This window comes from Microcoleus sp. K4-B3 (assembly GCF_036704615.1).
GTDB lineage: Bacteria > Cyanobacteriota > Cyanobacteriia > Cyanobacteriales > Microcoleaceae > Microcoleus.
Genome location: NZ_JAUBSF010000011.1, coordinates 1 through 57,671 on the forward strand (window position 1 = coordinate 1; position 57,671 = coordinate 57,671).

A 57,671-nucleotide genomic window follows, 5' to 3' on the forward strand; every position below is an offset into this window, starting at 1 on the left:
TTTTACTAGGCATTGACTTTTCATAAATATGGTTATATTGTATAATACAATATGCGTTTTAAATGCACAACAGCTTAACAGGGAAATTATTTGTAAATGGGTGCAACAGTCAAATTTCTGGATGTACTTCGTTTTGATATTGATATCTATAAGCTTCCCTCAAGTCGCGGTGGGCTTATCTGTTGTGGTAATTAGTTTAGTCTTAGAATTATTCGATCGGATTTGGCGTCTAGCAAAAGAGATTGTCCGCTTGGAAGAAAAGATAAAAGAACTTGAGAGGGAATACTGGGGCGGGATAGATCCAGTAGAAGTAGCCGCCACGGAACTGAAAACAGCAACTAACTACGAATCAGCAAGTGAAATTTTTGAGCAATACCCTCAACCAATTCTCTATCAGGCGTGGGGTAAGCTAAGCAAGAAGCAAAAAGCTAAAGTCCAGGAGTGGACAAGAACGTATTTGAGTGTGAAGGATGAGTTCTGAATTAACTTGAGATAGCCGCCTTCCTGGAAAACAGTCAAAAATTAAGCCGAATGGCTAATGAGTCATAGCGAACAAAAGGTTAAGATATACACTTATAAAACCAGGGAAGTTCGCTCCATCACACACACAACTTATGCCGATCGCTCATATCATTGGACTAGGAAAATCAGGAATTGCCGCCGCCAGACTGCTAAAACGCGAAGGATGGGAAGTAACGCTGAGCGATCGCTCATCTTCCCCAAGCTTGCTCGAACAGCAACAGCAACTCGCTAACGAAGGAATTAAAGTTGAGTTAGGTCAATCTTTTGAACCAGTCGAATCTATAGAATTAATAGTAGTAAGTCCGGGCGTTCCCTGGGACAGTCCACCATTAGCGCGCGCCAGAGAGTTAGGCATTGAAACAATAGGAGAAATGGCTCTCGCGTGGCGTTACCTGAAATCTCCTTGGGTGGGAATTACCGGCACTAACGGCAAAACTACTACTACTGCTTTAATTGCTGCTATTTTTGAAGAATCCGGGCTTTACGCTCCCGCTTGCGGCAATATTGGCTATGCTGCGTGTGAATTAGCTTTAGCCGAAAAACAGCCGGATTGGGTAATCGCTGAAATTAGCAGCTATCAGATAGAATCCTCGCCGTTTGTAGCGCCGCGCATCGGAGTTTTGACGACTTTGACGCCGGATCACCTCAGCCGCCACAAAACTTTAGAAAATTACTACAACATTAAAGCGCATTTGCTGAAAAAATCTGAATTGCAAGTAATCAACGGCGACGATCCTTATTTGCGGCAGCAAGGACTTGACATTTGGCCGGATGCGTGTTGGACGAGTGTGAAAGGTGAAAAAGAACTGTTGGGCGATCGCACTTTTGGAGCTTACATCGAAAACGGTTGGGTAATAGCTCAAAGCGAGAAAATTCTGCCTGCTGAGTCTTTGCGGATGGTGGGAGAACACAATTTGCAGAATTTGTTAATGGCGGTGGCGGCGGCTAATTTGGCGGGGATAGATAAAAGTGCGATCGCCCGGGCGATCGCTAAATTCCCCGGAGTTTCGCACCGCCTCGAACACATCTGCACTTGGGAAGGCATAGATTTCATCAACGACAGCAAAGCTACTAATTATGACGCCGCCCAAGTCGGGTTGGCTTCTGTGAGCGCACCGGCGATTTTAATTGCGGGCGGTGACGCCAAAGAAGGGGACGATCGCGCGTGGATTGATACAATCAAGGCGAAAGCTGCTGGGGTGTTGCTAATTGGGGATGCGGCAGGTATTTTTGCCGATCGGCTCGAACAAGCAAATTACAACGCTTGGGAAATAGTCGAAACAATGGAACGAGCCATCCCGCGAGCAGCAGAATTAGGCAAACAGAACAACGCTAAAGTAGTGCTGCTTTCTCCAGCCTGTGCTAGCTTCGATCAATACCAAAACTTCGAGCAACGGGGCGATCATTTCCGCCAATTATGCCTCGAATCGCTTGCTAAAAAGTAGGGCTAGAGATAGATTGTACGCGATATCGGTAGGGACACGGCAATGCCGTGTCCGGCTCCGGGAGCTGCGACTTTAGAGATTTGCAAGCCCTCAAACTGTCTTCCAAATATCCTTAATTCTAGCCTGCTGTTTCCATTCTAGCTCATAAAAAACTAGCATCATTTCCTCATGAGTGTAATCAATAATAATCGCCGCCAAGTGAGCTGCTGTTTCCGCTTCCAGCATGGCTAGTTTCAATTGGGTCATTGCTTGTTTATCCATTAACGCTAAAACTTTGATGTCAACCTCACTTTTATTTTAATTGTGCCTGCAAATCTCTTTTAATTTTGCCTTAAAACTGGCAACCTGAGCAGCATTTACTCTGTCTAAATTGCGCGAGGATATTCTAACTTCTTGACTGCAAAGCTGAGAGCGCAATTTTTCATCAATCTCCAAAATCTTGCCTTCGGAAGCGACATTTTTTTGCAACAAAGTTGCGATTTCCCTTTCCAGTTGGCGATTTCCTTGCTGAAAGAAATCTTGAGAGTTAGAACGAAACAAACCGCTATTGACTTGCTGAATTTGGCTAGGTGTCAGCGGTTGAGCCGAGACAGCAGCCGGAAATCCAAAAAATGCTGCTAGCCACCAGCTAGAAATTATCTGTTTGAGAATGCTGTTCATCACTGTCGGGAGGAGTTTTTACCTCAGTTGGTTTCTCGTTTTCTGACTCGCTTGCTAATTCATCTTCTCGTTCAAGTTTTTCTTGCCACTCGACAAGCTGCTGAAAAAGTTTCGGGTTAATTTCAAATACGGGTTTGTTGGTTTCTGACATATTCACTCCTAACATTTATTACATTTAACTGGTTCCCGGGCTCTGCCTGGGAACCGCTGTCGAGAGGCTCTGCCTCGCTTTTTCAGCAGGAAAATTGGAGGCTGAGCCTCCGGATCTGCGTTACCAGGTAGAGCCTGGAAACGAGTAGAAAAACAATTATGTCGATCGGAAGCTATGCTCAAACCTTCAGCAGCGACATAATTATGCCAGTTAGGGAACCACCAAGCAAAGCTAAAGTAGCTAAGGTACTAATGCCAAATCCTGCCGCTCTTTTTTCGGCAGCTTGATAGTAACCCCAAGCAAACAAAATGCGTCCAATTATCCAAACTGCGCCGATAGCAGCACCCCAAATTGGGCTGATAAATTGCGAGAACAGCCACAGCGAGGGCAAAAATAGAATCATTTGCTCTAAGGTATTTTGCTGAACTCGCAACACTCGCTCAAAGTCTGGGTTTCCTGTCATCTGCGGGGGAGAAACTTTGTGTTTGAATCTAGCTCTGCCGACGTTGATGGTAACAACGAAGTAGAGAATTAATGCTGAAACAGTAATTAGACTAGGCCAAAGTGTCGCGTTTGCTTCTGCGAGCATGATTCGGTGTTATTCGGGTGGAGTAGATATCTTGATTATAAATCAATTATTGCCGATCGCGTCATTCATAGCCATCCAGTCCTTCAAAGCAGGGGATTTGATGCAATTGCTGGGATTAGTGGCGCGACAATTGCTTTCGGGTTCCGGGACATCCTCGAAAACTTGCTGGCTGGGATTTTGATTCTTTTGCTCGCACCTGCCGACGGATACAAACCCCGACTTAAGGAAATTATTTTGCTTAAGAATATTATATCACGTCTTAAATATTTCACCAGCAGCAGGATTGCTCCACAGTATTTCAACCAAATACGAGTTGACTTCTGCGAACAATCAACCCTAGATATTGACTATCTTGTCTTAAGCAACGATCGCTGTATAATTCTCCACAATGTCCGGACTAAAAATAGTCGCTATCGCCATGAATACTCCCACTTATTCGAGCGCAACAGAAGTTAATTATTTATATCGAATTCGTTGGCACGATTAACAGCAATAAATTCTACTAAAATGATGACGGGTGTTTAGCGATCGATTGAAAGCATTGTTGGCAATCAAAAACTGTCCGAAGTGTTGATTGGCGGACATGATATAATTCCGGATCTTGTAGGGTGCGTCAGCCTACGATAATGTGAATATGAGCTAGATCATAGAAAGATTTGGGAGAATTTGACAAACTGAGAGTAAGGTTAAATAGGAGGTCAATTTAATGACCAATACTGCTCTCAATTTTAAGACTGCACCCGGACATGAAGTTCTGGCAGCGGCGGGTAAGAGAATGCTGAGGCCTGGGGGGACACTTGCTACGGAACAGTTATTTGAATGGGCGGATTTTCAGCCTGGGGAGACTGTTTTGGAGTTGGCTGCTAGTTTTGGATATAGTTCGATCGCCCTTGTTGAACTTTTTGGCGTAAAAGTACTGGGAGTTGAGAAAAATCCCGACAGTGTGGCCCGCGCTCGTGCTAATGTTGCAGCAGCCGGTTTGAGCGATCGAGTGGAAATTGTGGAAGGAGATATTTTTCACTTGGATCGGATTTCCCAACAGTTTGATTGGGTGTTGGCTGAAGCTATCCTGACAATGCAGTCGCCGTCAGGGAAAGCTAAAATTGTATCGGGAATTTGCGATCGTTTAAAACCAGGTGGCAAGTTTCTCTCTCACGAATTGTTAGCGAGAAACCGAGAATCTGAAATTCACAAAGCTTTATCGGAAGTGATTCGGGTTAATTCAACGCCTTTGTCTGAGTCGGGCTGGATTGCTGTTTGCCAAAACGCGGGTTTGCAAGTAGAAAAGTCTCAAACCGGGGTGATGGGACTCCTAAACTTGCGGCGAATGGTTGAAGATGAAGGGTTTGTGGGTACTGTGCGTATTTTGTGGAATATTTTAAGCCGATCGCAAATTCGCGATCGCATATTAGCAATGCGTCGAGTTTTTCAGCATTATCAACAGGATCTAGGCTACATCGTTATCTCTGCAAAAAAACAATTTTAACGAAGTCAATCGATTTTCGATTTTCGATTTTCGATTTTCGATTGAAGAAAGTGAAGCCACCGATAAACCCGGGGGCTTGTGACCAAATTAATTGAGTGTCAAAAATTATGACTGCTACTCTTTTACCGCTACAATCTTCAGCAATCCAACTCCGAGACACAATTGAATATCCCGCCGCCGGAGTGCTGAACAAAATTTTAGTCAAAGACAAAAATTGTCAGTACAGTTTATTTTGTCTTGCCGCAGGAACGGAAATTTCCGAACACTCTTCGGCACGGAATGCCACAGTTAATGTCATCGAAGGAAAAGGTATGTTGACTTTGGAAGGCAAGGATATTGTTTTGGAACCGGGGGTGTTTGTCTTCATGCCCGGTAAAGCTCTTCACGCTTTGAAAGCTGAAGAAAATTTGGCGTTTATCTTGACACTTTCTGAAGTTAATTAATTCCTGAAAAATTGCTATAGGGGCGGGTTTAACCCAAAATCTTAGCTGCAATGAAAATGATTAATAAACCCGCCCCCGATTCACGGGTTGTGGGGGCAGGTTTATATAGATAGTGAGTTGCAGTCAAATATTGTTTGTAAAACCCGCCTCTACAAGAATTGGGATTTTAACATTTAGTCTATTTCTTCTCCAGAGGCGATCGCCTCCAATTTTTTCCAATCCAAGACTGCAATTTTTCCCCCTCTGCTGTAAGAGAGAACTAACTTGAGTTTTTTAAACAGCCGCACGCATTCTTCGTAGGTAATTCCAATGCTGCGAGCAATTTGATAATAGGGAAAACGTTTTTCTAAAAATACATTATTATCGTTAATCTTTGTGCTTTGTTCAAGACAAAAATAATGAATAAATCGGGCCAAGCGGACGATCGCCCTTTCCGACACCAAACCGTGCACAGTCTCGTGCAGTTGCTGCAACCGCTGGTTGAAAACCGTTAATATTCGCAAAGCAATCTCGGGATTTTCCTGAATTGCTGCTAGCAAAACTTCCCGTTCTGTGGTAAGAACTTGCACATCAGTTTCTGCCGTCACCGTTGCGGGGGCAATGCCGTTGCCTAGCAAAGCAGGTGCAGCAAAAATATCTCCCTGAAATAAAGTGCGGAGAATTGTTTCTTTGCCCGCCGCCGCTGTTTTTGCAACCTGCAGAGAACCGCTAAAAAGAGTGTATAATTTTTCGGGGATGCGATCGCCCTCATACATCACAACTTCTCCCTGTCGGTACGTCCGAATTGCTGTATGTTCTTGCAATCGCTCTAATTCAGTTCGGTTTAAGCTGGCAAATATCCCAATTTCAGCCAGTTGCTCGACAGTTGCTTTCATAAATTTAACTCTACCCGATCCGAGTCCATTAAGAATATAGTAACGGTGAATTCAGAATATATCGAGACAAGCAGAGCCATCTATGAAAATGCAGAACCAGAATATCGGCGCTATTATTTTGATGATATAGCTGGCGGATTTGTGCTCGTCCACCAAGACCATAATCTTAATAATTCCGAAAGTTTTGTCGCTGAAGTTTTGGCTAAAATGGGAAAGAGAGTTAGACTTTTGAGCGAGCAAGCACCGTCTGGAACTAAAACTCCAGATGCTGAGATTGACGGTCAAATTTGCGAAATTAAGGAATTAACAAAAGAGTCGAGTAATTTAAAAAATAGAGTACAAGAAGGGTTTGGAAAAGCCAAAAATCAAAGTGCAAATGCAGTCATTTTTCACGTAAATATAGAAATTTACGACATTCGAGAGATAGACGAAGGCATCAGGCAAGCCATATATTGGGATGTCAAGCATCTCATGCAAACTATCATTTTGGTTTTCAACAACCAATCTGTTCTAAAAATTACTAGAGAGGAATGGGAAAATGGGCAGCGTTTTTCAAGAATTTGAAGAAATCGTAAATAGCGGTATAAAAAATAATATGCCGCGGGATGCCAGATTGATTATTGTTGGAGAGATCCTCTACGCAGTAACTCGGGACGAACTAACGAATAAAGAAGGTTGGCTGCTAGAAAATATGCTCGGAGGCAGAGAAGAATGGGAAAAGGGGCTAGAATATGCTATTTTTGGAGACCCAAAACACGGACACATAGCGCCACCCCTAACTATCTCCGATCGACCTCTGGTTATTGCAGGCAAAACTTTTCATTCTCGCTTGATGACGGGGACGGGAAAATATCGCAGCATTGCAGAAATGCAGCAAAGTGTCAAGGCTAGCAGGTGCGAAATTGTGACTGTAGCTGTGCGGCGAGTGCAAACAAATGCTCCCGGTCATGAAGGATTGGCAGAGGCTCTCGATTGGACTAAAATTTGGATGCTGCCAAATACTGCGGGTTGTCAAACTGCGGATGAAGCGATTAGAGTAGCTCGTTTAGGCCGGGAAATGGCGAAACTTTTAGGGCAAGAAGACAATAATTTTGTCAAATTAGAAGTGATTCCCGATGCTAAATATTTGCTGCCAGATCCGATCGGCACTTTGGAAGCTGCAGAACAATTAGTAAAAGAAGGTTTTGCCGTTTTGCCCTACATCAATGCCGATCCCTTGCTGGCAAAACGCCTCGAAGAAGTCGGTTGTGCGACAGTCATGCCTTTAGGTTCGCCCATCGGTTCGGGACAAGGGATCAACAATGCCGCCAACATTCAAATAATTATTGACACGGTGAATGTTCCTGTGGTAGTCGATGCGGGGATCGGAACGCCCAGCGAAGCTGCGCGAGCAATGGAAATGGGAGCCGATGCACTGTTGATTAATTCGGCGATCGCCAATGCCCAAAATTCCCCGGCAATGGCAAAAGCAATGGGAATGGCAGCAGAAGCGGGGCGGATGGCGTACTTAGCAGGCAGAATGCCGGTCAAAGATTACGCGATCGCCTCTTCTCCCCAAACAGGCACTGTCACCTCCAAATAAATGGCCGAATTTTCCTGGGCGCTTTTTTGGTACAGTTGTAAACATCAAAAATATTAAGGATTGTGACTGATGCCTTACATCAAAGATGACGATGGACGCCTGAACAACTTTGCTAAAGAGCCGAAGGTGTATGAAGCCGTACCTCCCAACAAAAATCAGCAACGGAACTATATCATCATGGGAATTGCAGCAGCCATGTTGGTCGCTGGTTTGGTGTTCGTGGCTGCTTCCGTCTAAAAGCTGGGCTGAGACTCAAAGCTGCTTCAAATCGTAATTTTAAATAATCATTCAACAAACCATGTTTTCCAACCAAGGGAAACATGGTTTTTGTGTTTCAATACAAAGCAGGTAGTTGCGACAATCCTGAAGCGTGCCAAGCGAGCTGGAAAGCTAAATAAGACCAGCAGAAATTTGGTGTTTTCCTCTTGGCTGTCGGGTTCAGGGACTTGGGTTGCACTTAATCACACGGGTTCGTCACCCACATAAAATTGCCAATTGAAAATCTACAATCCTTTAGTCATCACCGGTGCGATTGACTGCCTTCGGGGCTTAGTTGTGAGTTATGAGCGATCGAGATTTCAACTCTCAACTCTCAACTCTACAATCTACAATCTACAATCTACAATCCAAAATCTAAAATCTAAAATCTAAAATCTAAAATCGCCAGACTCTGATGTCTATTCCTTCCCAAAAAGTTTCTAGCTCCAACAAGCTGATATACCAACGCTTGAAACAGGCGATCGACCTCAATTTACGCCGTCAAATTTTTATTGCCGCCTGCGACGACTTGTGCTTGCGGGACTGTCTGGCAGCCCGCTTGCAGGCAGAATTAGTTGCAGAGAGCGCAGGCTCCGATCCTCGCTCCCCGATCGACTACCCCCGATTTGTCAGTTTGGAACTCGACTTGAGCGATCCAAATCCTTGGGCTTCGATCGCCGCGTGGCTGACCCAACACCCACCGCCCCAAAACAGAGGCAGCTACAGCCGTTTGCCGGGATTTCAAATTCTCGGGGCAGAACACCTGACCAGGCACTCAGCATCCGTGCAGTGGTCGTTCCTGAGCTATTTGAGGGACATCGAAGCACACCTGCAAATGTGCGAGTCTACTCTGTTGCTGTGGGTATCGCGCCCTTGGCTGAGTTCGATCGAGCAGTCGGCCCCGGAATTTTGGCATTGGCGAACCGGAGTATTTGAGTTTGAAGGCGAACCAACTCCAGCGAAGGGAGACTTCGGGCACTCCAAAGACTTGAGAAACTGTCAGGACAACGGAGACTCGGGCGACAAACTTGTAATATCTTTTCTGTCTGGACAATCCCCAACTCCCGACGAACAATTGTCAATTCCCCATCCCCCATCCCCAGCGCCAGATTCTAAATCCGTCGAACTGGCAGATTTGGTGCTAGCAGCGACCTCGCAGGAGTTGGAAGCAGAAAATAATGCCGCATCGGAGGACAATTTTCTGCCGCTGCAAACCTTGCAATACATCGAACTGCTGCAAGAACATCAGTGTTGTTGCGAAGCATTGGCTTTGGCTTATCACAGTTTGGGGAATTACTACCGCGATCGCATTCTGGGCGGAGACGCTTCAGAGCAAAACCTGACAATCGCCATTGGCGCGATCGAACAAGTGATTGCGTACCTCGAACTTGACGCCAACTCGCAGCAAAATCAACCACCAACCGAAGAATGCGCCCGGCTGATTGCCCAATTGACACAAAATTTAACTCAGTACGCCCAACAGTCCTACAGCCTACCGCCAATTTCCGATCTGCTCAACGATCTCGGCACTCTCTACTGGATGCTGTCGCGCGATCGCACGCAGCATAACGCCTCAGATCCGGTATCCTGCCTCGAACGCAGCATCGCCCTCTACCTTGAAGGTTTGAGGCGAACAGATGCCGAGAGCGCACCCCAAACCCGCGTTAGATTAAACAAAAATTTGGGAATCGCCTCGGCAGATTTAGCCCGCTATCGAGACAAGACAGAGAACTTGCAGCAAGCAGTTGCAGCTTACCAACAAGCGCTGCAGGATCTAGACCCCGCCGTGGAACCCCAGCAGTACGCTGCTGCTCAGAATAATTTGGCGACAGCATACTGGAATTTAGCCCAAGATGGTGAGCCGATCGTCTACCTCAAAAGCGCGATCGTAGCTTACACCCAAGCCCTTTCCTGCTACAGTCCGGAACGAGAACCCCTCAACTATGCCGGAGTGCAAAACAACCTCGGTACCGCCTACTGGAACCTCGCCCAGCACGAACCCTCAGAACCCCTGCTAGTCACGGCGATTGAGGCCTACCGCGAAGCATTGAAATACCGCACCCGAGAATTAGTACCCGCAGCAGCAGCCGCCACCTACAATAATCTCGGTACCGCTTATTGGCATTTGGCGAACCAGTTTCAGCACAAACAGGCGCGGACGGAATCTTTGCAGCAGGCGATTACCGCCTATGAAGCCGCCCTGGATATCGCCGGAGAGCTCGATCGAACGCAACTCACCTTTGACACCTTGGCCGCCCGCAACAATCTTGGACTAGCCCACTATCAACTAGCCACAGACCCTGATTTCGCCCTCAACAAAGCCGCACAGACAAGCCATCTAGAAGCAGCCCTGCACCACCAATTGCAAGTGTGCGCCGAATGGGGACAACATCTCAAGGACAAAGGGTTAACATATGGGGATAAACTCAACCTGCAAGCCCCGGTAAACTCCCAAGCTGCTGATTCCCGGCAAACAGCATTGAGTTATATTGTAAAAACGATTAGAGCTTTCTATAGTGAATGTGGGCTGCCTGGCCAAAATTTAGCCTTATCCAAAGTTCCCGGAGATTTATTGCCTGAAATCTTGCGTAGGTTATAAATATGGCTATAACTATTAAAAGCTCAAATTTTTCGAGATTTGTATCCAGTTTTCTATTATTATGGCTGAATATTCTTGCCAAATTCTTCAAGCAAACTTGTGGTCATGGCCCCTGTAAAAATCCTTGTGGTTGATGACGACCCGGCAATCCGAAATTTAATTCACCGTTTTTTGAGCCAGCAAGGTTATCAAGTTGAGTCTGGCGAGGACGGTCAGACTGGTCTGGAATTATTTGAGCAACTCAATCCTGACTTAGTAGTTCTAGATGTAAATTTACCCGATACTACTGGCTACAAACTGTGTCAAGAAATGCAAAGACGCACAGGCGTGTTTGTGTTGATGCTGACCAGCCGAACCGATGAAGCTGACAAAATGAAAGGGTTTGCCGAAGGTGCTGACGACTACATTACTAAACCATTTAGTCTTGTAGAGATTGGAGCTCGGGTTGCAGCAATTTTGAAGCGCAAGCGCATTGTTACTCCCGCCGAACAACAAAGTCTTACCTTTGGAGAGCTACTAATAGATCCGGTTCGCCGCGAGGTGATTATCGGCAGTCAGATAGTTGCTTTGACTGCTTTAGAATTCGACCTGTTGTACTGTTTGGCGAGCAAACCCGGTCGCGTGTGGAGGCGATCGGAATTGCTGCATGAAGTGTGGGACTACGAGTATGTAGGAGCCGATCGCGTGGTGGATGTCCATATCGGTCAAATTCGCCGCAAAATTGAACTAGATGCCAATCAAATGCCGATGATTCAAACCGTCCGGGGGGTGGGTTACAAGTTTGAGCCAACAACCTAGTACCATTCACCATTCGGCTCTAGGGGCGGGTTAACTAATATCTTTAATTCACATACTCGATATTGGTAAACCCGCCCTCCCAACGCAATAATTCAGATCGACGATCGAGTCTCTGATTGCTTATTCTGCAAATACTCGCGCACTTCTGGCGCACGCTCAAAACCCCTGCGCACGCAATCTCCCAAAGCCACGCCGCCAAAGTAGTTGCTGCACAAATACACCCCTGGCAAAGATTTTAAGCCCCGCTCGATTTGTTGCAGGCGATCGAAATGCCCCAAATTGTACTGAGGAATTGCCCGCTTCCACAGCTTCACCGTTAAAACTTTTGGCTGTGGCACATCTGGTTTCAGCAAAATCCGAGACAAATCTCGGTGCACCTCCCGAACGATTTGTTCTGAGTCGAGATTGCCAATTTCCGAGTCTGTTGCCCCGCCGATGTAACTGGTGAGAGTTTGCCAGCCCGCAGGCGCGCGATCGGCAAATAAACTCGATGTCCAAATCGTCCCGAGAGTGCGAATTCCCTGTCCCCTCGGAATTAAATTTCCAAAACCTACTAATTTACCCTTGACATCCGACTGCGGGTAGGCTAATACAACGGAGGCAACCGTAGGATAAGTAAAAGCTTGTAAAGCGCTGCTAACTTCCGGTTGCAGAGGCTGCAACAACTCGGCTGTAACGTAAGCCGGCGTTGTCAAAACCACGGTGCGTGCCTCAACTTGTTGGGGCCCATCGGGCGTGGAAAATTCAGCAATGTAAGTTTCGCGTTCTGTACGCTGGAGGCGAGTCAATTGCCAGTTGAGTTTCAGTCGATCGCCCAATTGAGCAGCGATCGCCTCTGGCAGAGCCTTCAACCCCTGTTTGAACGACCCCAACTCCCCCGGCCTAGTCTTAGGCACATTCGGGTCTGCCGGCATTGGCTTCGGTCTTTTCCTAGCAGAAAGCAGCGCCCCCGCCACCAGCCCGCCACCCACATCAGCCATCTTCGTTACCCGGCCAAAAGCCGCGGCCGCGCTAAGTTGTTGCGGATCTCCGGCATAAACCCCAGAAACAAAAGGTCCCACCAACCGCTGCATCACTTCCGTACCGAGATGACGGCAGAAAAATTGAGAAACAGTTTCCTCGTCACCCTGCTGCGAAAGTCGATCGCCCATTGCCGGCGCGACAAACCCCAAAGCCCCGAACAACGCCCGCATTTTCCCCGGAAAACTCAGCAACTGAGACTGAATCATCGCCGGTGGAGTCATCGGCACCGGTTGCAGCTTATTTTGCCAATAAACAAAACGAGGCAATTTGCGATCGGCAAAAATCAACTCCTGCTTCAATCCCACATCCACAGCCAACTTCATCAATTCTGGCGTCGGCGAAAAACTGTTCGGGCCCTCCTCCCAGAGAAACCCCCCCGCTGTCACAGTTGTGATGTTCCCGCCCACACGTCCCTGACTCTCAGCGACTAAAATCTTCAGCGAGGATGCACTCGTTGCTTCCTTGTGAAGTGCGTGCGCCAAACTCAAACCGCTAATACCCGCACCCACAATCAAGGTATCTAATAGTTCCATGTTACATATAAAAATATCGCAATCTTTATGTTACATGGCTTTGCACGGCTTGCGTTCTTTGCGGAGCGTACTGCAAAACCGCTTTCAGATTACCGGATTGGGAATCGGGAATTGGGAATCGGTAAGCTATCCCGCATTTGTCAAGCAATTTTCTCGAAGGTTATCGATTAACCTCTGCCCGTGTCCCTTTCTCCCCATCTCCGTTTTGTATCCGCTGGGTCTGGTTTAAAAAAAGAGCAGATGCTCTAATTAAGCTATACTCCCAAAAATACTATTTCTTTAAAATTTTTGTATGATAGGGAATTGTGCCGAAAATTGCACAGGGAAACGCAGCAGTAAAGTGCGCAAAAAGATTTGAGTGGGTTAAACTAACCTTAGGAAAATTTTACAGCTTAACTTGCAAGTCAGCACCCCGCTCTGAAGAGATGGGGCTTCCTGCCCTAATCAAAAGAGAGAGTTGACCACATATCGTCTTAACTGATGACGTTATCAAAAATATGGGTGTTAGTGCAAGCTGCTATGCGATCGCGGGTGAAATGTTTGAAACGGTAATTGTCCCGTGGAAAGTAGATCACAAAAGTATTAAGCGACCAAGTAGTCCCCCTGTAACAATAATTAATATTCAAGGCGGTTAAAACTGCCTGATGTGTGTTTCCTCGCCCGGTCTACTCACATCTTGCACCATTCTTAAGAACAGGCTTTCCGGCCTGTGAAGCGAAGAGTTAATTTCTTTTGGGGCGGGCAGGATGCCCGCCCATAAAAGCTTATTGAAAATGGTGCAACATATGAGCCTAAAGACACGAGGTTTCAACACTCCTAAGCTTTTCTCATGAAAAAATACCCATGCAGGAAGTTATCAACTCGTTTCAGTCTTTTTTCTCTAACTCTGTTGATGCTTTCCTAGAGTGCGATCGACAGCAAAAGTACCTATCGATCAATCCTGTCGCTGCTGCTTGGATGGGATTGGAACCTGCTGAAATAGTCAACAAAACTCATCAAGAATTATTAAAATTATATCCCAATAATGCTGCTCTTAAAAACATAATTTCCCAGATTGATTCCTGCCTGCAACAAGTATTTATCACAGGGAAAAAAAGGCTGGCAATTCACAAGGTGACGGCGGCAGACGGCGCGATTAAAATTTACGAAACGGCTTACACGCCAGCGCTGGATGCCTCTAGCAACCAGATGCGGGTTTTCGGTGTCGGTAGAGATATCACCAGGCACTACCGCTGGCAGCAGCAGAAAACTCAACAGTTGCGCCGATCGAACCATTTACTGTGGTTGAATGCAGCTAACAGTCCCCTGGCAATGGTGGGCTGGGATGAAGATTTTCGCATCGTTCAGTGGTCGAAACGCGCTGAAGAAATCTTGGGCTGGACATCCGATGATATGATGGGCAAGCAGTTCGGCGATTTAGATTTGGTTTGCGAAGAAGATAGAGAGGCTGTAAGCGCGATCGAACTCGAACTCGCCACCGGCAACGGCAATACTTCAATTAACCGCAACTATACTAAAAGCGGACAGGTAATTTGGTGTCGCTGGTTCAACTCGATTATTCGCAGTGGCGACACTTTTACCGTGCTTTCTTTGGTGGAAGACATCACCGATCGCAAACGGTTGGAAGCAGAAAAAGCCCAAGCTTCTCGCCTCACAGCAATGGTAGCCGATGTCGGTATTGCCCTCACCAAACACCCTCAAGATATCCTGCTTCCCTGCTGCGAGGCAATGGTGCGGAATCTCGATGTCGCCTCTGCTGAAATTTGGACTTTCAACTCTCAATATAATGTTTGGGAATTGCAAGCAGCCTCGGGAATCTACAGCCGCACAGACGATCGGGCTAGCTTTATTGAAACTAAGGTTAACTCGATCGCCAAACAGCAAAAACCGGAATTTGACTGCGGATTTGAACTTAATAATTTTGGACTCCCAGAGGAAGAATCCGCGAAAGAAACAGCGGCACAAAGTTCCGAAGTAGCTATTATCAACACCAGTCACAAGCCGGACACTTGCCCAATCCCCAAGCAAATTCTCACCTTCGCCGGCTACCCTTTGATAGTCGAAGAACGGCTGGTGGGAGTTATGGTAATTATCAGCCGCCAGCCGCTGACAGCACCTTTTCAGGAAACTTTAGCATCGGTGGCTGATGTCATCGCTTTAGGCATCGAACGCAAGCGTGCAGAAGCTGAATTAAAATCAGCTAGAGGGTTTCTAAATTCCGTAGTAGAAAATCTGCCTGTCGGAGTTTTTGCTAAAGATGCTTCTTCGCTGAAATTTGTGCTGTGGAATAAAGCGGGAGAAACGATCGCAGGTGTTACCTCTCAAGAGGCGATCGGCAAAAATGACTACGATATTTACCCCAAAGAACAAGCTGATGTTTTTACCGCTCAAGACAGAGAAATATTGACCGGCGATCATAACCAATCTACTGTTAAAGACATAGCCGAAGAGCCGATCCAAACTCGCCACAAAGGTATGAGAATACTGCACACCCGCAAAGTGCCAATTCTCGACGCCGCAGGCCGTCCTCAGTACGTTTTGGGGATTACTGAAGATATTACCGAACGCAGGCAGGTAGACGAAAGCGTGCGCCTCTACGACCAAATTGTCGAGAATATGCAAATTGGTTTGTACGTCTACCATTTGGAAAATATAGACGATGACAGCACTCTCAGGGCGATCGCCTCCAATCCTGCTGCTACCCTGTTTACCGGATTAGAAATGGCCGACGTTTTGGGCATGACAATCGACGAGATTTTTCCCCACCTGCGATCGAAAAACATTCCGCAGGCATTTGTTTCGGTAATTCGCAGTCAGAAAGCCGTAGAAATTGAAGATATTAACTGCGATGAAGGCGGCCGAATAACTCGCGCTTTTTCTATTAAAGCTTTTCCATTACCCAACAACTGCGTTGGTGTTGCTTTTGAAAATATTACTGCTCGCAAGTGCCTGGAACTAGAACTGCAGGTAGCTTTGGAAAAAACCGAACGTTCCGAACAACTGCTGCGCACAGTAATAGACAAAACGAGCGACTGGATTTTTGCCAAAGACAAAAATTTTCGCTATATTTTGGCAAACAAGAGTTTCGCTCAAGCGATCGGCAAAACAGTCGAAGAAATAATTGGCAAATCCGATTTAGAATTAGGATTTTCAGAAGAGCTAGTGTTTGGAAATTTAGCCAAAAATATCCGAGGATTCCGCACAGACGACTCTGCTGTACTGGCAGGCGAAATCATCCACAATCCCTGCGATGTGGCCACTGTTGCAGACGGTTCACTACATATTTTTGACACCCAAAAACTTCCCCTGCGCGATGCTGAAGGCAATATATTTGCAGTGCTAGCTTTCGCTCGCGATATTACAGAACGCCATGAATCGGAAGCAGCTTTGCGCCGGAGCGAAACCAGATTTAGGTCTTTGGTAGCGAATATTCCCGGAGTGGTTTATCGCTGGCAATGCGATTTTTCGACAAGTTTTATTAGCAATGCCGTTTACTTACTAACGGGCTACCCTGCTGCGAATTTTATTTCGCCTTTGAACAGGGGAGGTAGGACTTTTGCTAGCATTATTTACCCGGAAGATTTGGTAAAAGTAGAAGCCACTATTCGGCAAGCAATAGAAAACAAACACTCTTATAACTTGGAATACCGCTTGCTAGCAGCAGACGGCACGGTTAAATGGGTGTGGGATAAAGGTTCTCCTGTGTTCGACGCAGATGGGAACGTTTGCTGTTTAGACGGGGTGATTGTTGATATTAGCGATCGCTACTGCGCCCAAGAAGCATTGCGCCAAAAAACTTCCGAGTTGGAAGCTGTTTTTCTGGCATTGCCCGATTTGTATTTCCGAATCGATGCAGACGGCATTATTTTGGATTACTTGTCAGGAAATTCATCGGATTTGTACCTGAGTCCCGAGTATTTTGTGGGCAAACGAATGATCGATATATTGCCGACAACCGCCGCCAGCGAATTCGAGATGGCAATGCTTGAAGTTTCAGAAAACCGAACTCCAATTAATATCGAGTATTCGCTACCTATGCCGACCGGAGAAGAAACTTATGAAGCGAGATTGCTGCCTTTTAACTCGAATCAAGCGATCGCTATCGCCCGCAATATTACCAAGCGCAAACAGGCTGAATCTCAATTAAAACATAAAAATCACCAGCTAGAGCAAACATTAAAACAATTAGGAAGGACTCAATCTCAACTAATTCAAGCGGAAAAAATGTCTGGTTTGGGACAGCTAGTCGCGGGAATTGCTCACGAAATTAATAATCCTGTCAGTTTTATATACGGTAATATCACTTACGCTAGCGAGTATGCCAAAAACTTGCTACAACTGTGCATTTTGTATCAAGAACATTACGCGGAACCTGTTTCTGTTGTCGCGGAGTTTGCTGAAGAAATAGAACTGGAATTTATCAAAGAGGATTTCCCGCACCTGCTGAATTCAATTCAAACCGGAGCCGAGCGGATTCGCCAAATTGTTCAATCTTTGCGTAACTTTTCCCGCTTGGAAGAATCAGATATTAAGCGTGTTAATATTCACGAAGGAATTGACAGCGCTCTGTTAATTTTGCAACACAGACTTAAAGAGAATGGCAAAAATCGCCCGATTGAAATAGTTAAAGAATATGGAAAACTGCCACCGATACATTGCTACGCGGGACAGTTAAATCAAGTGTTTATGAATATTTTAAATAATGCTATTGATGCTTTAGCAGATGTCAGGAATAGGAAGCTGGAATTGGCGACTGCTTCTGAAACGGAACGGCAAGATTTTCCAAGTTTACCTTTAAGTTGCGACTCGTTGCCTTGGATTCGGATTCGCACGGAGGTTTTCGAGAACAATTGGGTTGCGATCGCAATTTCCGATAACGGCTCGGGAATGGCAGAGTCTGTAAAATCTCGGGTATTTGACCCGTTTTTTACTACTAAACCAGTAGGCAAAGGTACAGGTTTGGGACTGTCTATCTCCTATCAGATTGTGGTGGAAAGACACGGGGGCACGCTGCGGTGCATTTCCGCGCCGGGAGAGGGAAGTGAATTCGCGATCGAGATTCCAATTCGGCAGAGGTAATGGGTAATTAGTAATTGGTAATTGGTAATTGGTAGTGGCACGAGAAAAATGATAATCTAATTAAAGGTTCTCAAAGTCAGGAATATTAGCATGGTATACAAAAGCATACATACTTCTAGTGCAGTTGCAAAACCAATTAAAGAAGAAGATGATGATGATGATTCCTACGTTGACTATTTTTATGACGTTCCGGGGTCTCCGCCGGGAACTCTCGACTTACCACTCGATGCGCCGCCTCCCGAGATTGTATTAATTGACTATTGCGACACGGCAGCTAAGCGCACCAACTTGGAAAATCCTCAAGAAGCTGCTGCGTATTTAGATACAGCATCTGTTTCTTGGGTTGATATGTTGGGATTGGGAAATCAAGAAACTTGGCGTCAAATGGGCGAAGTGTTTGATTTGCATCTTGTGGCTCAAGAAGATGTGGTTAATGTACCCCAGCGCCCTAAAGTTGTAGATTACGAAAATCATATTTTAATCATTGCCTGGATGGTGATGATTAAGCCTAATTCGGATAGTTTTCACAAAGAACAAGTTAGTTTGCTTTTGGGTAAACATTACCTGCTAACTGTTCAGGAAGAACCGGACTATGATTGTTTTGATCCCGTGCGCGATCGCATTCGTAAAGGACAAGGAATTATTCGCAAACACGGAGCAGATTATCTGGCTTATACTCTGTTAGATTCGATTATAGATGGATTCTTCCCAGTATTAGAAATGTACGGAGAGCGCATTGAAGAACTAGAGGATGAAGTGGTGGTTAACCCCACCCGCAGAACTCTGGAAAAAATTTATAAAATTCGGCGAGAATTGCTGACGCTGCGCCGCGCCATTTGGCCGCAGCGGGATGCAATTAATGTTTTGATTCGAGATAGCAGTGATTTGATTAGTCCAGAAGTGCGAATTTACCTGCGCGACTGTTACGATCACACGGTGCAGGTGATGGATATGGTGGAAACCTATCGAGAGTTGTCTTCGGGTTTAATGGATGTTTATCTGTCATCTGTGGGCAATAAAATGAATGAAATCATGAAACTGCTGACAGTGATTTCTAGTATCTTTATTCCTCTAACTTTTGTGGCGGGAGTATACGGGATGAATTTCGATACAGAGAAATCGCCTTTGAATATGCCGGAACTGAATTGGTATTTTGGCTATCCGCTTTGTTGGGCACTGATGCTAGCGATCGCCTCGGCTTTAATTTACTTCTTCTGGCGGCGCGGCTGGTTTGAAAACTTTTCTACTGTGAAAGATGACTCAACCAAGTAACCGGATTTGAAATGTGAGATTTGAGATTGGGGATAGGGGAGTGAATAATTCAAAATCCTGTTAGGTAAAAAGGTTTTCTGCCCCTAGTTGAAGCCGTGTCATCAATCCAAAAATTTTAAGTTTCCAGATTTATCCGTGAGGCGATTTAAGGGGATTTGCATGGCAATTTAATTGTTGGGCGGGCGTTCGTGACCACCGCACAAGAGTTTGAATAAACACAAATGTCCAAATTAAGTGGGGGACAACTTAAAATCGTAAATCTCAAATCCCAAATTGATTGGCGAACGATCGCGTACAATAAATCTGGGGAAAAAGTAGGCGCAGGCGGTTGCGGATTAGCGAAAGCTTGTCTGAGGAAAGTCCGGGCTCCCGAAAAACCAAACTTGCTGGGTAACGCCCAGTGCGAGCGATCGTGAGGATAGTGCCACAGAAAGATACCGCCCCCCGATTTGAGATTTGAGATTTGAAATTTGAGATTGCATCAAAAATCGAGCATCAAAAATCGCAAAGTCTTAGGGGGTAAGGGTGCAAAGGTGCGGTAAGAGCGCACCAGCAGCATCGAGAGGTGCTGGCTCGGTAAACCCCAGTTGGGAGCAAGGTCGGAGGGACTATGGTTGGTTTTTTACCAGTTCTGTTTTTTGGTACCGCTTGAGGCGTCTGGTAACAGGCGTCCCAGATAGATAACTGCCCTCGAAAACTGCTTGCAGTTGAGAGAACAGAACCCGGCTTATGTCCGACTTTTTCCCCACCCAATTTTGGGTAAGGTGCTTATGGCCAGACTTGTCAAGGTGTAGTTAACGTGTTTGCGTCATCGTAACCGTTGAGCTTTATTATTGAAATGTTATTTATTGCTAATGGTTAATCAAATGAAGAAAATTTCTCGATCGCCAGAAGCAGAGATTTCGAGCGTTTGAGGCACTTCTTGACCACCTTGACAGAGCGGACTACAAGCACCCGGAGGACTATTTAGTTTTTTAATCAAAAGCTTTTTAGTGATATGAATCTGATACCATTTTCAAAAAAGAATGGAACTTTAGACAAGCTCCAAGCCCGGATATTCATCCGTCATTCGCAATTATAAAATCTAAAATCTAACATCTAAAATGGTATGATTTATCCGGGTCGCCAAAAGCAACTTGAAACATTAATTCAAAAATTGGGACTGCCGAAGGATGCTTCGATAAAATGGCATCTCCTCGATTTAGCTTTAACTCATGCGAGCGCGTCAGCTAAGGCAAATTACGAGCAACTAGAGTTTGTCGGGGATGCAGTTGTGCGGCTGGCGGCGTCGGAATTGTTGTTTGAGATTTATCCCGACTGTACAGTGGGGGAATTTGCTGCTATTCGATCGATCTTGGTGAGCGATCGCATTCTTGCTAAAATCGCTGAAAGTTACGGGTTCGATCGATATTTAATTGTTTCCACCAGCGCCGCCTCGGACAAAACAGGCGCTGAACCCCGACTGGCCGATGCTTTGGAAGCGTTACTGGCTGCGCTTTATTTGAGTACCCAGAGCTTAGAATTAATTCGCCCTTGGCTAGATTGTCACTTTCAACGCTTAGCGACAGAAATCCGCAGCGATCCGGCCCGCCAAAACTACAAAGCTGCTCTCCAAGAATTGACTCAAGGCAAATACAAAACCTTGCCCAAATATAGCGTGCAAGAAACCGGGACAGTGCAGGGCGGAGAGGATCGTTTTACCGCAGAAGTTCTCATTCAGGGAAAGTTGGTAGCAGAGGGAAAAGGTCGATCGATCAAAGCAGCCGAACAAGCAGCGGCTCAGGCAGCTTTCAATAAATTAGTTGGTAGTCAGTAGTCAGTAGTCAGTAGTCAGTTGGCAGTAGTTATCAGTTATTTGTTATTGGTTATTTGTTAGCTGCTACCAATAACCAATAACCAATAACTACTGCCAACAGTCAACAGTGATTTTTTTGAGTTAAAACATAGATAATAATAACAAAATATGCTATAGTTAATGTGCGATTTTTGAAATTATAATCAATGAAAATCGGAATTGCTGTATTGGGTGCAGGCCGCTGGGGAGTTAACCTAATTCGCAACTTTATCAAACATCCCAACAGCCAAGTTTTAGCGGTAGTAGACCCGAATCTCGATTCATTGGCGGCCGTCCAAAAACAGTTTAATCTCGATGCCTCGGTGATTCTAGCTGCCGATTGGTCTCAAGTGCAAGCATTGCCGGGACTGGAAGCTGTGGCGATCGCCACTCCAGCTTCCACACACTACACCCTCGCAGCAGCAGCGCTGAAACAAGGCTACCACGTCTTAGCAGAAAAACCTCTCGCCCTCAACCTCACTGAAGCCATAGAACTCTGCCAATTAGCCGAAAAACACCAGCGGCAACTCTTCGTTGACCACACTTATCTGTTTCATCCAGCAGTCGATCGAGGCCAAAGAATTATTCAACAGCATCAACTCGGAAAATTGCGCTACGGTTACGCCCAGCGCACCCATTTTGAACCGGTTCGCCATGACGTTGATGCCCTTTGGGACTTGGCTGTTCACGATATCGCTATTTTCAATACTTGGCTGGAACAAACCCCAATTCAAGTAAGCGCGATCGGCACTGTGTTTCCGAAGCAAGAAGGAACAAGCAAGAAACAAGAGGTTCGAGGGAAGAAAGAAGAGGGAATAAATAAAGAAGCAGCAACAGAAATAGAAAATCAATTTCCTCCTTCACTGCTGACTGTTAATCCTGCAGAAGGACTAGCAGATTTAGTTTGGGTAACCCTCACCTATCCCGACGGATTTCAAGCATTTATTCACCTGTGCTGGCTAAATCCCGACAAACAACGGCGCTTAACAGTTGTTGGCAGTTTGGGAACCTTGATTTTTGATGAAATGTCGCCAGAAACTCCCCTGATTGTGCAGCGCGGCAATTCAGATTGGGGAGACGAAGATAATAACTCTTGTGAAAGTGCGTTAGCGAAGCCCTCGAAGAGGATCGCACCGCAGCCAACGGGCCTCAGACACCGCGAAGTCTTGAATTTAGAATCGGCAGAACCGCTACAGCGAGTGTGCGATCGCTTCCTCAACTGCGTGCAAACTAATACCCCCTGTCCTACCTCATCCGGCTCCGCCTCCGTCGAATTAATCCGCATTCTCAGCACTTTGAGCAAATCCCTCGAACTCGGCGGACAGCCCCTAATACCATTTTAGATTTTAGATTTTAGATTGGGAAAATCACTCATCAACTTTTGAAATTTCCATTTTCCGTTACCAAGTCCTCGCTATGATAATAAAAACTTGACTGCTGATTCACAGGCAAAGAAATCATCACCGTAGTACCTTGATTCACACCCGCGCTGTGCAGGGTAATGCTTCCGATCATAGATTCCATTATCCTTCGGGAGATAGCCAAGCCCAAACCGTTACCGCCAAACCTGCGAGTTGTAGAACCATCAGCCATCACAAAAGGTTGAAACAATTTCTGCTGCTGCTCGGGATCGATACCAATTCCCGTATCTTTAATTGTCACCACCACCCAATCGCTTTGACTGCTGTGGCCAGTCGTACTTTCCGCACTGCCGTTAAAACTAGCAGAATTCTTCCTCGATTCTAGCCGCACAGATATATTAATGCTGCCCGACTCTGTAAACTTAATGGCATTGCTCAAAACGTTCAAAAACACCTGTTTTAGCTTCTCCGGGTCGGCATGAACAATAATCGGCTCGTGAGGTTCGGGCAAACTTAACTTCAAACCTTTTTCCTCCATTTGAGGAGCTTGCAAATCAATCGCGTCTTCAAGTACCTGAGTAATATCAACTACTTCTAACATCATGGAGAAGGTACCGGCTTCTATTTTAGCAATGTCCAAAATATCATTAATAATATTTAGCAATTGCATAGACGAGTCGTGGGCCCGCTGTAAGAACTCCATCTCTTCATCTCTGTCATCGCAGTAGCCGTCCCGAACAATTTGAATAAAACCAATAATCCCGTTGAGCGGCGTTCTCAATTCGTGAGAAATATTGCCCAAAAATTCATTTTTTAACTGATTGGCAACTTGCGCTTCCTTGGTTGCCACTTCCAATTCTCTGGCCCAGGATCTGAGGCGCTGCACCATGCTGTTGAGCGCTTCTGATAGTTGATTGAATTCCCTAATTTGGAAATTTTGCGGCACTGCCTGCGACGCTTCCGTATCAACTTTCAGCGCGTAGTCTCTCAGTTTTTCCAGAGGACGCGCCAAGTCGCGAGACAGATATAAAGTCGCGATGATACTAGCAGCAACCAAACCTACAATTAAATTAAATAAAACTTGCTGAATTTCTTCCAAACCTGACAGAGCGTAATCTAAACGAGAGACAGCTAGAATAATCCACTTGCTGTTCTCCTGTTTAGTTGAAGGACTCGGGATAGCAGCGTATCCTGCTAGCAACTCTACACCATTTCTTTCAAAGGAAAATAGGTGGAGAAAAGCTTGTCCGCCGGCGATCGCCCTTCTGACAATACTTTTTAGTCGATCGGCATCTGCCTCTTGGGCGATATTGCGGCCCACGCGGTTGATATTCGGGTGCGCCAAAATCGTCCCATCTTGGTCGATCGCCACCGTATAGCCGGCTAGAGAACCCTTGGGAGCGCTGGTTTGCACGGGCAGGGCCGACTGCAAACTCAAAGCATAACTCAACTGCAGGCTATTGCCCCGACGAATGTAAACAGGAGCGCTCAACACCAAACTCACTTGGCTATCGCGGCCTTCTTTACCCGCCTCTGGAAAATCCTCAGCACCCAAAGCCACCTTCTGGTCGTTTGCTTTCCCCTGTGGCTGCTGAGGCAACGACAGACTGATGTAAACGCTCTTGTCGTCCAGCAGCGTCTGCTGCTGCTGTACTGGCGGCCAAAATTTAGCCGGCAGCGACTGAATCGGCTGCTGCCCGCAAGTGCTTGCTATGACTTGATTTGTCTTTAAATTAGTCAATTGCAAGCAATCAACCTGCGCTGGCAACCGCTGCCCTAATTGCGCGATAAACTTTTGATAATCCTTCGGATTTACAGACTGCAACATCGAGCTTTCCGAAGCGCCGATCAGATTCGAATTCAGCGATTTCGCCCACTGTTCAATAGTTTCTGCTTTTCTGACTGCACTTTCTGTCAAATTTTGACGAGCAGTTTCCAGAAGCGTCGAGCGTGCCTTGCGATAGGTAACATACTCCCCCACCAGTAGAACAGGTACGCTGAGCAACAAAATCCGCGACAGTAAAATACGGCGAAAGGAGGATTGACCTAACTTAACCATAGGACATATCTAACTTAAGGTGCAACACCCAACAGCGACCATTAAAGTGAAATAAACCAGACCCAAAGCGCCAATCTGTCTAGGGTGCTCTGCTGACGGGACAACACAGCTTCCGAACAACATTTAAACACAATTATAGAAGCCACTTGTAGTAATCTCGATTCTAAGTGTGTGGACTTAAAGATGCTCAGCAATTTGTTTGGCAAATGCCTGTGATTTCGGTCACACATCCCTCCTCACTTCTCGGATCGACTTGCACCCGATCGCCCCAGGGCAGATTTTTCAGGCTGCAAAAAAGCCTCGCCTGGACATACCGCAGTTGTTTGAAGCTAGAATCGCAGGGATGGACTCGGCCAAAGTTAAGAGGCAAAAAGTTCGGTTTCCGGCTAGTGTACGGAGAGAATTTTTGCTCGATCGGACTTTTTCTTTCCGAATGCCTTCGAGAGATGGGCGAGAGATGGGCGATGGAATGGGCGATTCGAGATTTTGCACCCTGTGAAAGATTTCTTTTGACATCCGATTGATTCGGTGACAACAATTCACCTGTCAAACAAAAAGAATGAGATCATCGAGCTGCAGATAGACTCTGACAACCCTAAGCTGGCGAACGTTTGCCCAAACAGTACACCCACGCTCCGTAAATTGGCGGTCTCGGCAATAATTTCCATAGCTTAATCGATGAAAAAAAACTTTAGCAATTATACGTATTATTACACAAACAACCGTCCCAGATATCATCACGCTTATTTGATATCTCCCCTTTTAGAAATGCTGGCGACACTTCAGGAGGCCAGCAAGACACAGCTCCGAGTTTTGGATCTCGGCTGCGGCAATGGCAGCCTCAGTCACGTCATCGCAGAGCACGGCTGCGAAGTTGTCGGCGTTGACACTTCTGCACACGGAATTGCCATCTCCTGTCAAAGTTTCCCCGACAGTCAGTTTATCCAAGCAGATATTTACGACCTCCCAGATACCGATATGCTGCACTCATTTGATGTTGTCTTAGCCATTGAAGTAATCGAACACTTGCTTTATCCTAAAGAACTAGCAAAAGCTGCAAAAAAATGCCTCAAGCCGGGAGGAAGGCTAATTATTTCCACACCCTATCACGGCTATTTAAAAAACCTGGCGTTAGCTATTTCTGGCAAACTAGATAAACATTTTACCGTACTTTGGGATAACGGTCACATTAAATTTTTTTCAGTAAAGACGCTGACCAAGTTATTAACATCTGAAGGATACACCGACATAAAATTTAAATTTGCTGGTCGGTGTCCCTATCTTTGGAAATCAATGTTATGCTCTAGTAATTTCTCGGGAGAAGCGGAAAAATCATAAGTTTTGAGTGGTGACTTTTCATCCCATTAAGTTGTCGGAATAGACAACCAGCGCTCAGGAAAAGTAAAATATAATTTTTAGGGTAAAAAAAGTAAAATGACTGTTGGCGTTTGGATATTAGGCGATCAACTTTGGCAGAACCAAGCTGCTCTAAACCGCACAGATGATAACTCTTCCCTACCCGTAATTTTAATTGAATCTTGGCAGCACGTTCAACAGCGCCGCTACCACCGACAAAAATTAGTATTAATTTGGTCGGCAATGCGGCACTTCGCTGAAGAATTGCGGGGCGGCGGCGGCCAAGTCACTTACAAAACATCGGGCGACTTTGAAACACCTCTCAAAGCTTGGATACAAGCTCACAATATCACCGAATTGCGGGTGATGGCTCCCAACGATCGACCTTTTTTACAGCTCATTCAAAACTTGCAACTCCCCTGCAAAACAACCCTGATTCCAAACAATCAATTCCTCTGGACAGAAACAGAATTCAAAGATTGGGCGTCAAGCCGCAAACGTTTGTTAATGGAAGACTTCTATCGAGCCAGCCGCCAGCGTTTCCAAGTTTTAATGGATGGGAATAAGCCTGTCGGAGGCCAGTGGAATTTTGACAAAGAAAATCGTCAGCCACCCAAAGGAAAACTGGATACACCGAAACCTCTCTGGTTTGAACCGGATGCCATAACTCAAGAAGTTATCGCACAAGTTAAATCTCTATCTTTCCCAACTTACGGAAACATTGAACCTTTTCGCTGGGCGGTTACACGAGAGCAAGCACTGCAAGTATTAGATAATTTCATCGAACAGTGTCTCCCCGCTTTTGGTCCTTATCAAGATGCAATGGTAACGGGGGAGGAAACAATGTGGCATTCCCTACTTTCTCCGTATCTCAATATAGGCTTGCTGCATCCTTTTGAAGTTATTCAAGCTGCCGAAACAGCTTACCTTGAAAAAAACTTAAATTTAAACAGCGTCGAAGGTTTTATCCGCCAAATTCTGGGCTGGCGAGAATACATTCGCGGTGTGTATTTTTACGTGGATGCTGATTATTTTGAGAAGAATTGGTTCAACCACACTCAGCCGCTGCCGGAGTTTTTTTGGGACGCTAGCAAAACAGATATGAACTGTTTGCGCCAAGTTTTAACTCAAGTCGAAGTCAGCGGTTACGGGCACCATATCCAGCGGTTGATGATTTTGAGCAATTTTGGTCTAATTGCGGGAATCTCGCCCCAGGAGCTAGAAAAGTGGTTCCACAGTGCGTTTGTTGATGCCTACGACTGGGTAATGCAGACTAATGTGCTGGGCATGGGTTTGTTTGCTGACGGCGGTGTGTTGGCGTCGAAGCCCTATGCTGCTTCTGCCAATTACATCAATAAAATGAGCGATTATTGTCGGGGGTGCAAATTCGATCGCACAGTGCGATCCGGCGAAAATGCCTGTCCCTTCAACTTCTTCTACTGGGATTTCCTAGCGCGCCACCGGGACAAACTTCAGTCGATCGGTCGCATGAGCTTTATCTTAGCCAATCTCGACAAAATGCCGCCTGCAGAATTGGCAACCATCCGCCAAAAAGCGGCAGAGTGGCACTTAGGAAGTTGACTGTTGTCAGTTGTCATTTGTCATTTGTTAATCCTTTGGAGTGGCTAATAACAAATAACCAATAACATTAATCAACAGTCAACAATGCCCCATGCCCCATGCCCCATGCCCCATGCCCCATGCCCCATGCCCTTAACATTAATCAACAGTCAACAGTCAACAGTCAACAGTCAACAATGCCCCATGCCCCATGCCCTTTGCAATTCTTATTTTTTCCATGACTTTTCCCTAAACATTCCACAGCGTTTCCACAGGCAAGTCTGAGGTTTTCCACAGATTAGACTAAGTTTTCCACAGAAATTAACGGCACGGTAGCATCTTGCTGCGGAATTGGGGATTTCGTTAACTTGCTGCCCAATCCCTCATAAAACCCGCAAAACATAAAGATATGTAACAAAAAATGCCCAGAAAAGCTTATTATTTGGTAAACCTTTTTTTTATATAAAGGACTTTGTAATATTTCGCAACATTGACAAACCCACCCCCTGATAGCGCACAATGATGCGACCGACCTAAAAAAAAGCGCTCTGATTTCGGCTGTGCCTGCACCTGTATCCGGCCGAAGGGGGGTTCTGTTTTCAATTTATTAGCGAGACTAAAAAAAATGATGAACCCAACAGTCAGTATTTTTGCCGAAATTCCCGAAACGCTGCACGATTCTCTCAAAACTTACCTGGAAACCCATCCCGAATGGGATCTAGACCGAGTATTTTGCGCGGCCCTGTCGCTGTTTTTGTTGCAAAATGCCGATAGCGGTACGCCTGAAGCTTCGCGCAGCTATCGCCAAGCTGCGAGAGTTTATCTCGAAACTCTGTTTCAATCTCCTCAAGACTTGCACAGCAACAATGTAACTCCGTCGTCTTAAAGGAGATTGGGAGAGGGGGAGACGCCGTTTCTTGGAAGAATCCTCGTTGATCGATCGGGTAAGGCGCGCACTGCATAGGTGCCAACTTAAGCGTAAAATTCATGAGAACTCTCGCTTTTAGCTTAGTCCCGATCCCCATTGCATCTCCCTTAAGAAGGGGGACTTTGATAGCTTCAAGTCCCCCCGGACTATCAGGGGGGCGCCGGGGGGATAAGCTGCCCTAATCGTCAAACACTAGACGGTACTACATAAAACGCGCTTGTTTACACCAATGGTGCTTATGGCGCACCCTACAGACTACAGACTAATGACTGAAGACTACATCATGCCCATGCCGCCCATGCCGCCCATGCCGCCCATGCCGCCCATGCCGCCCATGCCGCCCATGCCGCCCATGCCACCCATGTCGCCCATGTCGCCGCCGGCTTTTTTCTTCTCGGGTTTTTCGACAATCACAGCTTCAGTGGTCAAAACCATACCAGCGATGGAACCGGCATTTTGCAAAGCCGATCGCACCACCTTAGCGGGGTCAATAATCCCAGCGGCAATCATATCTTCGTACACGTCGGTGAGAGCGTTGTAGCCAACGTTGAACTCGCTCGCCCGCACTCGCTCGATGACGATGGAACCTTCAACGCCGGCATTATCAGCAATTTGACGCAAAGGAGCTTCCAAAGCTTTAGCAACCAAGTCAGCACCTACTTGTTCTTCGCTGTCTAAAGTATTTCTGATCGCATCTATTTTTGTAATCAGGTGAAGTAGCGTCGTGCCGCCTCCGGCAACGATACCTTCTTCCACAGCAGCTTTAGTAGCGTTCAGAGCGTCTTCAATACGCAGTTTACGGTCTTTGAGCTCGGTTTCGGTAGCTGCGCCGACTTTAATTACAGCGATACCGCCGGCGAGTTTGGCGATGCGTTCGGTTAGCTTTTCCTTGTCGTAGTCGGAATCCGTCGCTTCTAGCTGCTTGCGGATTTGGTCGATCCGTTTTAGCACGTCAGCTTTGTGTTCCTCGCCAGAAACAATGATCGTGTTTTCTTTGTCGATCGTAATTTTGCGGGCGGTACCGAGCATTTCTAGGGTTGCGGTATCGATGCTGAGTCCGACTTCTTCCGAAATCAGTTGACCGCCGGTGAGCACGGCGATATCTTGAAGCATAGCTTTGCGTCGCTCGCCAAAACCAGGAGATTTCGTTGCTGCGATGTTCAATACGCCGCGGGCTTTGTTGACTACCAGAGTTGCCAAAGCTTCGCCTTCAATATCTTCGGCGATAATTAGCAGCGGTTGACCGGTGCGGGCGATTTTTTCGAGAACTGGAATTAGTTCTTGAATCGAGCTAATTTTTTTGTCGGTAATCAGGATGCGAGCGTTTTCGTACTCAACTTCCATGCGATCGCCGTTAGTGACGAAATACGGAGAAAGATATCCGCGATCGTACTGCATCCCTTCGACCACTTCCAATTCTGTTGTCAGAGATTTCGACTCTTCAACAGTAATTACGCCGTCTTTCGTGACTTTTTCCATTGCTTGGGCAATCATGGCGCCGACTTCTTCGTCGTTACCGGCGGAGACAGTGGCGACCTGAGCAATTGCAGCCCCTTCGACGGGTTTCGCCAATTTTGCGATTTCCAGTACCAAATGGGCGATCGTTTTTTCAATCCCTCGGCGCAGCGCGACTGGGTTCGCGCCAGCAGCGACATTCTTCAAACCTTCGCGAATCAGGGATTGAGCTATAACCGTTGCGGTTGTAGTGCCGTCGCCTGCGATATCTTTAGTTTTGGAGGCGACTTCTTGAATTAAGCGAGCGCCGGCATTTTCCAGGGGATCTTCAAGTTCGATCTCCCTAGCAACGGTGATACCGTCGTTAACGATTTGGGGAGCGCCGTATTTCTTTTCCAATAGGACATTCCGACCTTTCGGGCCCAAGGTGATGCGGACAGCATCGGCGAGTTGATTGACGCCGCGTTCTAGTGCCCGCCGAGATTTGTCGCTAAATGCAACTATTTTGGTCATGTTTGTCTCCTGTCGCTTACATTAGCAAATTTAGCACTCTCTGAGTCTGAGTGCTAAGTCGATCAATTTTTGATTGTAGCGCGCCCCAATGCTGGGGGGGATTGCGAGGGCGGATTGGAGATTTGGGCGATCGTTGCCAGTAGCTAAGGACACGGCACTGCCGTGTCCCCACAGCGGGTAGGTAGGGACACGGCACTGCCGTGTCCTCAGAGATCTCGTGTATCCACAGATCTCGTGTGCCCACAGATATAATGTGGTTTGTGACATAATCGATCGAATTTTGGTTCGGCCCCAAACCCAACTTTTATGGCGCGTCATCGCAAAGCAGAATTTTTATTCAAAAATTTCTTAACTTCTGCCTTCGATCATCTACCTTCGGATAGAGCTTGTATTATTTTTTTTCTGGCTTCTACCTTCTAACTAATACCTTCTTCCTTTCCTCAATTAATCTCAAATTACCCGCTAACACATGGCTCGTTATTCTCGACTGCAAAAACTCGGCTCTTATATGCGCCCGCACTGGAAACCAACATTCTGGGGCGTTTTTTCGCTGTTAATTGTCAATGCTGTGGGCGTTTACATTCCCCTGCTAATTCGGAATGCAGTTGACACTCTCCAAGTTGCGACTAAATTTGACCAAGTTTTCAACTACGTGGCATTAATTCTGCTCCTCGCCTCAATTATGTGGGTGATTCGGATGGCATCGCGGATTTTGCTGTTTGGCGTGGGGCGTCAAGTCGAATTTGACCTCAAACAGCAAATATTTAATCATTTATTAACATTAGAACCGTCTTATTTTGCCGCCAATACGGTAGGGGATTTAATTAACCGCGCTACTTCCGATTTGGACAATATTCGGCGCTTGGTGGGGTTTGCGGTGCTCAGTTTGGCGAATACAGCTTTTGCTTATGCTTTGAGTTTGCCGGTGATGCTGGGGATTAATGTACGGCTGACGCTGTTGGCGATCGCTGTTTATCCTTTAATGCTGGTTTTGGTACAGTTATTTAGCGACAAACTGCGTATCCAGCAGTTAAGTGTACAGGAAGAACTGTCGGCGATGAGCGATTTAATTCAGGAGGATATGAGCGGAATTTCCGTAATTAAAATCTACGCTCAAGAAGAAAACGAACGCCGAGCTTTTCGCGATTGCAACGCGCAGTTGCTATCAGCTAATTTGGAATTAGCAAAAACTAGAAACTTTCTTTTTCCGCTGCTGGGCGGTTTGGCAAGCATCAGTTTGTTGGTGCTGCTTTCTGCTGGTGGCGGGGCAATTGCTAATGGCCAAATTAGCATTGGCGATTTTGTGGCGTTGCTGATTTATGTCGAGCGTTTGGTGTTTCCGACGGCGCTGTTGGGTTTCACGATTACTGCTTACCAGCGGGGAGAAGTGAGTGTCGATCGCATCGAATCAATTCTGACTGTGGAACCGCAAATTAAGGATGCTGCCGATGCAGTTGAACTGCCGACTCCAGTCAAAGGCGAAATTGCGGCTCGCCATCTAAATTATACTTATCCCGGTGCTAAGATACCCGCGCTAAAAGATGTTGATTTTACCATACAACCGGGAGAAACTGTCGCAATTGTTGGCGCGATCGGCTCGGGCAAATCAACTTTAGCTAATGCGCTGCCACGCTTGCTCGATATCGATCCGGGTCAGTTATTTGTAGACGGACAGGATATTACCAAGGTAAAATTGACCGAATTGCGCGGGGCGATCGCCTACGTTCCGCAAGAAAGTTTTCTGTTCGGCACTACCATCAAGAATAACATCCGCTACGGAAACCCTTTAGCGGAACAGCCGGAGATTGAAGCGGCGGCAAAACAAGCGCAAATTCACCCCGAAATCCTCAATTTTCCGCAGCAGTACAAAACAGTTGTCGGCGAGCGCGGCATTACTTTATCCGGCGGACAGCGGCAGCGGACGGCACTTGCTCGCGCTTTGTTAGTTGACGCCCCGGTGTTAATTTTGGATGACGCTCTTTCCAGCGTTGACAATCAAACTGCTACCGATATTTTGCAAAACTTGGCAACGGGAACCGATCGCAAAACAGTAATTTTTATCTCGCATCAAATGTCAGCGGCGGCCACTGCCGATCGCATTTTTGTGATGGAGAGAGGAGAAATAGTTCAGAGCGGCACTCACGCTGAATTGGTAGGGCAAACAGGGCTTTATCAGTATTTGTGGAACCAGCAAAAATTAGAGGAATTGCTGCATTGACCAGTGACCGATACTTTGAGTTATACCAAATCCGGTAGCATCGGAATTAATATTACCCACCGCCAGGACACGGCTTGGCCTAAGTCCCTACAATTAATCCGGGTAGGGACTTAGGCCAAGCCGTGTCCTCTATATAATTCCGGTGCAACCGGAAACGATATCATAGGATTTTGGGGAGCAAGAAGCAACCCAATTTATTGCCCCCTCGATTTTAATTAGCTACCTTAGTGAAGGCGATTTCTTGTTGTTGTTGAAACAATTTAATCGATTGCAGACTATCTGAAGCAGCATCCCAAAGAATGAATTGGAAGCAGTCAGGAATATCGCGAATAGTCAGTAATTTTGAATTAGCCAGCAAGTGAATATTAGCATTGTGACAAGCCAGAAGATTATAGTTAGGTATGCGCTCAGAGAGATGATGAATATTGTGGTAAGCAATATCAGCCGAAAACCAATTGAGAATAGTTGGTAATTTTAGGTAACTACTGCCTTCAATTGCCCCAAGAAGATAGTCCCAACCCTCGGCTTTATGAGCGTAGGAACCGTCAAAATTATGCTGAACAAAGAAAATACAGATAAATATCGCTGCTGAACAGGTCATGACAATTGAGTAAACACTCCAGAAAAAGCCAAACCCAAGTAAGTTGCTCAGATAAATCCAGCTACCCACAACACAAATATTGTTCAACAATAAATCCCAAAACTCAGCCGTCGTATACCAATGTTTGGATTTATAAGAAGCAATGATTGCAGATAAACCCATGCCAAAATCTTGATTGAGACAAGCAAAGATATGTCGGATAAAACCCGTAATTCCCAAGATAAGCGCGAGTCTTGGCTTAATAATTAGATAGAAAAAACCACCGGGAAACAGCATCAATGGGTGTCTGAGCAACTGATACATCTTTTGACTAAATGGACTTAGCGCCGCAAATTTTTCGGTGGATATCAACGCCGAAGGGCCTCGGTACATATCCCAATTACCATTATGTTTGTGGTGATAAGCGTGTCCCCTCGACCAGGGGTACTGAGGAATCGCATTGATGATACCTAGCAGAAAACCCATAATGCGATTGACTTTTTTGGAACTAAAAAGAGAATAGTGCCCGCAATCGTGCATCAAAGAGAAACAACGTCCTGAAAAAAGTGTCATCAACACCATTATCGGCGGAAGAAGGAATACAGAAATGGCAGCCGCTTTAAATGCTAAAAACCATAAAAATGTATAAGGAATGACTGTATTGAGTATTTGGTAAGTAGCTTTCAAATTGTTGCTCTTCATATAAGGAGCTAGTACAAAATCTGACTTTTTGATCGCGTTTTTCATTCAGTATATCTATGGTGTGTGGATAAGTGCTTAGCTTAGCATCAGGATAGAGTGGCTATATTGGGCATTGTTTAGTTACAGGTAATTGGGTGAATTGCGGTTAAAATTCCGCCTATGCTTTACAAACCTGCGGATAACATTGAGTTCATTAGCTCCTCCTTTGGGTTGTCTCGCAAAGCTAAAATTCATTCCAGCGTTGACGTACTCGATCGTAACAAACGACAGGAGTAATTGCTAATCGTTGCAGGAAATCGATTTCTATTTGACCGCCACCTGTTAGCAGAATAATAATTTCTTCGGTGGGATTGTAGGTCGCAATGATTTGAAGGAAATTTGAGATAGCGGATGCCTCTCTTGACGGTCGTTACAGATAATCTGTTAGCGATAATTCAGTTAGGAATTGCAAGTGATGCGGAACCGTATTGACAGCGAAAATATACTGAGACTGAGTTGAGACCATTACAGGGTATTATTTTTTGCAAAAAGTAGGGCCAAACTACAGTGAAATAATTCAGATCTTGCACATTTAAATTGCATATTTGGGGCGGCGTCGGGGCAATGGCATACTCATGGTTTAATTATTTGTTGATGTGCAACTTAAATGCTGATTAGCTTAGCAATTGGTGGACGATAGCCTAGTATTCATAGTCATGAATAAACTATTAATTGACTAAAAATCTATCAGGAATAAGTGAAATCAAATCAATATCTTTCTAAGTCAATAGACCGATCGCCATAATACATTAATTTTGAGAATGCTCAATTAACCATCATCTATGCCTCGTAGACGAAAAAGAACAGGTTTGCGATGATCGGCGGGCATTCTGACTAAGAGACTGTATAATCTCATCACATTTGCGGGACAGCGCCGGATCTACGCCGGACTTTCGCCGTTTCTTCCAACGGTTTTTTTTCGTTGGAACCGATTTTTGCACATTTATGAGGTTATCACAACTCTGGTTTGTTTGCAGAAAAAACTGTGAAGCCTGCCAGCAGCCGAACAAATCGCTGCACCGGAAGGCATTAATATGATTGGTTGGTTGCACGATCGGCGTTCGGTTATGTAAGCCAGTATTGTTGCTTGTATCGTCTGTGGCACACTTTACCCTTCCAAGCTCTACGCCCAACTCGATCGCAGGTTCAAAAGTTGGGCTACTCCCAAAAACTTTTTATTGGCGGGCTATATGGGCGATCGACAAACAGCCCGCCCTGGAAACCAAAGCTGACACAACATCCACAACTTTTTGCTTGATTCTGTATCTACTCCTGAAGACGGGAATTTGAGAAATAATCGCACTTGCTGGCGATCGTTCTTTGTGCTCGGAGCTCTAACTTGCTACAATCTAATCGCACACGCGACTATAAGGGATTATGACCGAACTATTAGATGAGACGCTTTCTATTGAAATAGCGGCGCGCATCAAAAGCAACCGTAAAAACTGCTTTGACAACGCTTGTAAAGCAGCATTAGCTACCGAGGGGGCAATTTATGTTCAAGGATTTTTAGCTGTGCCGGGAGCTCCGTATAAACCCATTGAGTATAGCTGGATTGAACTCGACGAGCGAATTGTTGACCCAACCTTTCCCCATCTCGGTTTAATCGCTCAAGACATTCATTACTTCCCTGTACAGCGCTTCAGCGTCAAGAAACTCAAAGCAATCCTAGAAGAATCAAAAGAAGATTATCCAGAAGACGACCCGCTGCCAGTTTATGGCAATCAACCTTATGAATATTACGGCGATTTGATGTTAGGCGGTAGCGATTACCAAAATGCTTACGATTTGGCTGCCGCTAAATGCAGAGAATTGAACCAACCCAAAAAACAGGATGCGAACTAATCAGGACTTACCAAAAAATGGTTTGGCGCGCTACTTACAGCGGTAAGGTGCCCACTGCGCACCCTACAGATACAGATTACTGTAGCAACTGTTCTGTCGATTAATATACTTCATCATGACTTCCCAAATCTACAAACACGGCTTTTCCGTCTTCTGTAAAGTAGAAAAGTACCCTTTCGTCGTAATCTACGCTAAAGCTCCAAAACTCCTTAAGCCTACCGGACAATTTATGAGTTTTTAAGCTTGGTTCAAACGGCTCTCTGATGAACTGTTCCAGCTTTTGCCAAAACCTAGCCTCCAAATCAGCATCGCCTTTGATCCGCTTTTTGAAAGCACGCTTGAATGAAGAACTGAAACTGACTTCCACGATTATTCCTCTATCATTAGTCTGAGTTCATTGATGTTAGCGAAAAATTTCAGTTCACCTTTTTGTTGTTCAATCTGCGCTGACTTAAAGTTTTGATACATTTCTTCGCGACGTTCTTCCCGGAGATATTGCTTCAACAACAGTTGAAGCTCTTGCTTTTCGTCAGTAGAAAGATTCTTGATCGTCTCGACCACATCACTGAAAGTCATAACTTACAAAACCCTATTGTGCTGATTAGATTATAGCAAAAAATATCCTTTTGGTTGACTTTCGTTTCTCGTTCCCCGGCTCTGCCTCGTCTTTAAAAAAGCCAAAAATCTCACTATTTACCATTTTCAAACTTCCAAGATGCAGGAAACCTCGAATAATGAAAAGCAGCCAATAACGGATCTGATTTCTGATTGCAAATCAAATCCGCCAACAATTTAGCCGTCACCGGAGCCAACAAAATGCCATTCCGATAATGCCCCGCAGCCAGCGTCAAATTCGCCCAAACACTAGCACCCAAAATCGGCCACTCATCAGGAGTAGCCGGTCTAAATCCCCACCAAAACTCCAGAATCGGATAATTTTGTAATTCGGGATATAACTTAATCGCTCCTGTTAACAAACTTTGCATTCCCGCAGGCGTATTTCCAGGGGTAAAATCCACATTTTCGCTAGTTGCGCCAATAATAATTCTGCCATCTTGACGCGGCACAATATAAATCCCAGTCCCGAATAAAACTGTTTGCAGCGGCTGAATTCCTCCACAATTTTCTGGTACGCATACTGACAGCATTTGCCCCTTTATTGGATAAACAGGAATATCCAATAATTTCTCAGACCAAGGACCCGCAGCCAAAACATAACGGTCAGCTTCTAATTTTCCTGCCGTTGTTTCCACTCCAAAAACTCGGTTTTTCTGCCGAATAATTTCCTCGGCACTGCCTTGAATAATATCAATTTTTAATTCTTTACTTGCAACTTGAAGCGTCCGAAATAAAGCGCGATTGTCAACTTGAGCGTCGTCAGGATACCACCAACCGCCCATTACTTCTTGACCCAATCCAAACTGGTGCTGGTGAACAGCATCTCTGTCCAACCATTGATAATTAAGGTTTGACAAAAGCGGCTTTTCTTGAGGCTCATTTTGACACACGGGCGCGAGAATTCCCGATCGCCAATATCCCGTTTTCAATCCGGTAATATCTTCTAGCCGTTCCACCCAGGCGGGATACAGTGCGCGACTTTGCAAGCACAAATCCAGCATAGGACTGGGGGGAATTCGTTCGGCTTGTGGGGCAAGCATTCCGGCGGCAGCCCGGGCAGTCGGTTGTTTAGAATCGGCTGTGAGAACAGCGACAGATGCCCCTCGCAATTTAAGTTCAACTGCTAGCGAAAGACCGATTATTCCGCCGCCAATAATCAGAATATCTTTAGATGAATTCATTAACTTTTCTATGGACTTTCTGGCTTTTTTGACCTCTCGGCTTTCTTTATCGTAAGGTGCCCCGTGTGCACCTTACAGTTAGAATTCTTGCGCAAGTCTTACATATTATCTTGGAAGGCGATCGTCCTATCTGCCTTCCTTAACAAAAAATCTATCCTTGGGGTTTCCAGACAGTTTCAGAGCCCTGGCCCCAGAAACCGTCATATTTTGTCACCTTAATATCGCCTAAAACCTTGGTTTGGCATGACAAGCGGCGGTTGGAGGCGGGAGAATGGGGAGGAACCGAAAGTCGGGCTTTTTCGCGCCACTGGGACTCGGAAACTTCGCCCTCGACGTTGACGGCGCAGGTGCCGCAAGTGCCGAGGCCGTGGCAGTTGATGACTTTGGCGTTGCCGTTGTAAAGATCGATGCCGTTTTTGAGCAAAACTTCACGGAGATTGGCTTCGCGATCGCACTCAAATGTTTTTCCTTGCGCTTGTACCTTGACCACAGTAATTTACCCCGGTTAGATTTATGTTAATTTTCATATATATTATCGCATTAATTACAAATAAATCCATCTAATATAGTAAGTGATATATTACCAATTTCTCGATCGCAATTTCCCATGACAAATCGGCTCTGGATCTACGATACCACGCTGCGAGACGGTGCTCAGTGCGAAGGACTCTGCTTATCTCTAGAAGATAAACTGCGAATTGCTCGGCAATTAGACTGTTTAGGAATTCCCTTTATTGAAGGAGGCTGGCCGGGGGCAAATCCTAAAGACGTACAATTTTTTTGGCGGCTCAAAGAACAGCCCCTAACTCAAGCCGAAGTTGTCGCTTTTTGTTCGACAAGGCGGCCGGGAACAACGGCAGCAAATGATGAAATGTTGCAGGCTATTTTATCCGCCGGTACTCGCTGGGTGACGCTGTTTGGCAAGTCGTGGGATTTGCACGTTATTGAAAGTTTGAAGACGACGCTAGAAGAAAATCTGGCGATGATTCGAGATACAATTGAATATTTGCGGAGTCAGGGAAGGCGCGTTATTTACGATGCCGAACACTGGTTTGACGGCTACAAGCAGAATCGAGATTATGCTATTAAAACTTTAGAAGCGGCGGCGGATGCCGGTGCAGAATGGCTGGTGCTTTGCGATACTAACGGCGGTACTTTGCCTCACGAAGTTAGTCAGGTTGTTCGCGAGGTTCTAGAAGCTTTAGGAAGCAATCGCGAAAAATCTTTACAGTTAGGAGTTCACACTCACAACGACTCCGGAGTTGCGGTTGCTAATGCTTTGGCTGCTGTGCGGGAAGGAGTGACGATGGTACAGGGAACTATTAACGGTTACGGCGAACGCTGCGGCAATGCTAATTTATGTTCGTTGATTCCTAATTTTCAGCTCAAGTTGGGTTATGATTGCATTCAAGACGAGCAATTAGTTAGATTAACTCAAGTAAGTCGATCGGTCAGCGAAATTGTCAATCTTGCTCCCGATGACCATGCTCCTTTTGTCGGTCTTTCGGCTTTTGCTCACAAGGGCGGAATTCACGTATCGGCGGTTGAGAAAAATCCGCTGACTTACGAACACTTGGAACCAGAAAAAATTGGCAACTGTCGCCGCATTGTGATTTCCGATCAAGCTGGTTTGAGCAATGTTTTGGCGAAGGCTCGGACTTTTGGCATTGAACTCGATCGCAAAAATCCTGCTTGCCGCCAAATTCTGGAAAAATTGAAAGATTTGGAAAGCCAGGGATATCAATTTGAGGGTGCTGAGGCGTCTTTTGAATTGTTAATGCGGGAAGCCTTGGAACAACGGCCGCCGTGGTTTGAAATTAAGGGATTTCAAGTCCACTGCGATAAGGTTGGCGAAGATTGTATGGCTTTGGCAACGGTGAAATTGTCAGTAAACGGGACAAATATTTTGGAAGCTGCGGAAGGAAACGGCCCGGTTTCGGCTTTGGATGCGGCTTTGCGGAAAGCTTTGGTGAATTTTTATCCGGCGATCGCGCATTTTTACCTGACAGATTACAAGGTGCGGATTCTCGACGGGGGTGCGGGAACTTCTGCTAAAACTCGCGTCTTGGTTGAGTTTAGTAACGGTCAAGACCGCTGGACAACTGTCGGGGTTTCTGGTAATATTTTGGATGCTTCTTGTCAGGCAGTTGTTGAAGGTTTGGAGTACGGTTTGGTGCTAGAAAATCAAGAGGCGATCGCCCTAGTTTGCAGGGTACATTAACGAGTAGAAAATAGCAAACAAAAACCGGGCGGGCAGGATGCCCACCCCACAAGAAAAATCACTCTTTGTGGAACAGGCATCTTGCCTGTTCTTGAGAATGGTGCAAAATGTGAGATGAAATAGAGGCGATCGTTCTGGAAAATATGCGGGAATGAGTTTATGGCGAATAACTTATCAATTCCAGAAGATTATCATGATTTTATGCGGGAACTTAAGACACGTATTTTGCAAGCTCAAATGCGGGCTGTAATTTCTGTTAACCGCGAATTAGTGTTGCTTTACTGGCAAATTGGACGGGATATTTTAAACCGACAACAGCAGCGAGGATGGGGAGCAAAAGTTATAGACAATATAGCTGCTGACTTGCAAAAAGCTTTTCCTGATATGAAGGGTTTTTCACCTCGCAATCTCAAGTATATGAGAAGTTTTGCGGAAACTTACCCGGATGAACAATTTGTGCAACAGGTTGTTGCACAAATTCCTTGGGGGCATAATCTCCGCATTCTGGATGCTGTGAAAGAGTCCGTAGAGCGTGAGTGGTATATTCGCCAAACTATCGAGGAAGGATGGAGTCGAAATGTATTAGTTCATCAAATAGAAAGCGGGCTGGATCGGCGACAAGGGAAAGCTGATACGAACTTCTCTCGCACTCTTCCAGACGCGCAATCTGAATTAGCTCAACAGTTGTTGAAAGATCCTTATAATTTTGATTTTATCAGTTTAGACAAAGAAGCACAAGAGAGAGAATTAGAGAAAGCCTTAATCGATCGCATCCGCGATTTTTTGCTAGAGTTGGGGGTGGGGTTTGCTTTTGTGGGCAGTCAATCGATTTGAGATTTGAGATTTGAGATTTTAGATTAAAGAATTGAAGCATTGACCCCACGGATCAATTCGGGGGCTCCTTTATCGGATACAGGTTTTTTATTTCTGGACGGATGAATCCGGGGGCTTGTATCCTGGATGCTTTCGGTCAATCGATTGCGCGATTTTAGATTTGAGATTTTAGATTAAAGAATTGAAGCATTGACCCCACGGATCAATTCGGGGGCTCCTTTATCGGATACAGGTTTTTTATTTCTGGACGGATGAATCCGGGGGCTTGTATCCTGGATGCTTTCGGTCAGTATCATCTGGAGGTTGAAGGGGAAGATTTTTATATTGATTTATTGTTTTATCATTTACGTTTGCGGTGTTTTGTGGTAATTGATTTGAAGGTGGAAGCGTTTAAGCCGGAGTTTTCTGGGAAAATGAGTTTTTACGTTTCGGCGGTAGATGATTTGCTGAAACATCGGGATGATATGCCGACTATTGGGATGATTTTATGTAAAAATAAAAAGCAGAAGATTGTCGAATATGCTTTGCGGGATATGAATAAACCGATCGGCGTTTCGACTTATCAATTGCGGGAGGCTTTGCCGGAACAGTTACAGGGAAGTTTGCCAACTGTTGAGCAGTTGGAAGCTGAGTTAGAAGCAGTAGAATTGGAAATTGAGGAGGAACGATAAAAGGCGATCGCTACATTAAACCGCTAGATTAATGTTAAAAATGCCCTTAAATGCTATCAAAACAATTTTTAGTAAATTTGTAAGGTAGGTTCTAGAATAACGCACCGTACAAATTTACCAATCTGTTTAAGGATGCAAAAACTCTAAATGGTCTCCTGGAATCGATCGCAATTTTGCAGCCGATCCTTGCACTTTCAACCTGCCGCGCTCTAACATGATAATCCAATCGGCGCGATCGATCACTCGCGGTCTGTGACTGATAAAAATCGTCGTTTTCCCCTGCCGGTACATCAACAATTGTTCTAAAACTTCCGCTTCGCTTGCGGGGTCAAGCCCTGCGGTAGATTCGTCTAAAATCAATACGGGCGGGTTGTTGAGAATGGCGCGGGCGATCGCCAATCTCTGTCTTTGTCCGCCAGAAATATTCGCTCCAAACTCCCCTAAAACTGTTTGATATTTATCAGGCAATTGGCTGATAAATTCATCCGCACCCGCAATTTTACACGCTTTCACAATCTGTTCAAAGCTGATATCTGGACTGCCCAAACGAAAATTTTCGAGAATCGAACGGCTCCAAAAATGCGCTTCTTGAGGAACCAATACCACCTGCTGTCTCAGACTGTCGAGAGACAAATCCTGCAAGTTGTAACCGCCAATTCTAATATTACCCGATTGCAGCGGATACAGACCAGCAATTACTTTAGCTAGCGTACTTTTTCCGCAGCCGGAATAGCCGATCAAAGCAATTGCTTGACCGCCGGGAAACGTGACGGAAAAATTTTCCAGCAAGTCAAGTCTGCCGGGGTAGTGAAAACTAACACCCTTGCAAACAATACCGTCGCGATCCTGAATGGTTACAAAAGGTTTATTACTATCGTTTTTAGTTTCCGGTTCAGCGTCGATGACTTCAGAAAGCCGTTGAGTTGCTGTCTGGACGCGAGTCATTTCATCCGAAAATCCGACTAAGGAAGTCACCCAAGTAGTAACGTTTTGATTCATGCTAATAAACGCTAGCAACTGACCGATACTCAATACCTTGTCAATCACCAAACCGCTGCCCAACCACAGCAGAGTAATGCTGCCCGCCGAGGCAATAAAACCGGAAAATATATTGTTGAGAATGCCGATTTGCGTAGTGCGGAAAGTGAGATTTGCTAAGCGGCCGAAGCGGCTTTGAAATTCTTCCCAAAGTTCCTGGGTACTGCTAGTAGTTTTGACAGTCAGCGCGCCTTTAAAAGTTTCTACTAAAACGCCTTGAGTTTCTGCTTCCAGCACAAATAAACTGCGCGTTTTGTGCTGCAAAACTGGCAGAAACACCACTGTAGAGGCAGTCATTAACACAGCAATCACTGTAGCTGCCAGCGTCAATTCCTTGCTGTAAAACAGCATAAAAATAAAAGAAACTATAGCTATAAAAAATTGACTGGGCAAGCTGATAGCGACTTGAGAAACTAATTTATTTATTTCTTGGATATCTTGTAATCTACTGACAATTTCGCCGCTGCGTCTGGTTTCGTAAAAACTCAAAGGCAATCGCAGGAATTTGCGCGCGAATTCCATCACTAATCCCAACTCTAAACGCTGGGAGAACTGAGCGATCAAGTTGGACTGTACCAATCCTAAACTGCTGCTAAACAGGTTCATAACTATAACTGCGATCGCCACACTCGCCAGGAGTTGTCTGTCGCCCCGCACCAGGATGTCGTCGGTGAGCAGTTGAACTAGAAAAGGCGAAGAAATCGACAGCAAACCCAACACTGCATTCAGCAAAAATGCTTCCATTAAAATCTGGCGGTAAATCCCAATCCGGCGCATCCATTTTTGTAAGGAATTGGCTGGCGGTTGACCCTCTGCTGCCACAAAAAACCGTTGCGGATCGGGTTCTACTAGCAAGCACAGCCAATCAGTCCAAGCTGCTGCTAATTCTGCTTTAGAAACATAGCGCATACCGACAGCCGGATCGCCGATCGCATATTTGTTGCCCTGTTTGCCGTACAAAACAACCCAGTGATAACCGTTCCAGTGAATAATCATCGGTAGAGGGGCATCATCGAGCTTGTCTAAAATTGCAGCGGCTGCTCGCACCGATCGAGCATTGAAGCCGATCGCCTCAGCACCTTGTTTCAAGCCCAGCAAAGTCGTCCCTTGCTGGCCCGTACCGACCAATTCTCGCAAGCGGCTAATTGTAAAATTCTGACCGTAAAATTTAGCGATCGAAGCCAGACAAGCTGCACCGCAATCTTCTTCGCCCTGCTGGAGCACAACCTGATATTTCAGAGAATTCTTGATTTTTCCGTAGAATGGTATTCCTGGGAAAAATGGGATGTTTTTTAGCATTTTTTCAAATGAGTAGAGCCTAAAGAACAATACCCACCGCCGCCTGGCCAATCAGCAAAAAGCACCCATAAAATTATGGGCGATCGCTTTCTTCACAGTTCTCTAACTGAATTAACGGAACTTAAACAAAAAATGAGTTCGAGATCGGGGAAGAACTAGGGCGTGTTTTCTTGCCTCTTTGTCTCCTAAAAATAGGCGATCGCAGGCAGGTGTGTTTTTGCCACAACCCCCGCATTCAACAGCACAAACTCTTCAAACGGATTGCAGCCAGAGGAAAGACTTCTGTAGATTGGTTTTTTGGCTTCAAACTTTATCTGGTTTGCAATGATGGAAATTAACGGGATTCAAGCCTCGCCCTTCTAAGGCGATTTTCGTCTTTGATGTACTGCTTCAAAACTTCAATTGGTGCGCCTCCCACAGAAACGGTAAAGTAACTGGGACTCCACAAAGATTCTGGGTGGGGCTTCTTGTATCCAGCTTGTCCGTAACGGCGACTAGATACGCATTTGAGTGCGTTTACTATTTGTGAAACAGACAGCTTGGGCGGGTATTCAATCAGTGCGTGAACGCGATCGCATTCGCCGTTGAATTCTAATATCTGAAAATTCATCTGTCGAGCTACTTCTCGGAAAGATTTTTCGACCAAATCCAGCCCATCGTCCGTGAATACGGGCTTTCGATATTTTGTTACGCAGACCAAGTGAATCCTCAAGTCTGTAACGCTATGCCTTTCCCTTCTATACATGGTTTTCGTTTATGCAGACCAACCTGTAATACCAAATAAATACTAACTAAGTTTAACAGGATGAAGGCACGAAACAGGAAAAATTTTATCTAAATAAATAATAAAGAAAATGTGTAGCACCACTTGCATAAATATTTTGTTACGCAGACCAAGTGAATCTTCAGGTCTGTAACGCTATGCCTTTGCCTTATATACATGGTTTTTGTTTATGCAGACCAACCTGTAATACCAAATAAATAACAGCTCAGCTTAACAGGATGAAGGCACGATACCAGTACAAACTTTATCCAAATAATAAGAAATGTGTAGAAACACTTGCATAAACTCTGCTCAGTATGTTTTTATTACTTTCAAGATTTTAGTATAGCGCTACACAACCAGCAGCTTGCCAGATCGGCGATCCCCGGTCATCATCAGTTCGCTCATCTGGCAAGCATTAAGATTGTGCAGCACTACAACGAGTAATTCTTAGGGTTTAAAAACTACCCCGATCGCCTTTTTTCAAAGACTAAACTTCAAGCAGCCTGCTTGTCATACCTCATATTGAAGGTGAAAACGCAGCTATCAATAGGTGTAAAAAAACTACTCTATGCTGATTACTGTTTGGAATAAATACGTTTAAATGCTAGATACATTAAGTACGCTCTCCCAGGGAGATAGTAGTATTTGTATTGCCGTTTTGGATGGTCCTGTTGACCAAAATCATCCTTGCTTTCAAGGCGCAGACTTGACGTATCTGCCCACCTTGGTTAAAGCGGATGCCCAGATCGGTGGCAGTATGTCCACCCACGGAACCCACGTTGCCAGCATTATCTTTGGGCAACCGGGCAGTCCGGTGGAGGGGATAGCTCCCCAATGCAAGGGAATAATTGTGCCAGTCTTCGCCGACGATCGCCTCAAGACTTCCCAACTAGATTTGGCTAGGGGGATCGAGCAAGCAGTCAATGCCGGCGCCCACGTGATCAACCTCAGTGGGGGTCAACTAACCGACTATGGCGAGGCCGATGGCTGGCTACAGAATGCCGTTCGTCTGTGCCGAGAGAACAACGTCTTGCTCGTCGCTGCGGCTGGCAACAATAGTTGCGATTGCTTGCACGTACCCGCTGCCTTGCCCTCTGTGCTAGCGGTCGGGGCGATGGATGCTAATGGCAAACCCCTGGACTTTAGCAACTGGGGCGAAGCCTACAAAGACCAGGGCATCCTTGCCCCAGGCAAGGACATCCTGGGAGCTAAACCGGGCGGTGGCACCGATCGCCTTAGCGGTACGAGCTTCGCCACTCCGATTGTCTCAGGTGTAGCAGCCGTGCTGCTGAGTCTTCAGCGGGAGCAGGGAGAAACCCCCGACCCCCAAAAAATTCGTCAAGTGTTGTTGCAGAGTGCCTTACCCTGCGACCCTGACTTGCCAGAAGAAACCCGTCGGTGTCTGGCGGGCAGACTGAACATCTCTGGAGCCATAACGTTATTAAAAGGAGGAAATATGGCTGAGAATTTCGCATCGGTGGGTGCATCAGGAGTAGAAGCCGCAGGCTGCGGTTGTGATGGCGGCTTAACTAACGCCAGTGAAGCGATGGCTAATCAAGGGCAACCGGCTCCTAGCTTGGTTGCTGCTGCCGCCAAGCCAGGAGCGGCTGAGGCTGTCCCTAGCAACACCCCTAACTTGCACAACTTGATGCAATCGTTTCCTACATCTGTAACCCAACAACCACCAATGATGCCCAACATAACTGCTAACTCCGTCACCGCCAGCCAAGCCCCCAGCGAACTTCCGGATCTCGGTCAGATTGTTTATGCCCTAGGAACCCTCGGCTACGACTTCGGAACCGAAGCCCGCCGGGACTCGTTCAAGCAACTGATGCCACCGTTTGACATAGGGGGAGGGGTGATGGTGCCAGCGAACCCCTACGACGCGCGGCAGATGGTGGACTACCTGGACAACAATATTTCTGAGGCGCGATCGCTCATTTGGACGCTGAACATTGAACTGACTCCGGTCTATGCGATCGACCCCACCGGTCCCTTCGGCGCCGAGTCCTACCGCGCTCTCCACGAACTGCTATCCGGTCAAATCCAACCCGAAAACGATGCCGAATACGTTGAGCGCGTCAGCATACCGGGCATCTTGACCGGGCGCAAAGTCAAGCTCTTCTCCGGTCAAGTTATCCCGGTAATTGAACCCCAAAGCACCCGCGGCATCTACGGTTGGAAAGTCAACAGCTTGGTGAGAGCGGCGATGGCAGCGGTTCAAGCTGAAGACGGCACTGCTGATGAAGACCGCATCCGCAACACCTTAGATGGCTTCCTCAACCGCATCTACTACGACCTCCGCAACTTAGGAACCACCTCCCAAGACCGCGCCCTCAACTTCTCCGTCACCAACGCCTTCCAAGCCGCCCAAACCTTCAGCGAAGCGGTTGCCGTCGGCATGGAACTCGACAGCATTACTGTTGAGAAAAGTCCCTTCTGTCGCATGGATAGCGACTGCTGGGATGTGAAGTTGAAGTTCTTCGACCCTGAAAACAGCCGCCGTGCCAAGAAGGTTTTCCGCTTCACCATTGATGTCAGCGATCTGATTCCGGTCACGTTGGGCGAAGTTCGTTCTTGGTCTTCACCGTATTAAAGGGGAATACAATTGGGGTGAGAGTGGCACAACAAAATGCACTCTCGCCAAGACATCTAGATTTGTTCACCCTATCCATACGGAGAATCCTGAACCATGCGACTTCCTGTATTGTCTCCCCCCGTCAAACGGCCTCATTTCATCCAGCCTGCGCTGTGCGTGGATGTGGAAGATGGTCTTACCGAGGATTTGATCCATATTCGGATGGATCTGCTCCATGGCGCTAACTATAACGATCCTTCAGCCTATGCCAACCGCAGTTTCAACCAAGTGATGCACTCTAGTGCCAGCCAGAGTGCAGCCAGCCAGGGCTGGGGTGGCTTTGGGGGCATGGGACGATTTTATTAACGAGCCACTGATAAGCCCCTAATCACGATGCCTCAGCAAACTGAAACCCTATGGCAAATTGGTCAAGCTGGTAAAGGAGGTCAGGAGTTTTCGCAGGTAGGCGGCTGGCAAGAGGAATTTACCTACGTTGTTGGGTCAGATCGAGACCCGATTAACCAGCCCCAGATGCCATCGTTGCTCGTAGTTCCCGGTCGCAAGACCAAACCGCAGAGCAAAGGAAAGCAGCTTTTTTCCACCGACAAACTGAATATCCAATTCACCCTTGCCCAAAGCTACAGCACAGGCGAACTTACGCTCTTTTACAACTTTTTTGGCTCTCAGGTTGACACCCTCTGGGTTGATGGTGACCCAGTGACCGAACTCGTCGGGGTCGGGTCAGGCAAGCCAACCCAAACCCAGATTCCCTTGCCAGCCCTCAGCGCTGGGCAACATACCCTGACCCTGACCACTGCTGGTGGGTCGAGAGATGGGGCACACCGGATCGACTACCTCAAGCTAGAGGGGGTTTTGGCTCCCCAGCAACCGCAAACTCTCCAAACACCCCAAACACCCAACGAAACTAAGGAAACTATGGCTAATGAGAACAAGGAAACGGTGGCTAAGGAGACTACAGAAGTAACACCCTCGGAAGTCTCCTCCCCCCCAGAACAGAAAAAGTCTTACGTTCCTGATTCCCAGACCGGGCTGCAAGATTATTCCTACTGGTGCGACTACGCCAAGAAGCAAGCCAAGAAGTCAAAGAGACACCCTAAACCCTTCCGCCGGGGCCGCATCTGGTCCTAATCCCTAGCCTGTCTTGTTATCGTCCACTTAATGACTGACTGTTCGCTCTATGCAATCCACCACACTGCTCCAAATTAAGCCGCACTTTCATGTCGAGGCGATCGAGCCAAACCAAGTCTACCTCCTTGCTGAACAGAGCAACTACGCCCTCAGCGGGCAACTCTACTGCCAAATCGTGCCTCTGCTGAATGGGCAACACACCCGGGAGCAGATTGTCGAAAAATTTGATGGGGCAGTCCCGGCGGAACACATTGACTATGTGCTCGATCGCCTCGCAGAGAAAGGCTACCTCACCGAGGTGGCGCCGGGTCTATCCCCGGAAGTGGCGGCATTTTGGAGCGAGTTAGGGATTGCACCCCCTGTGGCGGCCCAGGGGCTACAGCAGCCGGTCACGCTGACAACGGTGGGCGATAACATCAGTGAAGTCACGGTTGCTGCCCTCGCAACAGCCCTGCGGGACATGGGCATTCCGGTGCAAAACCCCGCAGACGCGGATTCCTCAGCGGCGCTCAACATCGTTTTGACCGATGACTATTTGCAGCCGGAACTAGCCACCATCAACAAGCAGGCTCTGGAGCGCCAACAAACTTGGCTGCTCGTCAAGCCGGTGGGCAGTGTCCTCTGGTTGGGTCCAGTGTTTGTTCCAGGAGAGACGGGGTGTTGGGGCTGTCTTGCCCATCGGCTGGGGGGCAACCGCGAAGTTGAGTCGTCGGTATTGCGGCAAAAACAAGCCCAGCAAGAGCGCAATGGTCAAAACGGCAGTGTATTAGGCTGCTTGCCCACAGCACGGGCGACGCTGCCTTCGACCCTGCAAACGGGGTTACAGTTTGCCGCGACTGAGATTGCCAAGTGGATTGTCAAGCAACACGTCAATGCCACTGCCCCGGGAACGGCACGCTTCCCCACCCTGGACGGCAAGGTTATCACCTTCAACCAGACAATTCTGGACTTGAAAAGCCATATCTTGATTAAGCGGCCGCAATGTCCGACCTGTGGCGACCGAGAAATTATGCAACGGCAGGGGTTTGAACCGCTCAAGCTAGAATCGCGCCGCAAGCACTTCACCCACGATGGTGGACACCGTGCCACTACCCCAGAACAGACCTTGCAAAAATACCAGCACTTGCTCGGCCCCGTAACGGGAGTGGTAACGGAACTGGTGCGAGTCTCCGATCCAACTAATCCGTTGGTACATACCTACCGGGCGGGGCATAGCTTCGGCAGCCCCGCCTCCTTGCGGGGGCTACGCAATACCCTAAACTACAAGAGTTCTGGCAAAGGCAAGACCGATAGCCAATCGCGGGCGAGTGGTTTCTGTGAGGCAGTGGAACGCTATTCGGGCATCTTTCAGGGGGACGAACCTCGTAAACGGGCAGCCTTGGCGGAATTGGGAGACTTGGCGATTCATCCAGAACAGTGTTTGTACTTTAGCGATGAGCAGTATGCCAATCGGGAAGCCCTGAACGCTCAGGGTACAGAGGCAGCCTATCGCTGGATTCCCCATCGGTTTGATGCAAGTCAAGCGATTGACTGGACTCCGGTGTGGTCGTTGACCGCACAGACGCACAAATATCTACCCACTGCCTTTTGCTACTACCACTACACCCTGCCGGAAGCTTATCGCTTCTGTAAGGCGGATTCCAACGGTAACGCAGCGGGCAACACCCTGGAAGAGGCAATATTGCAAGGGTTCATGGAACTGGTGGAGCGCGACAGTGTAGCTTTGTGGTGGTACAACCGCCTCAGCCGTCCGGGGGTGGATCTCAGTAGCTTTGATGAGCCGTATTTTGTTCAGTTGCAGCAGTTCTACCGGGAACTGAACCGGGAACTATGGGTGCTGGATTTGACTGCTGACTTAGGGATTCCGGCGTTTGCGGGCTTATCGTATCGCACAGTGGGAACAGAGCGGATAGCTATTGGTTTTGGGGCGCACCTCGACCCGAAGATTGCCATTCTTCGCAGCCTCACTGAGGTGAGCCAAGTTGGGCTAGAGCTGGACAAAATTCCCGACGAGCAGCTCAAGGGTGAGTCGAAAGACTGGCTGTTAGGAGTGACTCGAGAAAGTCATCCTTGTTTAGTCCCAGATGCATCACAGCCGCTGAAAACAGCCAATGATTACCCCAAGCGCTGGAGTGATGACATCTACACAGATGTGATGACCTGTGTGGGGATTGCCCAAGCAGCAGGTTTAGAAACTCTGGTGTTAGACCAGACGCGACCGGACATCGGCTTGAACGTGGTCAAAGTGATTATACCGGGAATGCGAACCTTTTGGTCGCGGTTGGGTCCAGGCCGGCTTTATGACGTGCCTGTGAAGTTGGGGTGGCGAACCGTGCCCCTGGCTGAGGCAGAGATGAACCCCACGAATATACCGTTTTAAGTCTTTTTAAAGTTTGCGGGCGACAGGCTCCGCTACATAACAGATGTCGCCCTACTAGGCTTCTTCCCAACGAAGAAGAGGATTGACCCACCTCAACGGGTCAACAAACCAAACAACAAAATGAGGAAATTACTCATGGATAAGAAGAACATTCTGCCCCAACAAGGCAAACCCGTGATGCGGAGCACCACTGGTAAACTCCCCAGCTACTTGGCTGAACTCTCTGAAGAAGCTCTCGGTGGTAATGGTGCGGAAGCATCTGCCAGTATTAGTATCTGCGCCTTCGATGGTGCGGAAGCATCTGCCAGTATTAGTATCTGCGCCTTCGATTAAGGATATATAGCCTAGCTCACTTTAGTCACTTTAGTGGCACGGCAGTGAACCTCTAGTTGCCATCGCAGTGATTTCCTAGGCTGTACGTTGTTGACGAGGTTAAAGATGTCGAGTTGCGATCGAAACTTTACTTTATCCTGAGTTTTGTGAGCTTTCTTCATCTACCTCGTCTTCATCTTACACCTCCCAGCAGACTCTCGCTAAACGCCGAAGCGTTGTAGCGGCGTGAGAAATAAAAGGTTAATCGCCATCCGGTGAATCCCAATGGCGATTAACTTGCCTCACATATTTTTTGGTAAAAAGGCAATCCGTACTTTTTGTTAGACTTAAGTTAAGGCGGCGAGAAAAATTCAATGTATATAAAAATGTATATAAAGAAATATAAATTAGCCGTAGGGTGTGTTATGCCGTAGGCTAACGCACCTTGAATTGTTGACGGTGCGTTGCGCTGTGCGACAACACACTCTACATTAAAATTCCTTAACATAGCTGTAAATATTAGCAGCGACTTATTTAGGCACTCTATTGAGATTAGCAACAAAAATGATCGTGCTGCGATCTACCTTACTAAGATGATGACCCTAACTTCTATGCTTAAACAGAATCATCTCAAAGACCGCCGTCTTCAGTTTGTCCGAACTCATCAAGAGGCTTTTGATGTCGAGCCAACATTCCCTCTCCCTCTGTTTGAAGAGGCTATTCTTGAGATCGAAGGTCCCTGTGGTATTGAATCCTCTTGTAAAGTCGAAGGTAGCCGACTGCTAGCAGGGCGTTTTGAGGTTTGTAATGATTTTGGAAAGACTTGGCCAAAATCGCTAACCTATGCGTTTAAGTTCTTGGATAAAATCGAGAATCGGTTGGGTGTACGTATTAATCGTGAATCGTTTGAGCAGTTTGCAGCAGCACATATTAGCTCCCGCAAAATTATGAATAACACTATTGGCATTCACTTGGGTTCAAAGCTTGAAGATTCCAGTGTGATGCTGTACATCCATATCGACGAAGACGAGGAAGATCCTGAAGAATTAGCAAGGACAGCGATCGCTCTTGATGGTGGTTACTACTCAGATGAATTAACACAGGTTCTGATTAGAGATACGATGGTCATCGGTTTTGAACTTTTTTTTGATGGTCGTAGTCATGTGGAATTATTTCCTTGTGCTCCAGCACAGCCTGGAGCATTAGGAAACAGAGGAAAGTATCTCACACCCTACGTGCAAAAATATTGTTCACAGAAAGTGAATTCTATTCTTAGGGGATCACATTTCCTCATGGCATCCTTCTCTAAAGCCTATGCAACGCCAGTCTTATGGTTTTACTTCCACAACGTCAAAGACATACCAAAATATTTTTCATTTAACAGTTTAGGTGATAGAGTCTATGATTTTTGTCAAAGTCAAAGTTGTATCACAAGTGCTGCTGTGGCTGTTACAGAGCTAGAGTTAGAGAACAGTCGATTAGAAAATTTTTGTTTCTACTACAATAAACGTGACGAATGTCAACCGCATCCGGGATTTTGATTTTTCTTGAAAATGACTTTGACGACGAGATCGAAACTTAGAATAACCGATCAATTTCAGGGTTGTGATTTTGTCAGAATCAAACAGTAATATGAAATCCAAAAAAGAACGCTACATATCAATCTCCCGTCACCATCTCCCCTAGTCTCCCCGTCAATCATCTGTAGCAAACACTCTGCTGTCATCGACTAACCCACCTAATTGTGTTTTGTAATTGTCCATCGCCATGAGCAATCACCCTTTCGCTGTTTCCCTCAACCCTTTTGTCCAAGTCAAAAGCGCCGAAGACTACTACACCCTGCACTCGGCAGAATCCGATCCGACCGCTTTGCTAACCCTTGCCACAACGCCCGGAACCGGTATTGCTCTCGATCGTCTCAAGGCAGGCAACACCACCACCGCATCTCTCGTGCAAGGGTTAGCCGAAGTTGATGGTCGGGCAGCCGGGGAACAGTTTGCACTGACGCTACAACAATTGGATGAGCGGGGTTGGTTGAGTTACGCTGTGTTGCCGCTGGCAGTGGCGGTTCCGATGGTGGAATCTGCCGAATTGAATCTGACCGAACCCTACTGGACACAAACCCGTCTGGGCCTCTCCCGCTTTGCCTACCAACATCCCTACGAAGGCACTATGGTGCTGGAGTCCCCCCTCTCCAAGTTTCGGGTCAAGCTCCTCGACTGGCGAGCAAGTGCGCTGCTGGCTCAACTCGCCCAGCCCCAAACCTTAGCAACACTGACGCCACCGCCCTACCTCGGACCAGAAACCGCCTATCAGTTCCTCAAGTTGCTGTGGGCAGCGGGGTTTCTGACGGCTGACCGTGAACCTCCCTCGCTCCAGCTTTGGGACTTTCATAACCTGCTGTTTCACAGCCGCAGTCGCAACGGTCGCCATGACTACCCAGCCCTAGACAATGACATTGACCAGTGGTCGGATTTCCCAGTGGTGAAGCCGCCCATGAGCGACAGGATTGTGCCACTGCCGCGTCCGAACCTGGGAGCATTGATGTATAACGATGCCACGCTCACGGAAGCGATCGAAGCACGAAAATCGGTTCGACAATTTGACGATAACCATCCGATCTCGATCGAGCAACTAAGCGAACTACTCTATCGCACTGCCCGTGTTAAGGAATTACTTGGCATAGAAGAGTTATTAGGTAAGAATTGGCGAGAGCAACTAGATTTTAAAGCAGATATTGACTATGGCGAGTTGAGCCGTCGGTCGTACCCTAACGGTGGAGCGATGTATGAGCTAGAGATTTATCCGGTGGTGCGACGATGTGAAGGGTTGGACACAGGGCTGTATCACTACGACCCATTGAACCATCAACTCGAGCAGATTATTGGGGCAGAAGGCAATATCATTGCTCTGTCAGGCTATAACGTTGTTAACAACCTCCCAGTAGGTTTGGGAACACCACAAGTCCTTCTGGTAATTACAGCGCGATTTGGTCGCCTCTTTCGTCGCTATCGCTCTGTCGGTTATGCCTTGGTGCTTAAGCACGTTGGGGTGCTACAGCAAAACTTTTACTTGGTGGCAACCAATATGGGTCTGGCTGCCTGTGCAGTGGGGGGTGGGGATAGCGATGCTTTTGGTCGGGCAACGGGTCTAGACTATGTGGAAGAGTCGGCTGTCGGAGAGTTTGTGATTGGCTCGTTGCCTAACCGCAATGTCGAAGCAAGTGGGTTGGAGTCAATTGAGGTTGATGACGCGGAAGGGTTGACTGAGGCTATGGTCTCAGCTAGTGAGATTGAATTTGGTGGAGTTGAGGCTGAATCTGAGTCTACTGAGACAGAAGTATTGGGAAATCAGCTTGAGTCAGTTGGGCTAGTGGCAAAAATTCCGCCGGCTGAGGTGTGGGAAAGTCCTGAAAATACCTCAGCGCAAGTTGAGGAAACTGGGGCTGAGGCTGTTGACTTGGCTCCTTCAGATATGCTCTCCCAGACTCCAGATTCATCCAGTGTCGCTGAGGGTGAAAGGGAGTCGGCGGGGATTTCAGCCAGCGAAGTTGAAACTTCTGCAACCAAACTATCGGTGGCACTCCACCCCCATGACCTCGACGATCGCATCCCCGGACTCGCTGAACTCCACAACCAAACCCTCGGCGACCCCCGCATCACGATTGTAATTTTAGACGGCGACCCAGATTACACATTATCCTGTTTTGCCGGAGCTCAAGTCTCCAAGGTTTTTCCCTACTGGCACGAACCAGCAGATCCAATCAGCCCAGAACATTATGCCGCCTTCCAAGCAATCAGAGATAAGGGGCTCAAGGGTAAAGAGAAACAAGCCGCGATCGACGCTGCCTTACCAGAAAATGTCAAGACGCGCGTTGAAATCAACGACCATGCCTGCCACGTCACGAGTACAATCGTCGGTCAAGAGCATAGCCCTGTTTTCGGCGTGGCTCCCAAATGCCGGGTAATCAATATGCCCCACGATGCCCTAGCAAACCGTGACGAGATACAGTCACCCCTAGGGAATTATGACGATATACTGTCACCCCTCAACCTCGCCCGCGCTTTTGATTTAGCCTTAGAATTGGGTGCAAATATTATCCACTGCGCTTTTTGTCGCCCCACCCAAACAAGTGAAGGGGAAGAGCTCCTTCTCCAAGCGATTAAAAAATGTCAAGACAACAATATCTTGATCGTCGCGCCTGTAGGGAACAATTTCAACAAATCCTGGTGTCTGCCTGCCGTGCTGCCGGGAATTTTGGCAGTGGGAGCGGCAAAAGTCGATGGTACGCCGTGCGACTTTAGCAACTGGGGCGGCAACAACACACAAGAAGGTATCCTTGCTCCGGGTGAAGATATTCTAGGGGCGCAACCCTGCACCGAAAAACCCGTGCGCGTAACAGGAAGCAGCATGGCAGCTCCCGTAATCACGGGTATTTCTGCGCTGCTGATGAGTTTGCAACTGCAAGAGGGTAAACCCATTGATGCCGAAGCCGTCCGAATAGCACTGCTCAATACCGCGATTCCCTGCGACGCAGAAAAACCAGAACGCTGTCTGCGCGGCTTTGTCAATATCCCGGGCGCAATGAGAGTGCTGTTTGGGCAACCCTCCCTCACCATTTCCTTCGCGGGCGATCGAGTGATTCGCACCGAACGGGCAGGCTATGCCGCCCCCGTCGCGAGTCATGCTCCCCCCAGTACCCAAGAGGTTGTTGCCAGTGCAGCGATGCCTGCTGTCTTGCCCGCCACTCCTGCCGAGGAAACCGTCACCGCCGCCGCGACTCCCGCAGACACAGGCACTGTCGAAGCCAGCACCGCCTACTCTGGCAACGTTTACGCCCTAGGGACGATCGGCTACGACTTTGGGGATGAAACCCGCCGCGACACTTTCAAACAACAGATGGCTCCCGCCGAAGTAAACGGCATCATGGTGCCGGCAGACCCCTACGATGCTCGCCAGATGGTCGAGCACCTCGATCGCAATCCAGATGAAGGCCGTTCCCTGATCTGGACCTTGAACCTCGATGGAGACACGATATATGCCCTAGAGTCAACGGACGGGGAGGTCTACGAGATGTTTGTGCTGATGTTGGCGGGGCAACTCGAGCCAGAAGCGAGCGATGAATTTGTCGAGCGGATCAGCATACCCGCCCGACGCACCAACCGCACGGTGGAACTCTCCTCCGGTGAGGTTGTGCCTGTAGTGACGGTACCTTACCCGCGGGGAATGTACGGCTGGAAAGTCAATACCCTGGTGAACGCGGCGATGGCGGCAATCTCTCGTCAGGTGGACGAAGCCCAAGAACCCCTCGTGCGACAGGCTCTGACAGCCTTCCTCAACCGAGTCTACAACGATCTTCGCAATGTGGGGCAGACTTCGCGCGATCGCGCCCTCAACTTCGCTGCCACCAACATCTTCCAAGCCGCTGTCACCTTTGCTCGGGCGATCGTCGAGGGTCGTCAACTCGACACCATTAACGTCGAAAAAAGCCCGTTCTGTCGCATCAACAGTGACTGTTGGGATGTCAAGCTTGAGTTCTACGACCCAGACAGTAGTCGTCGGGGGCGCAAGGTCTTCCGCTTTACCCTTGATGTGGTGCTTCTGATGCCGGTGACTTTGGGTGAGGTGAGGAGCTGGTCAATCCCTGCTAAAGTGAGTTGAACGCACCGGTGACGGACTCATATCAATTTCGGTAACACCGTTCGGGATGGGGAGTGGGGAGTGGGGAGTCGGGGAATGTGGAATTATTGACCTTGACTCGATCGTTCCCATCCAACCGGAAACGATAGACAGCCTATTCCAGGTTTATTAAGTACACCCCAGAAACCGGGTTTCTTTACAGTTCTCGCATCATTACTGATTCTGTTGCTCGAAACCCGGTTTCTCGCGATCTACATTTACATGGAATATGCTGTAATATCATGTCCGGTCGATTACCCGAAATCAGGTAGGGGCGGGTTCACCAACAATATCTGCCAACAATCTCCAATCTCAAAAACCCGCCCGGCCGGGATATTATGGTCAATCGATCGGACATGATATAATACCTTGGCGCGACTTAAGTTAAACAGTTTTTATGAACAGGCATCTTGTCTGTTCCACAATTTGTATTGCTAAAGCTCAATCAGTAAAAACATGGGAATAGAATTTAACCATTTATATGTTACTCTCGACACAGAAACGCTAGAGTCGATCGCCAAATCAGAGTTCATCAGCCAAGAATTCTGCACAATATCCAGAGATACCGTAGAAACTGATAAAGAGAGTTGGGCGGGAACTTATCTCAGGGGAAAACATAGCTATCTTGAGCTTTTTGCTCCCGGGGGTGCGGAAGGGTTTAGGGAAGGTTTTTCGGGTATTGGTTTCAATAGTAAACAAGCAGGACAGATTGATATTGTAGATGAAAAGCTAAAATCCTTAGTAGCCCAAGAAACGTTTTCTGGTTTGCAAGTTCGTCAAACCGAAGATGGAAAAGTGCCCTGGTTTCATTATTTGGCGCTCAAATCAGAGAGAGAAGCCTTCAGTGCGTGGTTGATGGAATTTCATCAGGATTATTTAGACTATAAAAACATCAAGCTTACCAGTGCTGGTTGCTTTGACCGTGCTGCTTATCTCAAAAACCTTGCTACTTCCGAAACTTCTTTATTTGACGACATTTCAGAAGTTCATCTAGAATTGACTTTAGCGGAACACGAGGAACTATCATTACTACTTCGAGTCTTTGGCTATGACTCATCTTGCGTAGGAGATATTACTACCTATCGTTCTCATGGTTTTACTTTACAAGTATCTCAGAAAGTTGCTCCAAGTTATCGAATTCGCAAGGTTGTTTGCACGATGAAGGCTCAAGCTCATCAGG

At 46.9% G+C, this 57,671-nt stretch carries 46 protein-coding genes, 1 other RNA gene, 1 pseudogene and 1 riboswitch (1 of these 49 running past the window's edge); of the genes and pseudogenes, 33 read left to right on the forward strand and 15 right to left on the reverse strand.

Annotated features, from left to right (window positions below; genetic code table 11):
• Positions 1–121 precede the first annotated feature (121 nt).
• Positions 122–481 carry a hypothetical protein gene (locus tag QUA78_RS07675; RefSeq protein ID WP_333303848.1) on the forward strand — a complete coding sequence of 120 codons (360 nt, stop codon included), beginning with the start codon at positions 122–124 and terminating at the stop codon, positions 479–481.
• A gap of 133 nt (positions 482–614) precedes the next feature.
• Positions 615–1,967 (forward strand): UDP-N-acetylmuramoyl-L-alanine--D-glutamate ligase, encoded by a 1,353-nt coding sequence (gene murD, locus QUA78_RS07680; RefSeq protein ID WP_333303849.1) that lies wholly within the window; start codon positions 615–617, stop codon positions 1,965–1,967.
• 90 nt (positions 1,968–2,057) lie between these two features.
• Here the strand turns inward: murD and QUA78_RS07685 are convergent, their stop codons facing one another.
• The 4 genes from QUA78_RS07685 to QUA78_RS07700 all read right to left on the reverse strand — a co-directional run bounded on the left by QUA78_RS07685 (position 2,058) and on the right by QUA78_RS07700 (position 3,367).
• A complete protein-coding gene (locus tag QUA78_RS07685) occupies positions 2,058–2,213 on the reverse strand; it encodes a hypothetical protein (RefSeq protein WP_333303851.1) in 156 nt (51 codons plus the stop codon).
• Between the two features lie 51 nt (positions 2,214–2,264).
• Entirely contained in the window at positions 2,265–2,627 is a 363-nt protein-coding gene (locus tag QUA78_RS07690) for a hypothetical protein (protein ID WP_333303852.1), read from the reverse strand.
• Entirely contained in the window at positions 2,596–2,778 is a 183-nt protein-coding gene (locus QUA78_RS07695; protein WP_172187678.1) for a hypothetical protein, read from the reverse strand. The genes QUA78_RS07690 and QUA78_RS07695 overlap by 32 nt, the downstream gene beginning before the upstream one ends.
• A gap of 178 nt (positions 2,779–2,956) precedes the next feature.
• Complete coding sequence (locus QUA78_RS07700) at positions 2,957–3,367, reverse strand: MAPEG family protein (RefSeq protein WP_332960310.1); 411 nt, start codon at positions 3,365–3,367, stop codon at positions 2,957–2,959.
• A gap of 6 nt (positions 3,368–3,373) precedes the next feature.
• On the opposite strand from QUA78_RS07700, the gene QUA78_RS07705 reads away from it, so the two are divergent.
• The 3 genes from QUA78_RS07705 (at position 3,374) to QUA78_RS07715 (ending at position 5,296) form a co-directional block, all read left to right on the forward strand.
• Complete coding sequence (locus QUA78_RS07705) at positions 3,374–3,823, forward strand: hypothetical protein (RefSeq protein WP_333303853.1); 450 nt, start codon at positions 3,374–3,376, stop codon at positions 3,821–3,823.
• Positions 3,824–4,073: 250 nt separating this feature from the next.
• Positions 4,074–4,853: a methyltransferase domain-containing protein gene (locus QUA78_RS07710; protein ID WP_333303854.1), complete on the forward strand. Its 780-nt coding sequence runs from the start codon at positions 4,074–4,076 to the stop codon at positions 4,851–4,853.
• Between the two features lie 107 nt (positions 4,854–4,960).
• Positions 4,961–5,296 (forward strand): cupin domain-containing protein, encoded by a 336-nt coding sequence (locus QUA78_RS07715; protein WP_333303855.1) that lies wholly within the window; start codon positions 4,961–4,963, stop codon positions 5,294–5,296.
• 173 nt (positions 5,297–5,469) lie between these two features.
• On the opposite strand, the gene QUA78_RS07720 is transcribed toward QUA78_RS07715, so the two are convergent.
• Positions 5,470–6,171: a Crp/Fnr family transcriptional regulator gene (locus QUA78_RS07720; protein WP_333303857.1), complete on the reverse strand. Its 702-nt coding sequence runs from the start codon at positions 6,169–6,171 to the stop codon at positions 5,470–5,472.
• A 45-nt stretch (positions 6,172–6,216) separates the two neighbouring features.
• Here QUA78_RS07720 and QUA78_RS07725 point away from each other — a divergent pair, with 45 nt between their 5' ends.
• The 5 genes from QUA78_RS07725 (at position 6,217) to QUA78_RS07745 (ending at position 11,408) form a co-directional block, all read left to right on the forward strand.
• On the forward strand, positions 6,217–6,735 hold the full coding sequence (locus QUA78_RS07725) for a CdiA C-terminal domain-containing protein (RefSeq protein ID WP_333303858.1): 519 nt from the start codon (positions 6,217–6,219) through the stop codon (positions 6,733–6,735).
• Positions 6,710–7,753 (forward strand): thiazole synthase, encoded by a 1,044-nt coding sequence (locus tag QUA78_RS07730; protein WP_333303859.1) that lies wholly within the window; start codon positions 6,710–6,712, stop codon positions 7,751–7,753. The genes QUA78_RS07725 and QUA78_RS07730 overlap by 26 nt, the downstream gene beginning before the upstream one ends.
• A gap of 69 nt (positions 7,754–7,822) precedes the next feature.
• Entirely contained in the window at positions 7,823–7,990 is a 168-nt protein-coding gene (gene psb34 / locus QUA78_RS07735) for a photosystem II assembly protein Psb34 (protein WP_015177107.1), read from the forward strand.
• A 436-nt stretch (positions 7,991–8,426) separates the two neighbouring features.
• Positions 8,427–10,610, forward strand: a complete 2,184-nt coding sequence (locus QUA78_RS07740) for a tetratricopeptide repeat protein (protein WP_333303860.1) — start codon at positions 8,427–8,429, stop codon at positions 10,608–10,610.
• Positions 10,611–10,715: 105 nt separating this feature from the next.
• Positions 10,716–11,408 carry a response regulator transcription factor gene (locus tag QUA78_RS07745; protein ID WP_333303862.1) on the forward strand — a complete coding sequence of 231 codons (693 nt, stop codon included), beginning with the start codon at positions 10,716–10,718 and terminating at the stop codon, positions 11,406–11,408.
• A 92-nt stretch (positions 11,409–11,500) separates the two neighbouring features.
• Here the strand turns inward: QUA78_RS07745 and hemG are convergent, their stop codons facing one another.
• A complete protein-coding gene (gene hemG, locus QUA78_RS07750; RefSeq protein WP_333303863.1) occupies positions 11,501–12,964 on the reverse strand; it encodes a protoporphyrinogen oxidase in 1,464 nt (487 codons plus the stop codon).
• Positions 12,965–13,807: 843 nt separating this feature from the next.
• Between hemG and QUA78_RS07755 the strand changes: the two genes are divergently transcribed.
• From QUA78_RS07755 to QUA78_RS07775, 5 genes are all read left to right on the forward strand, one after another.
• The gene (locus QUA78_RS07755; RefSeq protein ID WP_333303864.1) at positions 13,808–18,043 is read left to right on the forward strand and encodes a PAS domain-containing protein; all 4,236 of its coding nucleotides are present in this window, start codon (positions 13,808–13,810) and stop codon (positions 18,041–18,043) included.
• A 90-nt stretch (positions 18,044–18,133) separates the two neighbouring features.
• The gene (gene corA / locus QUA78_RS07760) at positions 18,134–19,315 is read left to right on the forward strand and encodes a magnesium/cobalt transporter CorA (protein ID WP_333303866.1); all 1,182 of its coding nucleotides are present in this window, start codon (positions 18,134–18,136) and stop codon (positions 19,313–19,315) included.
• A 311-nt stretch (positions 19,316–19,626) separates the two neighbouring features.
• An RNA gene (rnpB, locus tag QUA78_RS07765) (RNase P RNA component class A) lies at positions 19,627–20,060 on the forward strand.
• Between the two features lie 363 nt (positions 20,061–20,423).
• Positions 20,424–21,131 (forward strand): ribonuclease III, encoded by a 708-nt coding sequence (gene rnc / locus QUA78_RS07770; RefSeq protein WP_333303867.1) that lies wholly within the window; start codon positions 20,424–20,426, stop codon positions 21,129–21,131.
• A gap of 185 nt (positions 21,132–21,316) precedes the next feature.
• Positions 21,317–22,492, forward strand: a complete 1,176-nt coding sequence (locus QUA78_RS07775; RefSeq protein WP_333398707.1) for a Gfo/Idh/MocA family oxidoreductase — start codon at positions 21,317–21,319, stop codon at positions 22,490–22,492.
• Positions 22,493–22,523: 31 nt separating this feature from the next.
• On the opposite strand, the gene QUA78_RS07780 is transcribed toward QUA78_RS07775, so the two are convergent.
• Positions 22,524–24,569, reverse strand: a complete 2,046-nt coding sequence (locus QUA78_RS07780; protein ID WP_333304317.1) for an ATP-binding protein — start codon at positions 24,567–24,569, stop codon at positions 22,524–22,526.
• 199 nt (positions 24,570–24,768) lie between these two features.
• On the opposite strand from QUA78_RS07780, the gene QUA78_RS07785 reads away from it, so the two are divergent.
• From QUA78_RS07785 to QUA78_RS07800, 4 genes are all read left to right on the forward strand, one after another.
• Entirely contained in the window at positions 24,769–25,068 is a 300-nt protein-coding gene (locus tag QUA78_RS07785; RefSeq protein ID WP_333304318.1) for a hypothetical protein, read from the forward strand.
• A gap of 179 nt (positions 25,069–25,247) precedes the next feature.
• On the forward strand, positions 25,248–25,907 hold the full coding sequence (locus tag QUA78_RS07790; RefSeq protein ID WP_333304319.1) for a class I SAM-dependent methyltransferase: 660 nt from the start codon (positions 25,248–25,250) through the stop codon (positions 25,905–25,907).
• Between the two features lie 96 nt (positions 25,908–26,003).
• On the forward strand, positions 26,004–27,506 hold the full coding sequence (locus tag QUA78_RS07795; protein ID WP_333304320.1) for a cryptochrome/photolyase family protein: 1,503 nt from the start codon (positions 26,004–26,006) through the stop codon (positions 27,504–27,506).
• A gap of 607 nt (positions 27,507–28,113) precedes the next feature.
• Positions 28,114–28,371 carry a DUF2811 domain-containing protein gene (locus QUA78_RS07800; protein WP_050813024.1) on the forward strand — a complete coding sequence of 86 codons (258 nt, stop codon included), beginning with the start codon at positions 28,114–28,116 and terminating at the stop codon, positions 28,369–28,371.
• 318 nt (positions 28,372–28,689) lie between these two features.
• On the opposite strand, the gene groL is transcribed toward QUA78_RS07800, so the two are convergent.
• Entirely contained in the window at positions 28,690–30,381 is a 1,692-nt protein-coding gene (gene groL / locus QUA78_RS07805) for a chaperonin GroEL (RefSeq protein WP_333304321.1), read from the reverse strand.
• A 469-nt stretch (positions 30,382–30,850) separates the two neighbouring features.
• Between groL and QUA78_RS07810 the strand changes: the two genes are divergently transcribed.
• Entirely contained in the window at positions 30,851–32,599 is a 1,749-nt protein-coding gene (locus QUA78_RS07810) for an ABC transporter ATP-binding protein (RefSeq protein WP_333304322.1), read from the forward strand.
• 211 nt (positions 32,600–32,810) lie between these two features.
• Here the strand turns inward: QUA78_RS07810 and QUA78_RS07815 are convergent, their stop codons facing one another.
• Complete coding sequence (locus QUA78_RS07815; RefSeq protein ID WP_333304323.1) at positions 32,811–33,926, reverse strand: fatty acid desaturase; 1,116 nt, start codon at positions 33,924–33,926, stop codon at positions 32,811–32,813.
• 797 nt (positions 33,927–34,723) lie between these two features.
• A riboswitch (cobalamin riboswitch) is annotated at positions 34,724–34,868 on the reverse strand.
• 429 nt (positions 34,869–35,297) lie between these two features.
• Between QUA78_RS07815 and QUA78_RS07820 the strand changes: the two genes are divergently transcribed.
• Positions 35,298–35,765, forward strand: a complete 468-nt coding sequence (locus QUA78_RS07820; protein WP_333189678.1) for a hypothetical protein — start codon at positions 35,298–35,300, stop codon at positions 35,763–35,765.
• A gap of 100 nt (positions 35,766–35,865) precedes the next feature.
• On the opposite strand, the gene QUA78_RS07825 is transcribed toward QUA78_RS07820, so the two are convergent.
• The 4 genes from QUA78_RS07825 to QUA78_RS07840 form a co-directional block, all read right to left on the reverse strand.
• A complete protein-coding gene (locus tag QUA78_RS07825; protein ID WP_333200466.1) occupies positions 35,866–36,132 on the reverse strand; it encodes a type II toxin-antitoxin system YafQ family toxin in 267 nt (88 codons plus the stop codon).
• A 2-nt stretch (positions 36,133–36,134) separates the two neighbouring features.
• Entirely contained in the window at positions 36,135–36,341 is a 207-nt protein-coding gene (locus QUA78_RS07830; protein ID WP_333189676.1) for a hypothetical protein, read from the reverse strand.
• 113 nt (positions 36,342–36,454) lie between these two features.
• Positions 36,455–37,564: a glycine oxidase ThiO gene (thiO, locus tag QUA78_RS07835; RefSeq protein ID WP_333304324.1), complete on the reverse strand. Its 1,110-nt coding sequence runs from the start codon at positions 37,562–37,564 to the stop codon at positions 36,455–36,457.
• A gap of 151 nt (positions 37,565–37,715) precedes the next feature.
• The gene (locus tag QUA78_RS07840) at positions 37,716–38,054 is read right to left on the reverse strand and encodes a 2Fe-2S iron-sulfur cluster-binding protein (RefSeq protein ID WP_333304325.1); all 339 of its coding nucleotides are present in this window, start codon (positions 38,052–38,054) and stop codon (positions 37,716–37,718) included.
• Positions 38,055–38,171: 117 nt separating this feature from the next.
• Here QUA78_RS07840 and cimA point away from each other — a divergent pair, with 117 nt between their 5' ends.
• From cimA to QUA78_RS07855, 3 genes are all read left to right on the forward strand, one after another.
• Positions 38,172–39,785: a citramalate synthase gene (gene cimA, locus QUA78_RS07845; protein WP_333304326.1), complete on the forward strand. Its 1,614-nt coding sequence runs from the start codon at positions 38,172–38,174 to the stop codon at positions 39,783–39,785.
• A 159-nt stretch (positions 39,786–39,944) separates the two neighbouring features.
• The gene (locus QUA78_RS07850; protein ID WP_333304327.1) at positions 39,945–40,619 is read left to right on the forward strand and encodes a PDDEXK nuclease domain-containing protein; all 675 of its coding nucleotides are present in this window, start codon (positions 39,945–39,947) and stop codon (positions 40,617–40,619) included.
• Positions 40,620–40,870: 251 nt separating this feature from the next.
• Positions 40,871–41,290 (forward strand): PDDEXK nuclease domain-containing protein, encoded by a 420-nt coding sequence (locus tag QUA78_RS07855; protein WP_333398708.1) that lies wholly within the window; start codon positions 40,871–40,873, stop codon positions 41,288–41,290.
• A 126-nt stretch (positions 41,291–41,416) separates the two neighbouring features.
• Here QUA78_RS07855 and QUA78_RS07860 read toward each other — a convergent pair whose 3' ends face one another.
• A complete protein-coding gene (locus tag QUA78_RS07860) occupies positions 41,417–43,627 on the reverse strand; it encodes a peptidase domain-containing ABC transporter (protein WP_333398709.1) in 2,211 nt (736 codons plus the stop codon).
• Positions 43,628–43,797: 170 nt separating this feature from the next.
• On the opposite strand from QUA78_RS07860, the pseudogene QUA78_RS07865 reads away from it, so the two are divergent.
• Positions 43,798–43,953, forward strand: a pseudogene (locus QUA78_RS07865) (transposase); the annotation flags it as partial.
• An 8-nt stretch (positions 43,954–43,961) separates the two neighbouring features.
• Here QUA78_RS07865 and tnpA read toward each other — a convergent pair.
• Entirely contained in the window at positions 43,962–44,372 is a 411-nt protein-coding gene (tnpA, locus tag QUA78_RS07870) for an IS200/IS605 family transposase (protein WP_333300163.1), read from the reverse strand.
• A 622-nt stretch (positions 44,373–44,994) separates the two neighbouring features.
• On the opposite strand from tnpA, the gene QUA78_RS07875 reads away from it, so the two are divergent.
• The 8 genes from QUA78_RS07875 to QUA78_RS07910 form a co-directional block, all read left to right on the forward strand.
• On the forward strand, positions 44,995–46,989 hold the full coding sequence (locus QUA78_RS07875; RefSeq protein ID WP_333300165.1) for a PatA/PatG family cyanobactin maturation protease: 1,995 nt from the start codon (positions 44,995–44,997) through the stop codon (positions 46,987–46,989).
• Positions 46,990–47,085: 96 nt separating this feature from the next.
• Positions 47,086–47,337: a cyanobactin biosynthesis system PatB/AcyB/McaB family protein gene (locus QUA78_RS07880; protein WP_333300166.1), complete on the forward strand. Its 252-nt coding sequence runs from the start codon at positions 47,086–47,088 to the stop codon at positions 47,335–47,337.
• Between the two features lie 27 nt (positions 47,338–47,364).
• Complete coding sequence (locus tag QUA78_RS07885) at positions 47,365–48,120, forward strand: cyanobactin biosynthesis PatC/TenC/TruC family protein (protein WP_333300168.1); 756 nt, start codon at positions 47,365–47,367, stop codon at positions 48,118–48,120.
• Between the two features lie 49 nt (positions 48,121–48,169).
• Positions 48,170–50,500, forward strand: coding sequence for a TOMM precursor leader peptide-binding protein (locus QUA78_RS07890; RefSeq protein ID WP_333300170.1), 2,331 nt, complete (start codon positions 48,170–48,172; stop codon positions 50,498–50,500).
• Between the two features lie 135 nt (positions 50,501–50,635).
• Positions 50,636–50,833 (forward strand): microcyclamide/patellamide family RiPP, encoded by a 198-nt coding sequence (locus tag QUA78_RS07895; RefSeq protein ID WP_333300172.1) that lies wholly within the window; start codon positions 50,636–50,638, stop codon positions 50,831–50,833.
• Positions 50,834–51,405: 572 nt separating this feature from the next.
• Positions 51,406–52,353 carry a LynF/TruF/PatF family peptide O-prenyltransferase gene (locus QUA78_RS07900; protein ID WP_333300174.1) on the forward strand — a complete coding sequence of 316 codons (948 nt, stop codon included), beginning with the start codon at positions 51,406–51,408 and terminating at the stop codon, positions 52,351–52,353.
• A gap of 226 nt (positions 52,354–52,579) precedes the next feature.
• Positions 52,580–56,473 carry a PatA/PatG family cyanobactin maturation protease gene (locus QUA78_RS07905; protein ID WP_333300176.1) on the forward strand — a complete coding sequence of 1,298 codons (3,894 nt, stop codon included), beginning with the start codon at positions 52,580–52,582 and terminating at the stop codon, positions 56,471–56,473.
• A gap of 474 nt (positions 56,474–56,947) precedes the next feature.
• Positions 56,948–57,671, forward strand: partial view of a DUF5829 family protein gene (locus QUA78_RS07910; protein WP_333300178.1) — the 5' portion only. Its footprint extends 74 nt past the window's final position; only the first 724 of its 798 coding nucleotides appear in the window; its start codon is at positions 56,948–56,950; the stop codon falls past the right edge of the window.

Bases quoted from the DNA above. Each gene is read 5' to 3' on its own strand.
- QUA78_RS07675 (WP_333303848.1), top strand. From the start codon at position 122: ATGTACTTCGTTTTGATATTGATATCTATAAGCTTCCCTCAAGTCGCG.
- murD (WP_333303849.1), top strand. From the start codon at position 615: ATGCCGATCGCTCATATCATTGGACTAGGAAAATCAGGAATTGCCGCC.
- QUA78_RS07685 (WP_333303851.1), bottom strand. From the start codon at position 2,213: ATGACCCAATTGAAACTAGCCATGCTGGAAGCGGAAACAGCAGCTCAC.
- QUA78_RS07690 (WP_333303852.1), bottom strand. From the start codon at position 2,627: ATGAACAGCATTCTCAAACAGATAATTTCTAGCTGGTGGCTAGCAGCA.
- QUA78_RS07695 (WP_172187678.1), bottom strand. From the start codon at position 2,778: ATGTCAGAAACCAACAAACCCGTATTTGAAATTAACCCGAAACTTTTT.
- QUA78_RS07700 (WP_332960310.1), bottom strand. From the start codon at position 3,367: ATGCTCGCAGAAGCAAACGCGACACTTTGGCCTAGTCTAATTACTGTT.
- QUA78_RS07710 (WP_333303854.1), top strand. From the start codon at position 4,074: ATGACCAATACTGCTCTCAATTTTAAGACTGCACCCGGACATGAAGTT.
- QUA78_RS07715 (WP_333303855.1), top strand. From the start codon at position 4,961: ATGACTGCTACTCTTTTACCGCTACAATCTTCAGCAATCCAACTCCGA.
- QUA78_RS07720 (WP_333303857.1), bottom strand. From the start codon at position 6,171: ATGAAAGCAACTGTCGAGCAACTGGCTGAAATTGGGATATTTGCCAGC.
- QUA78_RS07730 (WP_333303859.1), top strand. From the start codon at position 6,710: ATGGGCAGCGTTTTTCAAGAATTTGAAGAAATCGTAAATAGCGGTATA.
- psb34 (WP_015177107.1), top strand. From the start codon at position 7,823: ATGCCTTACATCAAAGATGACGATGGACGCCTGAACAACTTTGCTAAA.
- QUA78_RS07740 (WP_333303860.1), top strand. From the start codon at position 8,427: ATGTCTATTCCTTCCCAAAAAGTTTCTAGCTCCAACAAGCTGATATAC.
- QUA78_RS07745 (WP_333303862.1), top strand. From the start codon at position 10,716: ATGGCCCCTGTAAAAATCCTTGTGGTTGATGACGACCCGGCAATCCGA.
- hemG (WP_333303863.1), bottom strand. From the start codon at position 12,964: ATGGAACTATTAGATACCTTGATTGTGGGTGCGGGTATTAGCGGTTTG.
- QUA78_RS07755 (WP_333303864.1), top strand. From the start codon at position 13,808: ATGCAGGAAGTTATCAACTCGTTTCAGTCTTTTTTCTCTAACTCTGTT.
- corA (WP_333303866.1), top strand. From the start codon at position 18,134: ATGGTATACAAAAGCATACATACTTCTAGTGCAGTTGCAAAACCAATT.
- rnc (WP_333303867.1), top strand. From the start codon at position 20,424: ATGATTTATCCGGGTCGCCAAAAGCAACTTGAAACATTAATTCAAAAA.
- QUA78_RS07775 (WP_333398707.1), top strand. From the start codon at position 21,317: ATGAAAATCGGAATTGCTGTATTGGGTGCAGGCCGCTGGGGAGTTAAC.
- QUA78_RS07780 (WP_333304317.1), bottom strand. From the start codon at position 24,569: ATGGTTAAGTTAGGTCAATCCTCCTTTCGCCGTATTTTACTGTCGCGG.
- QUA78_RS07790 (WP_333304319.1), top strand. From the start codon at position 25,248: ATGAAAAAAAACTTTAGCAATTATACGTATTATTACACAAACAACCGT.
- QUA78_RS07795 (WP_333304320.1), top strand. From the start codon at position 26,004: ATGACTGTTGGCGTTTGGATATTAGGCGATCAACTTTGGCAGAACCAA.
- QUA78_RS07800 (WP_050813024.1), top strand. From the start codon at position 28,114: ATGAACCCAACAGTCAGTATTTTTGCCGAAATTCCCGAAACGCTGCAC.
- groL (WP_333304321.1), bottom strand. From the start codon at position 30,381: ATGACCAAAATAGTTGCATTTAGCGACAAATCTCGGCGGGCACTAGAA.
- QUA78_RS07810 (WP_333304322.1), top strand. From the start codon at position 30,851: ATGGCTCGTTATTCTCGACTGCAAAAACTCGGCTCTTATATGCGCCCG.
- QUA78_RS07815 (WP_333304323.1), bottom strand. From the start codon at position 33,926: ATGAAAAACGCGATCAAAAAGTCAGATTTTGTACTAGCTCCTTATATG.
- QUA78_RS07820 (WP_333189678.1), top strand. From the start codon at position 35,298: ATGACCGAACTATTAGATGAGACGCTTTCTATTGAAATAGCGGCGCGC.
- QUA78_RS07830 (WP_333189676.1), bottom strand. From the start codon at position 36,341: ATGACTTTCAGTGATGTGGTCGAGACGATCAAGAATCTTTCTACTGAC.
- thiO (WP_333304324.1), bottom strand. From the start codon at position 37,564: ATGAATTCATCTAAAGATATTCTGATTATTGGCGGCGGAATAATCGGT.
- cimA (WP_333304326.1), top strand. From the start codon at position 38,172: ATGACAAATCGGCTCTGGATCTACGATACCACGCTGCGAGACGGTGCT.
- QUA78_RS07850 (WP_333304327.1), top strand. From the start codon at position 39,945: ATGGCGAATAACTTATCAATTCCAGAAGATTATCATGATTTTATGCGG.
- QUA78_RS07855 (WP_333398708.1), top strand. From the start codon at position 40,871: ATGAATCCGGGGGCTTGTATCCTGGATGCTTTCGGTCAGTATCATCTG.
- QUA78_RS07860 (WP_333398709.1), bottom strand. From the start codon at position 43,627: ATGCTAAAAAACATCCCATTTTTCCCAGGAATACCATTCTACGGAAAA.
- tnpA (WP_333300163.1), bottom strand. From the start codon at position 44,372: ATGTATAGAAGGGAAAGGCATAGCGTTACAGACTTGAGGATTCACTTG.
- QUA78_RS07875 (WP_333300165.1), top strand. From the start codon at position 44,995: ATGCTAGATACATTAAGTACGCTCTCCCAGGGAGATAGTAGTATTTGT.
- QUA78_RS07880 (WP_333300166.1), top strand. From the start codon at position 47,086: ATGCGACTTCCTGTATTGTCTCCCCCCGTCAAACGGCCTCATTTCATC.
- QUA78_RS07885 (WP_333300168.1), top strand. From the start codon at position 47,365: ATGCCTCAGCAAACTGAAACCCTATGGCAAATTGGTCAAGCTGGTAAA.
- QUA78_RS07890 (WP_333300170.1), top strand. From the start codon at position 48,170: ATGCAATCCACCACACTGCTCCAAATTAAGCCGCACTTTCATGTCGAG.
- QUA78_RS07895 (WP_333300172.1), top strand. From the start codon at position 50,636: ATGGATAAGAAGAACATTCTGCCCCAACAAGGCAAACCCGTGATGCGG.
- QUA78_RS07900 (WP_333300174.1), top strand. From the start codon at position 51,406: ATGATGACCCTAACTTCTATGCTTAAACAGAATCATCTCAAAGACCGC.
- QUA78_RS07905 (WP_333300176.1), top strand. From the start codon at position 52,580: ATGAGCAATCACCCTTTCGCTGTTTCCCTCAACCCTTTTGTCCAAGTC.